This is a genomic window from Microbacterium sp. NPDC060132, assembly GCF_042729675.1.
GTDB lineage: Bacteria > Actinomycetota > Actinomycetes > Actinomycetales > Microbacteriaceae > Microbacterium > Microbacterium sufflavum.
Window position 1 is genome coordinate 3,354,024 of the sequence record NZ_JBHWXU010000001.1, and the last position, 51,419, is coordinate 3,405,442.

53 protein-coding genes, 1 tRNA gene and 1 rRNA gene (1 of these 55 only partly in view) are annotated in these 51,419 nt (G+C 71.6%); 17 read left to right on the forward strand and 38 right to left on the reverse strand.

Features of this window, described 5'->3' with window-relative positions:
* Both ACFWCH_RS16240 and ACFWCH_RS16245 read right to left on the reverse strand, forming a co-directional pair.
* A protein-coding gene (locus ACFWCH_RS16240) for a class II 3-deoxy-7-phosphoheptulonate synthase (RefSeq protein ID WP_136031294.1) crosses the window boundary here: on the reverse strand, positions 1 to 354 show its start. Its footprint begins 987 nt before the window's first position; the window shows 354 of its 1,341 coding nt (coding positions 1-354); it begins with the start codon at positions 352 to 354; its stop codon lies beyond the left edge, outside the window.
* A 47-nt stretch (positions 355 to 401) separates the two neighbouring features.
* A complete protein-coding gene (locus ACFWCH_RS16245; protein WP_136037280.1) occupies positions 402 to 1,091 on the reverse strand; it encodes a 1-acyl-sn-glycerol-3-phosphate acyltransferase in 690 nt (229 codons plus the stop codon).
* Between the two features lie 147 nt (positions 1,092 to 1,238).
* On the opposite strand from ACFWCH_RS16245, the gene ACFWCH_RS16250 reads away from it, so the two are divergent.
* The gene (locus ACFWCH_RS16250; RefSeq protein ID WP_136031289.1) at positions 1,239 to 3,071 is read left to right on the forward strand and encodes a long-chain fatty acid--CoA ligase; all 1,833 of its coding nucleotides are present in this window, start codon (positions 1,239 to 1,241) and stop codon (positions 3,069 to 3,071) included.
* A gap of 54 nt (positions 3,072 to 3,125) precedes the next feature.
* On the opposite strand, the gene def is transcribed toward ACFWCH_RS16250, so the two are convergent.
* The 3 genes from def to ACFWCH_RS16265 form a co-directional block, all read right to left on the reverse strand.
* The gene (gene def, locus ACFWCH_RS16255; RefSeq protein WP_378803809.1) at positions 3,126 to 3,617 is read right to left on the reverse strand and encodes a peptide deformylase; all 492 of its coding nucleotides are present in this window, start codon (positions 3,615 to 3,617) and stop codon (positions 3,126 to 3,128) included.
* Positions 3,617 to 5,266, reverse strand: a complete 1,650-nt coding sequence (locus ACFWCH_RS16260) for a MinD/ParA family protein (protein WP_247638909.1) — start codon at positions 5,264 to 5,266, stop codon at positions 3,617 to 3,619. The genes def and ACFWCH_RS16260 overlap by 1 nt, the downstream gene beginning before the upstream one ends.
* 66 nt (positions 5,267 to 5,332) lie before the next feature.
* Positions 5,333 to 8,740, reverse strand: coding sequence for a pyruvate carboxylase (locus ACFWCH_RS16265; RefSeq protein ID WP_378803810.1), 3,408 nt, complete (start codon positions 8,738 to 8,740; stop codon positions 5,333 to 5,335).
* A gap of 93 nt (positions 8,741 to 8,833) precedes the next feature.
* On the opposite strand from ACFWCH_RS16265, the gene ACFWCH_RS16270 reads away from it, so the two are divergent.
* Positions 8,834 to 9,646: a ParA family protein gene (locus tag ACFWCH_RS16270; RefSeq protein ID WP_136031283.1), complete on the forward strand. Its 813-nt coding sequence runs from the start codon at positions 8,834 to 8,836 to the stop codon at positions 9,644 to 9,646.
* A 72-nt stretch (positions 9,647 to 9,718) separates the two neighbouring features.
* Here ACFWCH_RS16270 and ACFWCH_RS16275 read toward each other — a convergent pair whose 3' ends face one another.
* From ACFWCH_RS16275 to ACFWCH_RS16285, 3 genes are all read right to left on the reverse strand, one after another.
* Positions 9,719 to 10,264, reverse strand: coding sequence for a MerR family transcriptional regulator (locus tag ACFWCH_RS16275; RefSeq protein ID WP_136031281.1), 546 nt, complete (start codon positions 10,262 to 10,264; stop codon positions 9,719 to 9,721).
* Positions 10,265 to 10,363: 99 nt separating this feature from the next.
* A complete protein-coding gene (locus ACFWCH_RS16280; RefSeq protein ID WP_247638907.1) occupies positions 10,364 to 11,050 on the reverse strand; it encodes a MerR family transcriptional regulator in 687 nt (228 codons plus the stop codon).
* Entirely contained in the window at positions 11,050 to 11,535 is a 486-nt protein-coding gene (locus ACFWCH_RS16285; RefSeq protein WP_136031276.1) for an FHA domain-containing protein, read from the reverse strand. Before ACFWCH_RS16285 ends, ACFWCH_RS16280 begins: the two co-directional genes overlap by 1 nt.
* Positions 11,536 to 11,635: 100 nt before the next feature.
* Between ACFWCH_RS16285 and ACFWCH_RS16290 the strand changes: the two genes are divergently transcribed.
* On the forward strand, positions 11,636 to 12,286 hold the full coding sequence (locus tag ACFWCH_RS16290; protein ID WP_247981865.1) for a copper resistance CopC family protein: 651 nt from the start codon (positions 11,636 to 11,638) through the stop codon (positions 12,284 to 12,286).
* A 9-nt stretch (positions 12,287 to 12,295) separates the two neighbouring features.
* A complete protein-coding gene (gene lpdA, locus ACFWCH_RS16295) occupies positions 12,296 to 13,693 on the forward strand; it encodes a dihydrolipoyl dehydrogenase (RefSeq protein WP_136031272.1) in 1,398 nt (465 codons plus the stop codon).
* Positions 13,694 to 13,744: 51 nt separating this feature from the next.
* On the opposite strand, the gene ACFWCH_RS16300 is transcribed toward lpdA, so the two are convergent.
* From ACFWCH_RS16300 to ACFWCH_RS16325, 6 genes are all read right to left on the reverse strand, one after another.
* A complete protein-coding gene (locus tag ACFWCH_RS16300) occupies positions 13,745 to 14,866 on the reverse strand; it encodes an FAD-dependent oxidoreductase (RefSeq protein ID WP_378803811.1) in 1,122 nt (373 codons plus the stop codon).
* A complete protein-coding gene (locus ACFWCH_RS16305; protein WP_378803812.1) occupies positions 14,853 to 15,575 on the reverse strand; it encodes a methyltransferase domain-containing protein in 723 nt (240 codons plus the stop codon). The genes ACFWCH_RS16300 and ACFWCH_RS16305 overlap by 14 nt, the downstream gene beginning before the upstream one ends.
* Positions 15,572 to 16,732, reverse strand: a complete 1,161-nt coding sequence (locus tag ACFWCH_RS16310) for a type III polyketide synthase (RefSeq protein WP_378803813.1) — start codon at positions 16,730 to 16,732, stop codon at positions 15,572 to 15,574. Before ACFWCH_RS16310 ends, ACFWCH_RS16305 begins: the two co-directional genes overlap by 4 nt.
* Before the next feature lie 62 nt (positions 16,733 to 16,794).
* Entirely contained in the window at positions 16,795 to 17,412 is a 618-nt protein-coding gene (locus tag ACFWCH_RS16315) for a CYTH domain-containing protein (protein WP_136031264.1), read from the reverse strand.
* A complete protein-coding gene (locus ACFWCH_RS16320) occupies positions 17,405 to 17,617 on the reverse strand; it encodes a hypothetical protein (protein ID WP_046749348.1) in 213 nt (70 codons plus the stop codon). Before ACFWCH_RS16320 ends, ACFWCH_RS16315 begins: the two co-directional genes overlap by 8 nt.
* 48 nt (positions 17,618 to 17,665) lie before the next feature.
* Entirely contained in the window at positions 17,666 to 18,136 is a 471-nt protein-coding gene (locus tag ACFWCH_RS16325; RefSeq protein ID WP_378803814.1) for a prepilin peptidase, read from the reverse strand.
* A 130-nt stretch (positions 18,137 to 18,266) separates the two neighbouring features.
* Between ACFWCH_RS16325 and ACFWCH_RS16330 the strand changes: the two genes are divergently transcribed.
* From ACFWCH_RS16330 to ACFWCH_RS16340, 3 genes are read left to right on the forward strand one after another with little or no spacing between them, the layout of a single operon-like run.
* On the forward strand, positions 18,267 to 19,052 hold the full coding sequence (locus ACFWCH_RS16330; RefSeq protein ID WP_136035397.1) for a hypothetical protein: 786 nt from the start codon (positions 18,267 to 18,269) through the stop codon (positions 19,050 to 19,052).
* Positions 19,049 to 20,587 carry a DNA polymerase Y family protein gene (locus tag ACFWCH_RS16335; RefSeq protein ID WP_136031258.1) on the forward strand — a complete coding sequence of 513 codons (1,539 nt, stop codon included), beginning with the start codon at positions 19,049 to 19,051 and terminating at the stop codon, positions 20,585 to 20,587. The genes ACFWCH_RS16330 and ACFWCH_RS16335 overlap by 4 nt, the downstream gene beginning before the upstream one ends.
* A complete protein-coding gene (locus ACFWCH_RS16340) occupies positions 20,587 to 24,039 on the forward strand; it encodes an error-prone DNA polymerase (RefSeq protein WP_378803815.1) in 3,453 nt (1,150 codons plus the stop codon). The genes ACFWCH_RS16335 and ACFWCH_RS16340 overlap by 1 nt, the downstream gene beginning before the upstream one ends.
* Positions 24,040 to 24,130: 91 nt before the next feature.
* Here the strand turns inward: ACFWCH_RS16340 and ACFWCH_RS16345 are convergent, their stop codons facing one another.
* The gene (locus tag ACFWCH_RS16345) at positions 24,131 to 24,514 is read right to left on the reverse strand and encodes a hypothetical protein (RefSeq protein WP_206253268.1); all 384 of its coding nucleotides are present in this window, start codon (positions 24,512 to 24,514) and stop codon (positions 24,131 to 24,133) included.
* A 532-nt stretch (positions 24,515 to 25,046) separates the two neighbouring features.
* Positions 25,047 to 25,274, reverse strand: a complete 228-nt coding sequence (locus tag ACFWCH_RS16350; RefSeq protein WP_136031254.1) for a hypothetical protein — start codon at positions 25,272 to 25,274, stop codon at positions 25,047 to 25,049.
* 99 nt (positions 25,275 to 25,373) lie between these two features.
* Between ACFWCH_RS16350 and ACFWCH_RS16355 the strand changes: the two genes are divergently transcribed.
* Positions 25,374 to 26,237 carry a DUF72 domain-containing protein gene (locus ACFWCH_RS16355; RefSeq protein WP_378803816.1) on the forward strand — a complete coding sequence of 288 codons (864 nt, stop codon included), beginning with the start codon at positions 25,374 to 25,376 and terminating at the stop codon, positions 26,235 to 26,237.
* A 12-nt stretch (positions 26,238 to 26,249) separates the two neighbouring features.
* Here the strand turns inward: ACFWCH_RS16355 and ACFWCH_RS16360 are convergent, their stop codons facing one another.
* Positions 26,250 to 26,831, reverse strand: coding sequence for an NADPH-dependent FMN reductase (locus ACFWCH_RS16360; protein ID WP_136031252.1), 582 nt, complete (start codon positions 26,829 to 26,831; stop codon positions 26,250 to 26,252).
* Between the two features lie 128 nt (positions 26,832 to 26,959).
* On the opposite strand from ACFWCH_RS16360, the gene helR reads away from it, so the two are divergent.
* Together helR and ACFWCH_RS16370 are read left to right on the forward strand one after the other, a co-directional pair.
* Positions 26,960 to 29,092 (forward strand): RNA polymerase recycling motor ATPase HelR, encoded by a 2,133-nt coding sequence (gene helR / locus ACFWCH_RS16365; RefSeq protein WP_378803817.1) that lies wholly within the window; start codon positions 26,960 to 26,962, stop codon positions 29,090 to 29,092.
* A 53-nt stretch (positions 29,093 to 29,145) separates the two neighbouring features.
* Positions 29,146 to 29,304 carry a hypothetical protein gene (locus tag ACFWCH_RS16370; RefSeq protein ID WP_168442822.1) on the forward strand — a complete coding sequence of 53 codons (159 nt, stop codon included), beginning with the start codon at positions 29,146 to 29,148 and terminating at the stop codon, positions 29,302 to 29,304.
* 4 nt (positions 29,305 to 29,308) lie between these two features.
* Here ACFWCH_RS16370 and ACFWCH_RS16375 read toward each other — a convergent pair whose 3' ends face one another.
* The gene (locus ACFWCH_RS16375; protein WP_136045527.1) at positions 29,309 to 29,515 is read right to left on the reverse strand and encodes a DUF2188 domain-containing protein; all 207 of its coding nucleotides are present in this window, start codon (positions 29,513 to 29,515) and stop codon (positions 29,309 to 29,311) included.
* Complete coding sequence (locus ACFWCH_RS16380; RefSeq protein ID WP_136031249.1) at positions 29,515 to 29,832, reverse strand: sugar ABC transporter ATPase; 318 nt, start codon at positions 29,830 to 29,832, stop codon at positions 29,515 to 29,517. The genes ACFWCH_RS16375 and ACFWCH_RS16380 overlap by 1 nt, the downstream gene beginning before the upstream one ends.
* Positions 29,833 to 29,973: 141 nt before the next feature.
* Here ACFWCH_RS16380 and ACFWCH_RS16385 point away from each other — a divergent pair, with 141 nt between their 5' ends.
* The 3 genes from ACFWCH_RS16385 to ACFWCH_RS16395 all read left to right on the forward strand — a co-directional run bounded on the left by ACFWCH_RS16385 (position 29,974) and on the right by ACFWCH_RS16395 (position 31,800).
* Entirely contained in the window at positions 29,974 to 30,444 is a 471-nt protein-coding gene (locus ACFWCH_RS16385) for a VOC family protein (RefSeq protein WP_378803819.1), read from the forward strand.
* A gap of 93 nt (positions 30,445 to 30,537) precedes the next feature.
* Positions 30,538 to 31,044, forward strand: coding sequence for an NADPH-dependent FMN reductase (locus ACFWCH_RS16390; RefSeq protein WP_378803820.1), 507 nt, complete (start codon positions 30,538 to 30,540; stop codon positions 31,042 to 31,044).
* Between the two features lie 189 nt (positions 31,045 to 31,233).
* A complete protein-coding gene (locus ACFWCH_RS16395; RefSeq protein WP_378803821.1) occupies positions 31,234 to 31,800 on the forward strand; it encodes a flavin reductase family protein in 567 nt (188 codons plus the stop codon).
* Between the two features lie 108 nt (positions 31,801 to 31,908).
* On the opposite strand, the gene ACFWCH_RS16400 is transcribed toward ACFWCH_RS16395, so the two are convergent.
* Positions 31,909 to 31,985 (reverse strand) — tRNA-Pro (locus ACFWCH_RS16400).
* A 108-nt stretch (positions 31,986 to 32,093) separates the two neighbouring features.
* Between ACFWCH_RS16400 and ACFWCH_RS16405 the strand changes: the two genes are divergently transcribed.
* The 3 genes from ACFWCH_RS16405 to ACFWCH_RS16415 all read left to right on the forward strand — a co-directional run bounded on the left by ACFWCH_RS16405 (position 32,094) and on the right by ACFWCH_RS16415 (position 33,792).
* On the forward strand, positions 32,094 to 32,690 hold the full coding sequence (locus ACFWCH_RS16405; protein WP_378803822.1) for a GNAT family N-acetyltransferase: 597 nt from the start codon (positions 32,094 to 32,096) through the stop codon (positions 32,688 to 32,690).
* Between the two features lie 62 nt (positions 32,691 to 32,752).
* Positions 32,753 to 33,421: a lysoplasmalogenase family protein gene (locus ACFWCH_RS16410; protein WP_247638897.1), complete on the forward strand. Its 669-nt coding sequence runs from the start codon at positions 32,753 to 32,755 to the stop codon at positions 33,419 to 33,421.
* Positions 33,421 to 33,792: an RNA-binding S4 domain-containing protein gene (locus ACFWCH_RS16415; protein ID WP_136045540.1), complete on the forward strand. Its 372-nt coding sequence runs from the start codon at positions 33,421 to 33,423 to the stop codon at positions 33,790 to 33,792. The genes ACFWCH_RS16410 and ACFWCH_RS16415 overlap by 1 nt, the downstream gene beginning before the upstream one ends.
* Positions 33,793 to 33,820: 28 nt before the next feature.
* On the opposite strand, the gene ACFWCH_RS16420 is transcribed toward ACFWCH_RS16415, so the two are convergent.
* The 17 genes from ACFWCH_RS16420 to ACFWCH_RS16500 form a co-directional block, all read right to left on the reverse strand.
* The gene (locus ACFWCH_RS16420; protein ID WP_247638896.1) at positions 33,821 to 34,753 is read right to left on the reverse strand and encodes an NUDIX hydrolase; all 933 of its coding nucleotides are present in this window, start codon (positions 34,751 to 34,753) and stop codon (positions 33,821 to 33,823) included.
* A gap of 61 nt (positions 34,754 to 34,814) precedes the next feature.
* On the reverse strand, positions 34,815 to 36,287 hold the full coding sequence (der, locus tag ACFWCH_RS16425) for a ribosome biogenesis GTPase Der (RefSeq protein ID WP_206253550.1): 1,473 nt from the start codon (positions 36,285 to 36,287) through the stop codon (positions 34,815 to 34,817).
* Positions 36,288 to 36,327: 40 nt separating this feature from the next.
* Complete coding sequence (cmk, locus tag ACFWCH_RS16430) at positions 36,328 to 37,026, reverse strand: (d)CMP kinase (protein ID WP_136031217.1); 699 nt, start codon at positions 37,024 to 37,026, stop codon at positions 36,328 to 36,330.
* Positions 37,019 to 38,155: a prephenate dehydrogenase gene (locus ACFWCH_RS16435; RefSeq protein ID WP_206253235.1), complete on the reverse strand. Its 1,137-nt coding sequence runs from the start codon at positions 38,153 to 38,155 to the stop codon at positions 37,019 to 37,021. Before ACFWCH_RS16435 ends, cmk begins: the two co-directional genes overlap by 8 nt.
* Entirely contained in the window at positions 38,152 to 38,949 is a 798-nt protein-coding gene (locus ACFWCH_RS16440; protein ID WP_378803823.1) for a pseudouridine synthase, read from the reverse strand. The genes ACFWCH_RS16435 and ACFWCH_RS16440 overlap by 4 nt, the downstream gene beginning before the upstream one ends.
* On the reverse strand, positions 38,946 to 39,620 hold the full coding sequence (gene scpB, locus ACFWCH_RS16445) for an SMC-Scp complex subunit ScpB (RefSeq protein WP_378803824.1): 675 nt from the start codon (positions 39,618 to 39,620) through the stop codon (positions 38,946 to 38,948). The genes ACFWCH_RS16440 and scpB overlap by 4 nt, the downstream gene beginning before the upstream one ends.
* A complete protein-coding gene (locus tag ACFWCH_RS16450; RefSeq protein WP_136031211.1) occupies positions 39,610 to 40,458 on the reverse strand; it encodes a ScpA family protein in 849 nt (282 codons plus the stop codon). Before ACFWCH_RS16450 ends, scpB begins: the two co-directional genes overlap by 11 nt.
* Entirely contained in the window at positions 40,442 to 41,275 is an 834-nt protein-coding gene (locus ACFWCH_RS16455) for a ParA family protein (RefSeq protein ID WP_136031369.1), read from the reverse strand. Before ACFWCH_RS16455 ends, ACFWCH_RS16450 begins: the two co-directional genes overlap by 17 nt.
* A 153-nt stretch (positions 41,276 to 41,428) precedes the next feature.
* On the reverse strand, positions 41,429 to 42,331 hold the full coding sequence (xerD, locus tag ACFWCH_RS16460; protein WP_378803825.1) for a site-specific tyrosine recombinase XerD: 903 nt from the start codon (positions 42,329 to 42,331) through the stop codon (positions 41,429 to 41,431).
* A 1-nt stretch (position 42,332) separates the two neighbouring features.
* Positions 42,333 to 42,929 (reverse strand): NUDIX domain-containing protein, encoded by a 597-nt coding sequence (locus ACFWCH_RS16465; protein WP_378803826.1) that lies wholly within the window; start codon positions 42,927 to 42,929, stop codon positions 42,333 to 42,335.
* Positions 42,922 to 44,616 carry a CTP synthase gene (locus tag ACFWCH_RS16470; protein WP_206253548.1) on the reverse strand — a complete coding sequence of 565 codons (1,695 nt, stop codon included), beginning with the start codon at positions 44,614 to 44,616 and terminating at the stop codon, positions 42,922 to 42,924. The genes ACFWCH_RS16465 and ACFWCH_RS16470 overlap by 8 nt, the downstream gene beginning before the upstream one ends.
* Before the next feature lie 26 nt (positions 44,617 to 44,642).
* Positions 44,643 to 46,325: a DNA repair protein RecN gene (gene recN / locus ACFWCH_RS16475; protein ID WP_378803827.1), complete on the reverse strand. Its 1,683-nt coding sequence runs from the start codon at positions 46,323 to 46,325 to the stop codon at positions 44,643 to 44,645.
* A complete protein-coding gene (locus ACFWCH_RS16480; protein WP_136031201.1) occupies positions 46,322 to 47,242 on the reverse strand; it encodes an NAD kinase in 921 nt (306 codons plus the stop codon). Before ACFWCH_RS16480 ends, recN begins: the two co-directional genes overlap by 4 nt.
* Positions 47,239 to 48,036 carry a TlyA family RNA methyltransferase gene (locus tag ACFWCH_RS16485; protein WP_136031199.1) on the reverse strand — a complete coding sequence of 266 codons (798 nt, stop codon included), beginning with the start codon at positions 48,034 to 48,036 and terminating at the stop codon, positions 47,239 to 47,241. The genes ACFWCH_RS16480 and ACFWCH_RS16485 overlap by 4 nt, the downstream gene beginning before the upstream one ends.
* On the reverse strand, positions 48,033 to 48,209 hold the full coding sequence (locus tag ACFWCH_RS16490; protein ID WP_168387201.1) for a hypothetical protein: 177 nt from the start codon (positions 48,207 to 48,209) through the stop codon (positions 48,033 to 48,035). Before ACFWCH_RS16490 ends, ACFWCH_RS16485 begins: the two co-directional genes overlap by 4 nt.
* Before the next feature lie 51 nt (positions 48,210 to 48,260).
* Complete coding sequence (locus ACFWCH_RS16495) at positions 48,261 to 49,301, reverse strand: HAD-IIA family hydrolase (protein ID WP_136044929.1); 1,041 nt, start codon at positions 49,299 to 49,301, stop codon at positions 48,261 to 48,263.
* A complete protein-coding gene (locus ACFWCH_RS16500) occupies positions 49,301 to 50,317 on the reverse strand; it encodes a tetratricopeptide repeat protein (RefSeq protein WP_378803828.1) in 1,017 nt (338 codons plus the stop codon). The genes ACFWCH_RS16495 and ACFWCH_RS16500 overlap by 1 nt, the downstream gene beginning before the upstream one ends.
* Positions 50,318 to 50,386: 69 nt before the next feature.
* Here ACFWCH_RS16500 and ACFWCH_RS16505 point away from each other — a divergent pair, with 69 nt between their 5' ends.
* A complete protein-coding gene (locus ACFWCH_RS16505; RefSeq protein ID WP_378803829.1) occupies positions 50,387 to 51,328 on the forward strand; it encodes a hypothetical protein in 942 nt (313 codons plus the stop codon).
* Between the two features lie 9 nt (positions 51,329 to 51,337).
* Here ACFWCH_RS16505 and rrf read toward each other — a convergent pair.
* Positions 51,338 to 51,419 (reverse strand): 5S ribosomal RNA (gene rrf, locus ACFWCH_RS16510); the annotation flags it as partial.

The window sequence follows — 51,419 nt, forward strand, 5'->3', positions numbered from 1 at the left end:
CGGCTTGGCGAACTGCCCGGCCATGCGCCCCATCTTCACGATCGGCATCGACGCCCCGTAGGTGAGCACCACCGCCATCTGCAGCACCGTCTTGATGCGGTTGCGGATCTGCTCCGCGGTCGCGCCCGCGAAGGTCTCGGCGCAGTCGCCGCCCTGGAGCAGGAAAGCCTGGCCGGAGGCGGCACGCGCGAGGCGGTCGCGAAGATTGTCGACCTCGCCCGCGAAGACCAGCGGCGGGAGAGCGGCGATCTGCCGGGAGACGTCGGCGACGCGGTCGGCGTCCGGCCACTGCGGCTGCTGCTTGATGGGAAGCGAGCGCCAGGCATCAAGGGCATCGATGTGGTGCGGGAGCATGCGTCAAGCCTACTGGTCGGCGACGGTGCCGAGATGCGCTGCGGAGCCTATGTGACGCGGGTGGGCAGGCGGTCCTTCACGGTCGAGGCGTAGACGTCTTCGTACTCCTGCTGACCCAGTCGCTGCAGCGCCACCATGATCTCGTCGGTGACGGAGCGCAGGATGTAGCGGTCGTTCTCCATGCCCGCGTAGCGAGAGAAGTCGAGGGGCTCGCCGATCACGATCCCGACCCGCATGATGCGGGGAATGCGTCGACCGATCGGCATCGCGGTGTCGGTGTCGACCATGATCACGGGCACCACGGGGACCTTCGCCTCGAGCGCCATCCGCGCGATGCCGGTGCGTCCGCGGTAGAGCTTGCCGTCGGGGCTGCGCGTCCCCTCCGGATAGATGCCGAGCAGCTCGCCGCCGCCGAGCACCTGCAGTCCCGTGTTGAGCGAAGCCTCAGAGGCCTTGCCGCCCGAGCGGTCGATGGGCAGCTGTCCTGTCGCCTTCATGAAGAACTTCGTCGACCAGCCCTTGAGGCCGCGACCGGTGAAGTAGTCGCTCTTGGCGAGGAACGACATCGGCCGATCGATCACGAGGGGAAGGAAGATGGAGTCGGCGAACGAGAGGTGGTTGCTGGCGAGGATCGCCGCACCGCTCGCGGGCACGTTCTTCCGGCCCACGATCCAGGGGCGGAACACCGCCTTGACCACGGGGCCGATCACGACGTACTTCATCAGCCAGTAGAACATCGAGGTGAAGTCTAGCGCCGCTCCGGTGTCCGCCCCAGCCCCGCTCGCACGGGCCGTGCGCGACTCAGTTTCACCCTGAGCGCGACCGGGTGCCATGCCCTAGACTCGGACCAACGCCCGTGCCCGACCGGTACCGAAGGAGCTGCCGTGGTCCAGTTTGAAGTCCCCGCGATCGTCCCCGCCGATCCCGACGCGAACGTCGCCGACCTTCTCGCGGAGCGCGTGCGCGCCACGCCCGACCGCCCCCTCTTCTCCGTCCCCCAGGGCGACGGGTGGCGCGACATCTCCGCCGCCGACTTCCAGACCGCGGTCATCGCCCTGGCGAAGGGCTTCGCGGCCGCCGGCATCCAGCCCGGCGAGAAGGTCGGCTTCCTCGCCAGGACGACCTACGAGTGGACGCTGGTCGACTTCGCCCTGTTCTACGCGGGCGCGGTGATGGTCCCCATCTACGAGACCAGCTCCCCCTCCCAGATCCAGTGGATCCTGGAGGACTCCGGTGCGATCGCGCTCATCGTCGAGTCTCCCGAGCACTTCGCGCGCGTGGACGAGGTGCGCAGCGACCTCCCCCTGCTGCGCGAGGTCTGGCAGCTGCACCTCGGCGCGATCGACACCCTCACCGCGCAGGGAGCGTCCGTCTCCGACGAGGAGATCGACCGCCGCCGCAACCTCGCCGTCGCCTCGGACATCGCCACCCTCATCTACACCTCCGGCTCGACCGGGCGCCCCAAGGGGTGTGTGCTCACGCACAGCAACTTCGTCGAGCTGTCCCGCAACGCCGCGAAGGCGCTCGACGAGGTCGTGCAGACGCCCGGCTCCTCCACGCTGCTGTTTATCACCACCGCGCACGTGTTCGCACGCTTCATCTCGATCCTCAACATCCACGCCGGCGTGCGCACCGGTCATCAGCCGGACACGCGCCAGCTGCTGCCGGCACTCGGCTCGTTCAAGCCCACGTTCCTCCTCGCCGTCCCGCGCGTGTTCGAGAAGGTCTACAACTCGGCGGAGCAGAAGGCCGAAGCGGGCGGCAAGGGCAAGATCTTCCGCGCAGCCGCCGACGTCGCGATCGAGCACTCGCGCCTCCTCGAAGAGGGCAAGAAGATCCCGTTCGGCATGAAGCTCAAGTTCGCGCTCTTCAACAAGCTGGTCTACAGCAAGCTGCGCGAGGCCATGGGCGGCAACGTGGTCTACGCGGTGTCGGGCTCGGCTCCCCTCGGCGCCCGCCTCGGCCACTTCTTCCACAGCCTCGGCGTCGTCATCCTCGAGGGCTACGGCCTCACCGAGACCACGGCACCGGCCACCGTGAACCTCGCGGACAAGTCCAAGATCGGCACCGTCGGCCCCGCCCTTCCCGGCGTCGGCATCCGGCTCGCGGACGACGGCGAGATCGAGGTCCGCGGCATCAACGTCTTCAAGGAGTACTGGAACAACCCGGAGGCCACCGCCGAAGCCTTCAGCGAGGGCGGCTGGTTCCACACCGGCGACATCGGCAGCTTCGACTCCGAGGGCTTCCTCACCATCACCGGCCGGAAGAAGGAGATCATCGTCACCGCCGGCGGCAAGAACGTCGCACCCGCCGCACTCGAGGATCCCATCCGCGCGAACCCGATCGTCGGCCAGGTGGTCGTCGTCGGCGATCAGCGCCCGTTCATCTCCGCGCTCGTGACCCTCGACCCCGAGATGCTGCCCACCTGGCTCGCCAACAACGGACTGGACGAGAAGATGTCGCTCGCCGACGCCTCCACCAACCCGGCGGTGCGCGCCGAGGTGCAGCGCGCTGTGGACGCGGCCAACCAGCGGGTCTCGCGGGCCGAGTCGATCCGCAAGTTCACGATCCTCGACTCGGAGTGGACGGAGGCTTCCGGCCACCTCACCCCGAAGCTCTCCATCAAGCGCAACGTCATCATGAACGACTTCGCCGACGAGATCTCCGCGATCTACGACGAGCCGGTCGCCACCACCAACGTCGCCATCGGCGGCTGAGCGGCACCTCAGACGAAGAAGGGCCCCGCCGCGGCGGGGCCCTTCTTCATGCGGCTAGAACCAGGAGCTCTCACGCACCTGCCGCATCGCGACCTTGCGCGTCTCCGGGTCGAGCCGGGAGAGGAAGAGCTTGCCGTCGAGGTGATCCGTCTCGTGCTGGAGCGCCTGAGCCAACAGCCCTTCGCCCTCGAGCACCACAGGCTGCCCGTCGAGATCGATGCCCTCGACCCTGGCCCACGGATGGCGCTGCGCGTCGTGCCACAAGCCCGGCACGGACAGGCACCCCTCCCCCGTGGGCTGGGGTTCCCCGCGGACCTCGGTCAGCACGGGATTGAGGACGTAGCCGATGTCGCCGTCGATGTTGTAGCTGAACGCCCGGACGGCGACGCCGATCTGGTTCGCGGCCACACCGGCCCGTCCGGGGAGCGCGACCGTGTCGACGAGGTCGGCCACCAGGGCGCGGACGCCGTCGTCGATCTCATCGATCGGAGCGCACACCGTTCGCAGGACCGGGTCGCCGAAGATGCGGATCTCGCGGACGGCCATCAGGCGGCCTTCGCCCGCAGGCCCTCGACGAGCAGGGCGGCGAGCTCCCGCGCGGCCGTACGGGTCTCCGGCTGCAGGTTCGCGAACACGATGCTCCCTCCGCCCGCGATCTGCGGATCGTACGGGACCCGCACCACGCTGCGCACCCGGGTGGCGAAGTGGGCCTGCAGCTCGTTGAGACGCACGAGCGGGCTGCCCGGCGTGGACTGGTTGAGCACCACGATCGCGTTGCGCGCCTGTTCGGTGTAGCCGTTCGTCTCCAGCCACGTGAGCGTCTCGGACGCGAGGCGTGCCTCGTCGACGCTGAGACCCGACACGATCACGAGCTGATCGGCGAGATCGAGCGTGGCCGACATCACCGAGTGCACGATGCCGGTGCCGGTGTCGGTGAGGACGAGCGAGTAGTAGTGCGCGGCGACCGCGGCGACATCGCGGTAGTCGGTGTCGCTGAAGGCCTCGGCCACGTGCGGGTCGGCGTCGGACGCGAGCACGTCGAGCCGGGTCGCGTCACGAGCCACGATCGCGGAGATGTCGTGGTAGCCGCGCACCTCGTCACGGATACGGACGAGATCGCGCACGGACTTGCCGTGCTGCGGACGGACGACCCGGTCGGCGAGGGTGCCTCGATCCGGGTTCGCGTCCACGGCGATCACGCGGTCCTCGCGGGCATCGGCGAGGGCCATGCCGAGAAGCGCGGTGATGGTGGTCTTGCCCACGCCGCCCTTGCGGGACAGCACGGGGATGAAGCGCGCACCGCCCGTCAGCGGCGCGCCGATGCGCGCCGTGAGCGCCTTGCGTTCGCGGGCCCGTCGGCTGTCACCGATGTTGATCCGTCGACCGGACACCGTATAGAGGAAGTGGCTCCAGCCGCCCTCCGGCTCGGGCTTGGTGACGTGGTGCGGGTCGAGCAGACGGTCGGCCGTCAGCAGATCGGCGGACTCACGCGCGGACTCGCTGAGCTCCCCGAGGCGCTTCGAGGCGAGGGTGACCTCGGCGGCGGGTGCGGGCTGCACCGGCGACGGGGTGACGGATCGGCTGTCGGACGTGGACATCCGTGGCTCCTTCCGGGGCGATGGACCTGGCGAGACGGAGGACGGGGAGGCAGCAGCCCCCGCATCCGCACCAGCCTTCGCGAGGAAGCGGGCGGCGGCCGCCTCCTCCTCGGCGTGCGGGGAGGAGACGTCGTCCGAGCCGGGCTCGTCGCCCGCGGACGAGTCGTCGAGCACGATCGCCTCCCGCACCGCATCGGTCTCGGACCCGGCGGGTCGCTGAGCCCCCTCGTCGATCGCGGCTTTCACGATCGGCTTCTCCGGCGCCGGGGCGGGCGGCGGCGTATCGGACGACGCCGGCGACGCCGTCGTCGCCTCTTCCACCGGCGGGGTCACGGGCGTCGAGCTGATCGTGATCGCCGCAGCGGCGATCGGGACAGGGGCGCCCTCGACCGCGACGTCGTCGATGATGAGGTCGCCCACCACCTCGCCGTCCACGACACCGTCATCGACGAGGTCGTCGTCCTCCTCGATCGGCAGCGTCACCCGCACCTGGGCGGTCCCGCCGAGGATGCCGATGCCCGCCGTGTCGATCGACCCGGTGTCGTCCAGCACCCCCAGCGGATTCTCGTCGGGGTCGCCTGTCTTCTTCGTGGTCACGTGTCACTCCAAGCCTGTGCGGGGCCTCGGGTGCGCAACGCAGTGCGCGGCCTCGCCCGCACAAGATTAGTGCGACGGACGGATGACGACCAAAAGATCACCCGCGTCGACCTGCTGGGTCTCGGCGATGGCAAGCCGCTCGATCACGCCGTCGACGGGGGCGGTGATGGCCGCCTCCATCTTCATCGCCTCGATCGATGCCACCGGTTCCCCGGCCCTGACGGCCGCACCGACCTCAACCTTGAGCGTGACCACTCCGGAGAACGGCGCCGCGACCTGACCGGGGACGGACGTGTCGGCCTTCTCCACCTCGTGCGCGTCGACCGCCACGGAGCGGTCGCGGACGAACACCGGACGGAGCTGACCGTTCAGCGTCGTCATCACGGTGCGTATGCCTCTGTCGTCGGCGTCGCCGATCGCCTCGAGCCCGACGTACAGCTGCACACCGCGGTCGATCTCGATCAGGTGCTCTTGCCCGGGAACGAGCCCGTACAGGTAGTCGCTCGTGTCGAGCACGGACAGATCGCCGAACAGCTCGCGGCGCTCACGGAATTCGGCGGTCGGCGCCGGGAACAGCAGCGTGTTCAGTCGCGAACGGCGCTGCTCGCTCGATCCGGCGAGATCCGCCTCGTCCTCGGCGGTGAGGGCCGTCAGCCCCGCACGCACCGATCGCCCGGCGAGCACCTTGGAACGGAACGGCTCGGGCCACCCGCCCGGCAGGTCACCGAGCTCGCCTGCCATGAAGCCGACGACGGATTCCGGCACGTCGTACTTCTCCGGGTTCGCTTCGAAGTCGGCGGGATCGGCCTTCACCGCGGCGAGATGCAGAGCGAGATCTCCGACGACCTTCGAGGAGGGTGTCACCTTCGGCACGCGTCCGAGGATCCGGTCGGCGGCGGCGTACATGTCCTCGATGAGCTCGAAGTCGTCCGCCAGCCCCAGAGCCTTCGCCTGCTGTCGCAGGTTCGACAGCTGACCGCCCGGGATCTCGTGGTGGTAGACCCGCCCCGTGGGTCCCGGCAGCCCGGACTCGAACGGCGCATACTGCCGCCGCACGGCCTCCCAGTACGGCTCGAGGTCGGACACCGCCGCGAGCGACAGCCCGCTGTCGCGCTCGGTGTGCGCGAGCGCGGCCACCAGCGACGACAGCGACGGCTGGCTCGTGGTTCCCGACAGCGGTGCGGAAGCCGCATCGACCGCATCGACGCCCGCCGCGCTGGCCGCGAGGAGCGTCGCCAGCTGCCCGCCCGGGGTGTCGTGGGTGTGCAGGTGCACGGGGAGGTCGAACCGATCGCGCAGCGCCGTCACGAGCTTCGCCGCGGCCGCCGGTCGCAGCAGGCCCGCCATGTCCTTGATCGCGAGGATGTGGGCACCCGCGGCGACGATCTGATCCGCCAGGCCGAGGTAGTAGTCGAGGGTGTAGAGCTCCTCCGCCGGGTCGAGCAGGTCGCCGGTGTAGCACAGCGCGACCTCCGCGACGGCCGTGCCCGTGCTGCGTACCGCCTCGATCGCCGGACGCATCTGCTCGACGTCGTTCAGGGCGTCGAAGATGCGGAAGATGTCGACGCCGCTCGCCGCCGCCTCCGCCACGAACGCCTGTGTCACCGCGGTCGGGTACGGGGTGTAGCCGACCGTGTTGCGTCCTCGCAACAGCATCTGGATCGCCACGTTGGGCAGGGCGGCACGCAGCTTGTCGAGGCGCTCCCACGGGTCTTCGCCGAGGAACCGCAGCGCGACGTCGTAGGTCGCACCGCCCCAGGCCTCGACCGACAGCAGCTCGGGCGTGAGCCGGGCGAGGTAGGGCGCCGCGGCGACCAGGTCCTTCGTGCGCACCCGGGTGGCCAGCAGCGACTGGTGCGCGTCACGGAAGGTGGTGTCGGTGATCGCGAGCGCCGTCTGTGCACGGAGGCTGCGGGCGAACCCCTCGGGGCCGAGGTCGAGCAGACGCTGTCTCGACCCGGACGGCGGCGTCGCGGCGAGGTCGATCACGGGGAGCTTCGTCACCGGGTCGACGACCCCGGGATGCGCGCCGTGCGGCTTGTTGACCGTGACGTCGACGAGCCAGTTGAGGATCTTGGTGCCACGGTCCTTCGACACGCGTCCGCGCAGGAGCTCGGGGCGCTCGTCGATGAAGGAGGTACTGACGTCACCACGCACGAACGCGGCGTCGTCGAGCAGCGCCTGCAGGAACGGGATGTTGGTCGACACCCCGCGGATGCGGAACTCCGCGAGCGCGCGACGGGCACGGGCCACCGCCGCGGGGAAGTCGCGGCCGCGGCAGGTGAGCTTCGCCAGCATCGAGTCGAAGTGCGGGCTGATCTGCGCGCCCTGGTGCACGGTTCCCCCGTCGAGCCGGATCCCCGCGCCACCGGGCGAACGGTAGGTGGTGATCTTCCCGGTGTCGGGACGGAAGCCCTGCGTCGGGTCCTCCGTCGTGATGCGGCACTGGAGCGCCGCACCGCGCAGGTGCAGGTTCTCCTGCTGCAGACCGAGCTCGGCCAGGGTCTGGCCGGCGGCGATGCGCAGCTGGCTCTGCACGAGGTCGACGTCGGTGACCTCCTCCGTCACGGTGTGCTCGACCTGGATGCGCGGGTTCATCTCGATGAACACGACCTCCCCGGCCCGCTCCCCCGCGGTCTCCAGAAGGAACTCGACGGTGCCGGCGTTCTCATAACCGATCGAGCGCGCGAAGGCCACGGCGTACCCGTGCAGAGCGTGGCGGACGTCGTCGTCGAGGTTCGGCGCGGGGGCGATCTCGACGACCTTCTGATGGCGTCGCTGCACCGAGCAGTCGCGCTCGAACAGATGCACGGTCTCGCCCGTCTTGTCGGCCAGGATCTGCACCTCGATGTGGCGCGGGCGCACGACGGCCTGCTCCAGGAACATTCGTGGGTCACCGAAGGCACTGCCGGCCTCGCGCATCGCCTCCGCCAGTGCCGGAGCGAGGTCGCCGAGGGTCTCGACGCGCCGCATGCCACGACCGCCGCCGCCAGCCACCGCCTTGGCGAACAGCGGGTACCCGATGTCCTCCGCCTGCGCGACCAGGGCGTCGACGTCGTCGGAGGCCTCCGTCGATCGGAGCACCGGCACCCCGGCCTCGATCGCATGGCGCTTGGCCTCGACCTTGTTGCCGGCCATCTCCAGGACCTTCGCGGGCGGTCCGATGAAGACGAGGCCGTTCGCGGCGGCCTTCTCCGCGAGTTCCGGGTTCTCGGACAGGAAGCCATAACCCGGGTAGATCGCGTCGGCGCCCGACTCACGGGCGACGCGGATGATCTCGTCGACGTCCAGGTAGGCGCGGACGGGGTGGCCGCGTTCACCGATCTCGTACGCCTCGTCGGCCTTCAGCCGGTGCACCGAACCGCGGTCTTCATGGGGGAAGACCGCGACAGTGCGGGCCCCAACCTCCACTGCCGCTCGGAATGCCCGGATCGCGATCTCGCCGCGATTCGCCACAAGGATCTTCTGGAACATGCACACCTCTGAGAGCTCGATGCGCGGCGTCGACGCACGCGCATGGGCGGGGCTGAGTGTTCCCCCAGCCTAGGGGAAGGTAACGTGGTGTCCGTGCACGTACTCAGCGTCAGCTCTCTCAAGGGGGGCGTCGGCAAGACGACCGTGACACTCGGGCTGGCCTCCGCGGCTTTCGCTCGGGGCGTCCGGACGCTCGTCGTCGACCTCGATCCGCAGTCCGACGTCTCCACCGGGATGGACATCCAGGTCGCCGGGCGACTCAACGTCGCCGACGTCCTGGCCAACCCGAAGGAGAAGACCGTCCGTCAGGCGATCACCTCCAGCGGCTGGGCCAAGGTCCACCCCGGGACCATCGACGTGCTGATCGGCAGCCCGTCCGCCATCAACTTCGACGGACCGCACCCGAGCGTCCGCGACGTCTGGAAGCTCGAGGAGGCGCTGGCGGCCGTGGAGGCCGACTACGACCTCGTGCTCATCGACTGCGCCCCGTCGCTGAACGCGCTGACCCGCACCGCGTGGGCGGCGAGCGACCGCGTGATGGTGGTGACCGAGCCCGGGCTCTTCTCCGTGGCGGCGGCCGACCGCGCGCTGCGCGCCATCGAAGAGATCCGTCGCGGCCTGTCGCCTCGCCTCCAGCCGCTCGGCATCGTGGTGAACCGCGTGCGCCCGCAGTCCATCGAGCACCAGTTCCGCATCAAGGAGCTGCGCGACATGTTCGGTCCCCTCGTGCTCTCCCCCCAGCTGCCCGAGCGCACGTCGCTGCAGCAGGCGCAGGGCGCGGCGAAGCCGCTGCATATCTGGCCGGGCGACTCCGCACAGGAGCTTGCGGCCGACTTCGATCAGCTGCTCGACCGCATCATCCGCACCGGACGGATCCCCGTCCCGGAGAGCGGTCCGCAGAGCTGACGCACGCTCGAACGACGAAACGGCCATCCTCTTCGAGGGTGGCCGTTCTTCGTTGGCGTGCGGGGGCGCCGCTCAGGCGGTGCGCTTCGCCCGGCGTGCCGACAGTTCGTCGACGGGGTCCGGTGCGGTCGGGTCGAATGCGACCAGTGTCGACTCCACCTCGCGGAGCACCTTGCCGACGGCGATGCCGAACACGCCCTGCCCGCGACTGACCAGGTCGATGACCTCGTCGTTGGACGTGCAGAGGTAGACCGAGGCGCCGTCGCTCATGAGCGTGGTTCCCGCGAGGTCGCGGATACCGGCCCGGCGCAACTCCTCCACCGCGGTGCGGATCTGCTGCAGGGAGATGCCGGTGTCGAGCAGGCTCTTGACGAGCTTGAGGACGAGGATGTCACGGAAGCCGTACAGACGCTGCGATCCGGAGCCACTGGCGCCACGGACGGTGGGCACGACGAGCTCGGTGCGGGCCCAGTAGTCGAGCTGGCGATACGTGATGCCGGCGGCGCGAGCGGCCACGGCGCCGCGGTAGCCGACCTCGTCGTCCATGGCCGGGAGACCGTCGGTGAAGAGGAGTTCGGTCACGAACCGCGGGTCGCCTGCGAGCTCATCCGCATTCATCTGAAATCCTCCCTGGAACGGTTATCTCCACGGTAGAGCAGTGCCCCGGCACCGGCAACGACATCCGCGCGGGGCCGAAGGTGTGTCGCAATCAGTTCGTTACGAAAGGATGCGCGACAGCGCGTCCTTCACGAACAGCGCCCGCACGTCGTCGATCCGTGACGCGAGCTCCGGAGCCAGTTCGCTCGCTCGCGCGCGCGACGGCGCGTCCGTGCGTCGGAGCAGTGTCGACAGTGCCGACTCGATCAGCGACACCTCCCGCTCCGCCCCTTGGCGCAGCGAACGCAGGTGACGCGGCTCGATGCCGTGCCGGTCGAGCGCCACGAGTCCCCGCAGGAGCGCCACCGTGTTCTCCGGATAGGTCTCCTGCGCGGTGATGACGCCGGTGCTGATGGCGTCGTTGAGCAGCTGCGGCCCGGCGCCGGCGGCAGCGAGGAGCTCATCGCGGCGGTAGCGACGCGGCGCGGGTGAGATCGACGGCGGCGGCACGAGGGCAGCGGCATCGCCGTTCGCCTCGGCCTGGTCGAGCTGCTCGCGGATCACGCTCAGTGGAAGGTAGTGGTCGCGCTGGAGCGTGAGCCCGAGGCGCAGCCGCTCGATGTCGGCGGTCGAGAACTTGCGGTACCCCGACTCGGTGCGCGACGGGCGCACGATGCCCTGCACCTCGAGGAACCGCAGCTTGCTGGAGGTCAGGTCGGGGAACTCCGGCGTGAGGCGAGCGAGCACCTGACCGATACTCAGCAGGCCCGCGGACGACGAGCGTTCGCGGGCGGAAGTCGCCGCCATCAGGCGTTCGCCGCCGGACGATCGAGGGGCGAGGCGAAGAAGTTCAGCCGGAACTTGCCGACACGAAGCTCGGCACCGTCGGTGAGCGTGCTGCGGTCGACGCGCTCCCCGTTCACGTAGGTGCCGTTGAGCGACCGCTGGTCGATGATCTCGAACGCGGCGCCGTTGCGCGTGATCTCCGCATGCCGACGAGACACGGTCACGTCATCGAAGAAGATGTCGGCCTCGGGGTGGCGGCCGACGGTGGTCACGTCGGTGTCGAGCAGGTAGCGTGCCCCGGCCAGGGCGCCCGAACGGACCAGCAGCAAAGCCGAGCCGGAGGGCAGCGCCGAGATGGCCGACTGCTCGACATCTGTCAACTCCACGCCGAACGGCACGAACGACAGGTCGGAGTCGTGTCCGAACGTCTGCGTCACATCGTGCTTCTGGTCGCCGGAGCGATGGATGGCGGCTTCACCGGCCGGTCGGCTGTCGCTGTCTGTCACTGTGCCCTCCTGACTGTCCAGACTAACGGATGCCGCAGCCCCCCGGGGAGGTCGCTTTCGCACTCAGCCGTCGCATACCGGTGATTCATAGGGTGGAGGGGTGAAGACCAAAGCCCTGCGCCACCCGGCCACCCCGATCGCCCTCGCCGCGGCCCTCCTCGCCGCCTTCCTCGTGCTCTTCTCCCCCCTCTCCGCCTCGGCACACGACGCCCTGGTGTCGTCGTCGCCCGCAGCGGACTCCTCGGTCGAGACGGTTCCCTCCGAGCTCACCCTCACCTTCAGCGCGAAGCTGATCGACGGCGAGGGCGCGACCGAGGTGGTCGTGACCGACCCCTCCGGCGCGACGGTCACCGAAGGGCCGGCGACCGTGGACGGCGCGATCGTCACGCAGCCGCTCAGCGGCAGCGGCCCCGCCGGCGCCTATCACGTGGTGTGGAAGGTCGTGTCCAGCGACGGTCATCCCACCTCCGGCGAGTTCTCCTTCACGGTCACCGCCGGCGACGAGGCAGCGACCGACGCGCCGACCACCGCCCCCGCGACCACCGCTCCCGCCACCGCGGCCCCGACCGACCAGACCCCGACGCCCGCATCCCCCGCCCCGACGGCACCCGACGACGCGGGCGCATCGGCGTGGATCTGGGTGCTCGTGGTCCTCGCCGTCCTGATCGTGATCGGCGTCGCCGTGTGGCTGACGATGCGCCGTCGCGGCGGCACCGCTCCGTCCGATTCCGACGCCCCCACCGAGCGATAGGCTTAAGGCATGCCACACTACGACGTCGTCATCCTTGGTGCAGGTCCTGGCGGATACGTCGCTGCGGTTCGCAGCGCACAGCTCGGCCTGTCCACCGCGATCATCGAGGAGAAGTACTGGGGTGGTGTGTGCCTCAACGTCGGCTGCATCCCCTCCAAGGCGCTCCTGAAGAACGCGGAGCTCGCGCACACCCTGAAGCACAAGGCCGACTTCTTCGGCATCTCCGGCGACTTCACCATCGACTACGGCAAGGCGTTCGACCGCAGCCGCGTCGTGGCCGACGGGCGCGTCAAGGGCATCCACTTCCTCATGAAGAAGAACAAGGTGACCGAGTACGACGGGCGCGGCACGTTCACCGGCCCGAAGGCCATCTCGGTGGCCAAAGCCGACGGCACGACCGAAGAGGTCACGTTCGACAACGCGATCATCGCGACGGGCTCCAAGGTGCGTCTGCTTCCGGGCGTGCAGCTGAGCGACAACGTGGTGACGTACGAGGAGCAGATCCTCTCCCGTGAGCTGCCGAAGTCCATCGTGATCGTCGGCGCCGGCGCGATCGGCATGGAGTTCGCCTACGTGATGACGAACTACGGCGTGAAGGTCACGATCATCGAGTTCCTCGACCGTGCGCTCCCCAACGAGGACGCCGATGTGTCGAAGGAGATCACGAAGCAGTACAAGAACTACGGCGTCGACATCCTCACCTCCACCAAGGTCGAGTCGGTCGTCGACAACGGCTCGTCCGTCACCGTGTCGTACACGGGCAAGGACGGCCAGCAGAGCTCGATCGAGGCCGACAAGGTGCTCATGTCGGTCGGGTTCGCCCCGAACGTCGAGGGCTTCGGGCTCGAGAACACGGGCGTGAAACTCACCGAGCGCGGCGCGATCGACATCGACGACCACATGCGCACCAACGTCGAGGGCATCTACGCCATCGGCGACGTGACGGCCAAGCTGCAGCTCGCCCACGTGGCCGAGGCACAGGGCGTGGTCGCGGCCGAGACCATCGGCGGCGCGGAGACGATGACCCTGGGCGACTACCGGATGATGCCGCGCGCGACGTTCTGCTCGCCGCAGGTCGCGTCGTTCGGGCTCACCGAGCAGCAGGCGAAGGACGAGGGGCGCGAGATCAAGGTCGCGACGTTCCCGTTCATGGCCAACGGCAAGGCGCACGGCCTCGGCGAGCCGGTCGGCTTCGTCAAGCTCATCGCCGACGCCGAGCACCTCGAGCTCATCGGTGCGCACATGATCGGCCCCGACGTGTCGGAGCTTCTGCCCGAGCTCACGCTCGCCCAGAAGTGGGACCTCACGGCGCTCGAGCTGGCACGCAACGTGCACACGCACCCGACGCTGTCGGAGGCCCTGCAGGAGGGCTTCCACGGCCTCGCCGGCCACATGATCAACTTCTGATCGCACGCACACGAAGGCCCGGTCCGCTCTCACGGACCGGGCCTTCGTGCGTCAGAGACCGTGCATCGTGAGGAGGCCGGTCGTCCATGCGCGCAGCGCCGGTGAGCCGAGCGTGCGGACCAGGGACTCCCGGCCTGCGACGACCGGCACCGGCGCGGGGGCGCCCATCGCCATGAAGAACGCCGAGCGCCGCTGGGCCCGCGCGGCGGCCGTCCGCGTGCGACGGGCGAAGGCGTCGAGGTCGGGCCTGTCGCCCGGCTCGGTGTCGCGCAGGACGGCGGCGAGCCGGAGGGCAGCCGTCCAGCCGAGGTTCATGCCCTGACCCCCGATCGGGCTCACCTCGTGCGCCGCATCGCCCAGGAGCACCACGCGCCCCCGGTGCACCCGCTCCGCCACATGCTGCGCGGCGACGAAGGACGACACCGTGGCGCGGTCGTCCACGACCAGCCGCTGCCCGGTGCGCGCCGCGACGACCGCCGCGAGCTCGGCCGCGGACGCCACCGGACCACCCTGACCCTCGCGCACCACCCACCGCCGACGGCCGCCCGGGAGGGGGAACGACTCCACGAGGCCGTCCGGCTCGAAGAACAGCACCGCGCGGTCGTCAGTCGTCGGCGCCTCCACGTCGAGCATCGCGTAGCGCGCCCGCCCCGGTCGGCGCGCCCAGTCCACCCCGAACGCGCGACGCAGACGACTGCGCACACCGTCGGCGACCACGACCATCGACGCCGTCTCCTCGCGCCGCCCGTCGGTGCCGTCGACGCCCACGCGCACGACCGTGCCGTCGTCGCGCACCGAGCGGACGGTCGAGCCCAGGCGCAGCGCATCCCCCTGCAGACGCTGCAACCGCTCCCGCAGCAGCCCCTCCGTCCGCGGCTGCGGCAGTGTGTAGACGGGTCGGTCCGCGGTGAAGTCCAGTGACGCGAGGCGCCGCCCCCTGCTGCGCACCTCGCCGCCCGTCAGTCGCAGCGCCTCCGCTCGCACTGCTGTGCCCACCCCTGCCGCGTCGAGGGCATCGAGCCCCGGACGGTGGATGCCGATCGCGCGCGTCCGCCGTCCGGGCTCCGCGCGCTGCTCGTGCACGCGCACCCGCCGACCGTCCTGTGCCAGCAGGCACGCCACGAGCAGCCCGACGGGGCCGCCGCCGACCACGAGCACGTCATGTTCCGGCACGCGGCGCCTCCCACCGCAGCTCCAGTCGCGCGGGAAGACGACTGCGCACGCTCCATCCCGACGGCGCCAGTGCGGCGAGCTCCCGCGCGGTGTACGAGCGCCGGATACTGCGCAGACCGTCCACGCGGATGAAGGAACCGGCGAGCAGTGTGCGGGAGAGCGGCCACGTGGCACCCGCGAAAGCCGTGTACGCCAGGCGGCCGCGCGCGATGTCGTGATGCGAGACCAGCCCGCCCGGAGCCGTGAGGGCCTGCGAGTCGCGCAGCACCGCGTCGAACTCCCCGGCATCCAGGTGATGCAGGACGTGATTCGACAGCACCACGTCGTACCGATCGCCCTCCTCGACGAGCTCGGACGACAGCGCACACCGGTAGCGGATGCCCAGCCCCACGTCGTGCGCTGACGCCCACCGGATCGCGCGCTCATCCGCATCCAGCGCCGTGACGTCGGCCTCGAGCCCGTCCCGCCGCAGCCGCCGCACGAGAAGGCGGCACAGATCTCCGCCGCCCGCGCCGATGTCCAGGATGCGGATCCGGCGGGCGGCCGCGCGCGGGCGGATGTCCTGACGGTAGAGGCGTCCGGGCCGGGAGACCACCGCGTTCACGGCACCGAACCGCTGGTACGTGCGACCGAGCATCTCCTCATCGGCCTGCGGGTCGTCCATCAGCTCCCGCACGTGGGTCGCGCGGACCCGGAGATCCACACTCATGAAGCCGCCGGGGCGACCACGGTCAGCAGCGCGCTCTCCGCCGTGAGACCGGGGCCGAACGCCATCGCCGCCACGCGGTCGCCCGGCTCGGCCCCCTCGCGCTCCAGGATCCGCTTCAGCACGAACAACACGGTCGCACTCGACATGTTGCCGTACTCGCGCAGCGTCTCGCGCGCCGGTCGCAGCTGTGCGTCGCTCAGCGCCATCCGCTCCTGCACCCTGTCGAGGATGCTCCGCCCGCCGGGATGGATCGCCCAGTGCCGCACCTGTTCACCCACCCGTCCGGCGGCGAACGCCTCCGCGAGGCCGTCCTCCCGGGAGTAGAGCGGGCCCAGCGCCCCGATGATGGACGCGCCGATGATCTGCGGCACCGCGGTCGACAGGATCATCTCGAACCCCGAGTCGCCGATCGTCCAGGCCATGTCGTCCACGCCCTCCGGGACGATCGCGGTGTGGAAGCGGTCGAGGCGGAGCGCGGGAACGGACGAGGGGAGGTCACGCGCGGTGACGACGCCCGCTGCAGCGCCGTCGGCGAAGAGCGAGGAGGCCACGATCGTGTCCGGATCCTCCGAGGAGCGCAGGTGCAGGGTGCAGAGCTCCACGCTCACGACCAGCACGACCGCGTTCTCATCGGCCGCGCAGAACTGAGCAGCGGCCCGCAGCGCCGGCATGGAGGCGTAACAGCCCATGAAGCCCAGGTGATAGCGCTGGACCGCATCGGACAGACCGAGCCCCCGCACGATCTCGTACTCCGGTCCCGGTGCGTGGAAGCCCGTGCAGGACACCGTGATCACGTGCGTGACATCGGCGGCGGTCACGTCGGGATCCGCGTCGAGCGCGCGACGGGCGGCCTCGACGAAGAGCCGCGAGGCCTCCCGCGTGTAGTAGTCGTTGCGTGCTTTCGTGCCCGGGGCGAGCAGTCGACCGGAGCGACGGTCGTAGAACAGCGGCTCGTCCGGCTCCGCCCCCTCGGCGAGTTCATCGATCACGGTGTGCCGTGTGTCGATCCCCGACACGCGGAAGGAGGTCGACACGATGCGCTGAGCCAGCCGACCGAGACCGGGCTGGGCGGCGAAGACCTCACGCACCTGCTCCTGCACGAGAACGGTCTCGGGGACGATCGTCTGCAGCGATCGAAGCACAGGCGGTCGGCTCATGGGCCCACTCAACCACCCGGCGAGCTCCGGGGAAAAGGGGTTGCGTCGTGGCCGTCGCGCGCCTAGAACCCGAGCGCTCTGGCGAGCTTCGACTCGGAGGACGCCTCACGGGCGCCGGCCGCACGCACCACGCCCTCGACCGCGGCGAACAGGGCTGCGCGTCCTGCCTCATCGGCGGGAGCGGCGGGACCGAGCTCCACCTCCCACTCACGCCACGCGCGGCGCGTGCCACGGCGGACGTCGGTCGCACGGACGCGATCGTCCACGAACTCCGCCACGACGCCGCGCGGCCCCGTGAGCAGGTAGGCCGTGCGGTCGTTCTCGATGCGCGCGAGGGGGGTCAGCGGCGCCGTCGTCCAGCCGGAGATCGCCTCGACGACCACGGCGGGAACGGTCTCTCCGGTGTCGCCGAGCGGCCATCCCAGCTCCAGGCGTCCGTCGCCCTGCCGCGGCCCCTTCACGTGCCAGCCCTCGTCCGGGCCGCCCGTGCGGCGACGCAGCGCGACGCCCGAGCGCGCGAGGGCGCCGTCGTCGGTGTCGAGATAGTGCGCGTCCAGGGCACGGTGCTCACCGGACGACACGGCATCGACCCCCGGGATCGCCTCCCACCGCGGGAGCGGAGTGTCGTCGTCGACGTCGTACGTGCGCTCGACCTCGACCGTGCGGGAGGGCTCAGTCATCCTCGAGCGTGAGGTCTTCGAGCGACTCCTCGAACCAGTAGTCGACCTCGGTCGGGCCGTCGCCCTCGCCCGTGTTCTGCGGCTCGCCGCGGCGGTTGTACACCACCTGCGTCTCGCTGTAGGGGACGATCAGCTTGTCGTCCGCATCGCCGAGGGGGATGATCTGCCCGTCCAGCGGGCCGCCGTGGAGTCGTGCGAGTGCCATGTGCCCAGAGTAGACCCGACCTCCCCCATCCGCGCGGCGCCCGGCCGCTCAGCCGAGCAGGACACCGAGGACGGCTCCCGCGATCATCCACGGTCCGAACGCGATCCTGGTCGCCCGGTCGGCGCGCCGCAGCGCCATCAGCACGAGCGCGTACAGGGCTCCGAGGACGAACGCGGACGCCGCGCCGAGCGCGAGCGCCGTCCAGCCGTGCCACGCGAGCAGCAGCCCGATGACCGCCGCGAGCTTGACGTCTCCCCCGCCCATGCCGGCGCGACTGATCGCGCGCAGCACCAGGTAGAAGCCACCGAGCAGGACGCCGCCGAGCAGGGCACGGATCATCGGCTCGGGCCGACCCGTCGCGACGGCATCCCCGGTGACGAGCAGGAGCAGGGCGGCGAGCGTGGGCAGCACGATGCGGTTGGGGAGACGGTGCGTGCGGGCGTCGATCACGACCAGCCATCCGCCGACGCCGAGGAGGGCGCCGTGCACCAGGCCGATGAGGGCGAGTCGGAGATCCATCCGGGCAGGCTAGGCGAGCAGCATGCGCGCCGATGACCCCCTGTGGACAGGGTTTCGCGGATGTCCGATGTACGAATTAGCGTCGTTCACGTCACTTGCTTTATTCGTACATATCTTCGAGGATGGATGCATGGGGATCGGGCTCGATGCGATGACCGCGCTCTCTCCGACCAGCGACAACCGCGCCGGAGAGGTGCTGCGGCTGCGCCGCGAGATCAGCCGGATGCAGCGGCGGCGCAGCGAGCACACCCTGCTCCCCCTCGACCCCGCCTTCGCTGCGCTGCTGCCCGAGGAGGGACTCCAGACCGGCACCTCCTACACGGTCTCCCCCTCCCCGGCCCTCGTGCTGGCGCTGCTCAGTGCCGCCTCGGGCAAAGGGCACTGGTGCGCGGTGATCGGCATGCCGACCCTCGGGGTGGAGGCCGCCGCCGCCTACGGCATCGACCTGACCAGGCTCATCCTCGTCCCGTCTCCCGGAGACCGCTGGCTCGCAGTGACCTCCGCCCTCGCCGAAGTGGTGCCGCTGATCGTCGTCCAGCCGGAGTCGAGGGCCCGGGATGCGGATGTCGCACGGCTGAGTGCTCGACTGCGCGACCGCGGCTCCACCCTGCTGGTCGCCGAGGAACCGGGCGCGGGGCGGTGGGCGCAGAGCGAGGGCACCATCCGCCTGCACGACCCCGACTGGCACGGGCTCGGAGAGGGGTGGGGCCTGCTCTCCGATTGCACGGTGACGGTCACCGCCCGGACCAGGCACAGTCCGCGCGCCTCGAGTGTGCGGGTGCGGCTCCCCGGCGGACACGGTGCCGTCGAGACGGCGGTGGCCGAGCTGACCGCACTGCCCCCGCTCTCCGTCGAACCGGAGGCGTCGGGCACCTCCGCCCCGTCGGAGCTCCTCTTCTGGGCGGAGGCAGGATGAACGCTCCCCTCCGCGTCCTCGTGCTGTGGTTCCCGGACTGGCCCCTGCGGGCGGCCCTGGGTGGCGGGCAGCCGCATCCGCCCACGGCCCTGGTGCAGGCGAACACGGTCGTCGCGTGCACCGCCTCGGCCCGAGCGCACGGCGTCCGCATCGGCCAACGTCGCCGCGTCGCCCAGGGACTGCTCTCCTCGCTCCGGGTCCTCCCGCACGACCCGGGGAAGGACGAACGGGCCTTCGCCCCGGTGCTGCAGGTCATCGAGAGACACGCCCCCGGGGTCACGCTCCTGCGCCCGGGCCTCGCGATCCTGCGAGCCAGGGGCATCTCGCGCTACCACGGGGGCGAGGCGGAGGCGGCGGCGGCGCTCTCCGCGATCCTGGCCGACGCCGGCTACCCCGAGGTGCGCGTCGGGGTCGCCGACGGCCCCTTCACGGCCGAGATCGCCGCACGGGGAACGGCCCCCTGCACGGTCGTCCCGCCCGGCGCCTCCCGGGATTTCCTGGCACCGTACCCCGTCCAGGTGCTCCGCGACGAGCAGCTCAGCGGGCTCCTCCTGCGACTCGGGGTGCGCACCCTCGGCGCGTTCACCGCCCTCGACCCGCTCGATGTGCGCGACCGTTTCGGCGAACAGGGAGCCCGGATGCACGCCCTCGCCTCCGGCGCCGACTCCCGCCCGCTGACCCCGCGTCCGCCCGACCCCGAGCTGGCGCGGAGCATCGAGTTCGACACCCCCCTGGGCGGCGCCGACCAGGTGGCCTTCGCCGTGCGGCAAACGGCCGACGCCGTACTGCTCGCCCTCGCCGATGCCTCCGTCGTCTGCACCGAGGTGCGGATCGATCTGACGGACGATGGCGGCGAGGTCTTCTCCCGCACCTGGCTGCACCCGACGTGCTTCGACGCCTCCGACCTCGTCGACCGGGTGCGCTGGCAACTGGAGTCCCTGGCGGCGCTGACCGCGAAGGAACCCGTGGACGAGGCGAGGGCGTTCGGCGGCATCGCGGCGGTCCGCATCCTCCCCGTCGCCGTGGACGACGCGGCACACCATCAGCCCGGCCTCTTCGGATCGGGCACCGACGAGCGCCTGCACCACGCGGTCTCCCGGGTGCAGACCATGCTCGGACATCAGGGCGTGGTCACGGCGGCCGTGTCGGGTGGGCGCTGGCTGGCCGACCGTCAGGTGCTCACCCCGTGGGGCGAACGAGTGGTGCCCCCGCGGGACCCCGGGTCGCCCTGGCCGGGCAGCCTCCCCGATCCGCTGCCGTCCGAGGTCTTCCGCCCTCCCCGCCCGGTCGGCGTCGTCGGGGTCGACGGGAGCGTCCTCACGGTGGACGACCGCGGGGCGCTGTCGAACGACCCCGCCCGCATCGACGGTGCCGGGGTGCAGGCCTGGGCGGGGCCGTGGCCGGTGCAGGAACGCCGGTGGGCTCCGGGGGGCGGCAAGCGGGGGCATCGGCTCCAGATCGTCGACGACCGCGACCGCGCCTGGCTCGTCTTCCACGCCGGCGAGCGCTGGTGGGCCGAAGGGAGGTATCGCTGATGGGATGGCACAACCCGCCGCTGAGCTGGGATCAGCTCGAGCGCACCCTCAGCGGCGATCCGGCCCTGCCGTCCGCGACCCCCGGGCGACGAGCGGACCCCGGACCCGTGAGCCGACGCCGCAAGCGCCTCCCTCCCGCCCTGCCGAAGCGGCCGGACGACGCCGTGCCCTACGCCGAGCTGCACGCGCATTCCTCCTACTCCTTCCTCGACGGCGCCTCCTCCCCCGAAGACCTTCTGGCCGAAGCCGAGCACCTGGGCCTGAGCGCACTCGCCCTCACGGACCACGACGGGTTCTACGGCGCCGCGCGCTTCGCCGAGCTCGCGGAGCACATGGAGGTGCAGCTGCAGACCGTGTTCGGAGCCGAACTGTCGCTCGACCTGCCGCTCGCCCCGCAGGGCGCCGCCGACCCGCCCGGCGAGCATCTGCTCGTGCTCGCCCGCGGCATGGAGGGCTACCACCGGCTGTCCGGGGCGATCACCGCCGCCCAGCTGCGGGGCGGGGAGAAGGGACGCCCCGTGTACGACCTCGACGACCTGGCCGCCCGCGCGGACGGACACTGGACGATCCTGACCGGCTGCCGCAAGGGCGCGGTCCGGCGAGGGCTCGACGCCGGCGACGCCGCCACCCCGCTCCGACGACTCGTCGACCTGTTCGGCAGCGACAGCGTGGCCGTCGAGCTCTTCGACCACGGAGAGCCCCTGGACACACGGCGCAACGACGCTCTCGCCGACCTCGCGCGGCGGATGCGCCTGCCGGTCGTGGCGACCAACAACGTGCACTACGCCAGGCCGATGCAGGCTCCCCTCGCGGAGGCCGTGGCCGCGGTCAGGGCGGTGCGCAGCATGGACGAGCTCGACGGCTGGCTGCCCGCGCACGGCGGAGCCCACCTGCGCAGCGGGGCCGAGATGACGGCACGTTTCGCGCGCTACCCCGGAGCGATCTCACACGGGCTCGAGATCGCCGCCGCCTCCGCCTTCCCGCTGCGCATGGCACGCCCGGCCCTCCCTCGGCAGGACGTGCCGCCGGGCCACACGCCCATGAGCTGGCTGCGACACCTGGTGTGGGCGGCGGTGCCGACGAAGTACCCCCGGCTGGACGCCGACGGCCACCGCCGCATCGAGCGCGAGCTCGACGTGATCGAGGAGAAGGACTTCCCCGGCTACTTCCTGATCGTGCACGGCATCGTCGCCGAGGCCCGTCGCCGCGGGATCCTCTGCCAGGGGCGAGGCTCCGCTGCGGCGAGCGCGGTGTGCTACCTGCTGGGCATCACCGCGGTCGACCCGATCCTCTACCGGCTGCCGTTCGAGCGGTTCCTCGCCACCACGCGCACGGAGGAGCCCGACATCGACGTGGACTTCGACTCGCGGCGCCGGGAGGAGATCATCCAGTGGGTGTATCGCGAGTACGGAAGAGAGCGGGCGGCCCAGGTGGCGAACGTCATCCAGTACCGGCCGAAGAACGCGGTCCGCGACATGGCCAGGGCCCTGGGGTACTCACCGGGCCAGCAGGACTCGTGGTCTCGGCAGGTCGACGGGTGGGGGTCGGGGCTCGAGCCCGTCGAGGGCCACGACATCCCGGACACCGTGCTCGACTACGCCGCCGAGCTGCTCAAGGCCCCCCGTCACCTGGGGATCCATTCCGGCGGCATGGTGCTCACCGCGCGCCCGGTCGGCGAGGTGGTCCCGGTGGAGCACGCCCGCATGGAGGACAGGACGGTCATCCAGTGGGACAAGGACGACGCCGCCTTCATGGGGCTGGTGAAGTTCGACCTGCTCGGCCTCGGCATGCTCGCGGCCCTGCAGCACTGCTTCGACCTCGTGCGCGAGGCCACCGGCGAGGAATGGACGCTGGAGACCCTGCCGAAGGAGGAGGCCGGGGTGTACGACATGCTGTGCCGCGCCGACTCGATCGGCGTCTTCCAGGTCGAGTCCCGAGCGCAGATCGGCCTGCTGCCCCGCCTGCAGCCCCGCCGCTTCTACGACCTCGCGATCCAGATCGCCCTGATCCGCCCCGGACCCATCCAGGGTGGCGCGGTGCATCCGTTCGTGCGGCGCAAGATGGCGAAGGACCGGACGGACGAGGAGAACAGGGAGCGGGAGGCCAGGGGCGAGGCGCCGGTGGACTTCCCGATCCCCTACCCGCACAGCGACCTGGAGGACATCCTGAAGCGCACCCTGGGGATCCCCATCTTCCAGGAGCAGCTGATCCAGATGGCCACGGCGGTGGGCGACTGCACGGCCGACGAGGCGGACCTGCTGCGGCGGGCGATGGGGTCCAAACGAGGGCTGGAGAAGATCGAGAAGGTGCGGGGCAAGCTCTACGCAGGGATGGCCAGGCGAGGACTCGTGGACGACGACGCCGACCGCATCTACGCGCAGATCCAGGCGTTCTCGAACTTCGGTTTCGCCGAGTCGCACTCGCTGTCGTTCGCGCTCCTCGTCTACGCGAGCTCCTGGCTGAAGCTGCACTACCCGGCGGCCTTCCTCGCCGGGCTGCTGCGGTCGCAGCCGATGGGGTTCTACTCCCCCGCGACACTCACGGCGGATGCCCGCCGGCACGGGGTGGAGGTGCGCCGCCCCGATCTGCACCTGTCCGGGGCCACCGAGCTGCTCGAACCCGTCGCCGCGGACGGCGGCACCGGGCCCACGGGCAGGGAGAGCTGCCTGGCGGATCCGCAACCGGAAGTCCTGCGCTTCGACCGGAGCGCGCCGGACGAGTCGGCGGCACACCGCAGGGACGGGCGGTTCGCGGTGCGACTCGGGCTCAGCGGCATCCGCGGCATCGGCGTGCCGCTGGCGGAACGGATCGTCGCCGAGCGTGAGGCCCACGGCCCCTATCGCGATCTCCACGACCTGGTGCGGCGGACCGATGCGACGGCGGCGCAGCTGGAAGCCCTCGCCACCGCCGGCGCCTTCGCGTGCCTCGGCCTCGAACGGCGGGAGGCGATCTGGCTCGCCGGGGCCGCGGCCGACGACCGCTCCCGCTTCCTGCCGGGGACGACCGTGGCTGTGCAGCCTCCCCTGTTCGCCGACCAGACGAGTTACGAACGGCTCTCGGCCGATCTCTGGGCCACGGGCATCTCGACGGACGACCACCCCATGGCACACTTCCGCGCAGCCCTCCAGACCCGCGGGGTGCTGACCGCGGCCGATCTGCAGAAGCACGAGACGGGACGACGCATCGAGGTCGCCGGGCTGGTCACCCACCGACAGCGACCGGCGACAGCGGCCGGGGTCACCTTCGTGAACCTCGAAGACGAGAGCGGTCTGGTGAACGTGATCTGCTCCACCGGTGTCTGGGGCCGCTTCGGCCGGATCGCCCGCGAGTCGCCGGCACTCATCATCCGCGGCATCCTCGAACGCTCACCCGAGGGTGTGGTCAACGTGCTCGCCGACGCCTTCGAGGATCTGCAGACCGGCGTGGCCCACCGATCGCGGGACTTCCGATGACCCGGGCACCGACAGCGCAGGCCCCTCAGAAGCGAAGGACGTCCGCCGACCGCACCAGGCACCCGCCCCGGCCCCGCGCGGCCCGCGTGCGTCACCAGAAGCGCTCGGGCTCCTCGGCCGGCGGGCGGTCGGTGCCACCCCAGCGGTCGGCCTCCGCCTTCGCCGCCTCCACCGCCGCATCCGCTCCCCGCAGCGCGACCCCGGCCTCGCTCGCCGCAGGCCCGACGGGGTCCACGAGCAGCGCCGTGCGCGTCACGCCGCCGCTGACCGTGACCGTGCACTCCAGAACCCGTCCGATCCAGCGCGAGAGCGCGCCGCGCGCCTCCTCGCCGCGCCGGTACCGGATCCCCGTGTCGAGGTCGACTACCGACAGCACGATCGGCTCTCGGCCCTCTCCCTCATCGTGCTCGGTCACCTCGATCCGATGCCCGAGCGGGAGCGCGACCTGACCGGCGAACACGAGCATCCTGTCCATTCCCCCACCCTACGAAACCGCCACCGGACCCGACAGACACCCCGGGCGAAAACCTCCTCGCAACTTTCTTTGTCCCCCAAATGGCGGACACGGCGATTAAGCGATATTCTGCTCTTCGTAGCGGGGGCTACAGGCTGAGGAACTGGGGAATCAGCCATCGAGAGCAGCGGAAGTTTCGCCGCCTCCCCAACCGTCCGGGAAGGACGGTGAGCCCTCTCGACAGCACCGTGCTGGGGCGGTCCGGTCGAGAGGGCATACCCCGCGCCACGGCGCCCCACATCCTCGCCCGTCAGCCGTCCCCGACTAGCCGTCGGCAGAGCCGCGGTCAACCCCGGCCCGCACACGCCGCCGCGGGGCTAGCGTCGCCCCCCATGACGACCGTGTTCCGAACGACTCGCGCCCCGCGTCGGACGGGAGGCACCCGCGGGGCCTTCACCGCTCCCGCGGCGCCTCTCATCCCACCGGCGCGTTCCACAGACTCGGCACCCGCTCACCGCGCGCACCCGGGGGACGCCGCGCGTGCCGCATCGCCCTACAGCACGTCGTCGTCGGCGTCGGCGTCGTCGAGGTCGTCGTCGTCCAGTGGCACCTCGTGCCGCTGCTCGGCCGCATCGGCCGGGTCGGCCTCGACCGAGTGCACGTCCGGCTCACCGGTCGTCGTCACCTCCGGGTCGTCCGGCACCTCCAGATCGGGCCGCTCCTGCTCCTGCAGGTCGGCTTCCGGCTTGACCTCGTCGATCGGCTGGTCGCTCAGGGACATCGCGTCTCCTCTCGTTCGGCGGATGCTCCCACCCTGTAACGCCCGTCGGCCAGCGGCAAGGGGCTTGACGGCTACGCACCCCCTCGCGGAGGCGGCACCGTGACCGGGGGACCCGTCACCGGGCGCGTCCGCATCGGCGTCTCGGGCTGGCGCTACGCCCGCTGGCGGGGCGACTTCTACCCCCGCGGCCTGCCGCAGCGCCGCGAGCTCGAGTACATCGGGGAGCAGTTCCCCTCGGTCGAGCTCAACGGCTCGTTCTACTCGCTGCAACGACCGGAGAGCTACCGCACGTGGGCGTCGAGCGTGCCGGACGACTTCGTGTTCGCCGTGAAGGGGTCGCGCTACGTCACGCACATGCTGCGCCTGCGCGCGGTCGACCAGGCCCTCGCGAACTTCTTCGCCTCGGGCGTGCTGGCGCTCGGCGAACGGCTCGGGCCGATCCTGTGGCAGCTGCCGGAGCGCCAGAAGTTCGTGCCGGCGCTCCTGGAGTCATTCCTCGACACGCTCCCCCGCACCACCGGGGAGGCGCTCGAACTCGCCCGCGGCCACGACGAACGCCTCCGTGACCGCGCGTGGCTCGACATCGACGCCGACCGGCCGCTGCGCTACGCGCTCGAACCGCGCTCCGCCACCTTCGCCGACCCCGCGAGCCTGACGCTGCTGCAGGCGCACGGCACCGCGCTGGTGGTTGCCGACACCGCGGGGCGATGGCCGAGGTTCGACGCGCTCACCGCGGACCACGTGTACATCCGACTCCACGGCGCGCGCATGCTGTACCACAGCGGGTACACCGGCGCCGAGTTGCGCGAGTGGGCGACGCTCATCCGGGCGTGGGCAGACGGGTCGGGCGCCGCGGACGGCCGCCCGCGCGACGTGTTCGTGTACTTCGACAACGACGCCCGCGGTCACGCCCCGCACGACGCCCTGGCGTTGCGCGCCCTCGTGGACGCCCCGCCGATCTGACGGAGGCGGGCGTCAGCGGTCGCCGACGTGTCCCGGCGCGGTGAGCGACAGCACCCGCTCGACGAACGCCCCGTACTCCTCCATGTAGTGCGCGAGGAAGTCTCTCGTGCCCTCGTCGTGCACCTCGCCGTCCGCACCGAACACCTCGGGCCGGAACGTGATGTACGCCTCCGGCGCGTTCAGCTGCGGGGCGTTGAGGAAGCTCAGCACGCTGCGCATGGACGACTGCATGACGGCCGTACCGATCGCCCCGGTCGACGCACCGATGATGCCGCTCGGCTTGCGGGCGAACGAGTTGTGACCCCACGGGCGCGAGCCCCAGTCGATCGCGTTCTTCAGCGCGCCGGGGATCGACCGGTTGTACTCGGGCGACACGAACAGCAGGCCCTCGGCACTCTCCACCGCGCGCTTGAACTCCGTGACCGCCTCGACCGGCTCGAGCTCGTCGTCGCGGTTGTAGAGGGGAAGGCCGCGGATGGGGATCTCCTCCAGCTCCAGGCTGGGCGGCGCGAGGCGCACCAGCGCCCTCGCGAGGGTGCGATTGATCGAGTCCGACGCCAGGCTGCCGATGAGGTAGCCGATCCGATGGGCCATGGTGAGTCCCCCGTCTCTCCCTGCATTTCCAGGATATCTCCGCGGTGGGGGCTTGCCGCAAGGCCCCACCCCGCGGGCAGAATCGACGGTCTGCGCGCGCTCCGGCGCGTGGAACGCGAAGGAGATTCATGCCCATCGACCCCTTCCACCTCTCCCCCGAGAAACAGGCCAAGACCGCTCCCGCCCTCATCGACGCCGATCGCCGACACCTCCAGCGCATCGCGGCCGAACTCGACGGTCAGCGCGCCGACGTCGCCCGACGGCTCGACGACGTCCGTCGCGTGCGCGCCGGCTCCGGGGGCGCCGCCGTGGACCGCGACCTCGAGATCCGGCGGCTGTCGTCGCGCCTGCGCGTGCTCGAACGCTTCGACATCGACGTGTGCCTCGGCCGCATGACCCCCGCCGACGGCGAGCCCGTCTACATCGGCCGCACCGGGCTCGCCGCCTCCGACGGCACCCGGCTGCTGATCGACTGGCGTGCGCCCGCCGCCGAGCCCTACTTCGCCGCGACGCTGGAGGACCCCCGCGGTCTGATCTCCCGCCGCCGATACCGGTGGACGGACGGCCGCATCAGCGACTACTGGGACGAGGCCTTGACCGCCGACGGCTTCGACGGCGCGGCCTCCCTCGACGACCAGTCCGCGTTCATCGCGAGCCTCGGCACGCACCGCACCGCCCGCATGCGCGACGTGCTGGCGACCATCCAGGCCGACCAGGACGCGATCATCCGCACCCCGTCCCGCGGCGCCCTCGTGGTGGACGGCGGTCCGGGCACCGGCAAGACCGTGGTGGCACTGCACCGCGCGGCCCACCTGCTCTACGCCGAGCCGCACCTCACCGCGAGCGCGGGCGGGATGCTGCTGGTGGGCCCGAACCCGCACTACCTCGCCTACGTGGAAGACGTGCTGCCGAGCCTCGGCGAGGACACCGTGCGGCTGTGCACCCTCCGCGACCTCACCCCGGAAGGCACGACGGCCCCGCCCGAAGCCGACCAGAGGATCGCCGCGCTCAAGGCCGCGCTCGACCCCGAGGCGGTGCTTGCCGCCGCGGCCGCCGCGTTCGAGCGGCCGCCCGGCCACGCGACGCGCCTCGACTCCCCGTGGGCCGACCTGTGGCTCAGCCGCGAGGAGTGGGCGGAGGTGTTCGCGGGCGCCGACCCCGCCGCGACCCACAACGAGGCGCGCGACGAGGTGTGGGAAGAGCTGCTGGAACTGCTGGTGGAACAGGTCGACGACGACGACGTGCCGCCCCACGCGGTGCGACGGTGGCTGCGGCAGGACGACGAGCTGACCGGCACGTTCGTGCGCGCGTGGCCCCTGCTGACACCGGGCGAGGTGGTGGCTCGGCTGTGGAGCTCCCCCGAGTTCCTGCGGGCGTGCGCCCCCGCGCTGACCCCCGACGAGGTGACGCTGCTGCAGCGCGACCGTCCGGATGCCTGGACCGACGCCGACCTCCCGCTGCTCGACGCGGCACACCGGCGCATCGGCGACCCGGAGGCCGTGCGAGCCGCCCACCGCCGCAACGCCGTGATCGCCTCGGCGCAGGAGCAGATGTCGCACGTGGTCGACCACCTGATCGAGGACGACGACAGCGAGATGAAGGTGATGTCGATCCTGCGTGGCCAGGACGCCCGCAACGTGCTCGTGGGCGTGGACGCACCGCCCGTGCTGCCGCCGGACGAGCTCGCCGGGCCGTTCGGGCACATCGTGGTCGACGAGGCGCAGGAGCTCACGGATGCGCAGTGGCGGATGCTGCTCGCCCGGTGCCCCTCGCGCAGCATCACGATCGTCGGGGATCGCGCCCAGGCGAGACACGGCTTCACCGAGACCTGGCAGCAGCGGCTCGCCCGGGTCGGCGTGCGGGAGGTGAGCGTGGCCCACCTCGGGGTGAACTACCGCACCCCCGCGGAGGTGATGGCGGTCGCGGCCCCCGGAATCCTCGCGGCGCTGCCCGACGCGAACGTCCCGACCTCGGTGCGCGAGAGCGGCATCCCGGTGCGGACCGGTGCCGTGGCCGAGCTGCCCGCCGTGCTCGACGACTGGCTCGCGGCGAACCCCGACGGTGTGGCCTGCGTGATCGGGGACTCCTCGTTCGCCCCGACCGCCCGCGTGCGCTCGCTCACGCCGACCTCGGCCAAGGGACTGGAGTTCGACCTCGTGGTGCTGGTGTACCCCGAGCGGTTCGGCGAGGACCTGACCGGCGCGGTGGACCGCTACGTCGCGATGACCCGGAGCACGCGGGAGCTCATCCTGCTCGCGTGATCCCGGACGAAGGTCGCTATCCGCCCGCGGTCCGGTGGTTCTACCCTGAGACGATGACGAACGCCGCGCGCACGGCACCGCACTGTCCCGAGGACGACGTGGTGATGCTCGCGGTGCCCGGCGGCTGGAGGTGCCCGGAGTGCGGGCACCTCCAGCAGCCGCAGGACGGCGAGGAGCCGCGGGACCGCGAGGACCTCGGCCGCCTGCGCTGAGGGCTCAGACGCTGTCGTCCTGGTCGACGATCGTGCCGGTCGGTTCGCTGATCTCGACCGTGTGGCGCACGCCGTGCTCCGACGCCAGCGCCTCCCCCTCCTCGATCGCCTCATCCCGGCTGGCGTAGCTGCGCGAGAGCTCGGGGGCACCCTCGGCCTCGTTCACCCACTGGCCGTTCTTCGACCGCGTGACCACGGCGGTGACGGTCATCACACGTCACCGGGGCCCAGGTCGCCCTGTCCCTCGTCGCCGAGGTCGGCGAGCACCGGGTCCTCGCCCTGGCTCTCGGGCTGCGGGCCGGAGCCGGGCAGGTCATCCGCGGGGACCTCGTCGTCGGGGTCGGGGATCTCGTCCGGGTCGCGACCGGTCGCGGTCGCCGTGTCGAGCTCGTCGGCGGAGGCGCCGTCGTCGAGGGCCTCCGTGCGCTCCCATTCCGCCTGCGCCGGATCGTCCCGCGGGTCTGCTTCGGTGGTCGCGTCGCCGTCGCGCAGCGGCTGACCGCCGACGTCGTCGGGTGTCGATGCCATGTCTCCTCCTTCGATCGGTCCGCCCAGTGTGCCGCCCGGGGTTCCCGGTGCCGAGGGGGTTGAGCGGGCCGGCCGCAGCGGGTAGGTTCCGGCGGCGTCGGAACCCGTGACGGCGCGCGCGGACGGGGGCAGGATGAGGGCATGACAGCGACCACCCCCGCCCCCACCCCGACGCAGCTGCGGCTGATCATCGAGACCGACGACTTCGACACCGCCCTCCGGTTCTACCGCGACGTGCTGGGCATGCCCGAGCAGCTCGCCTACGCGACCGACGGCGACGACCGCGTGGCGATCCTGCACGCAGGCATCGCCACCATCGAGCTCGCGACGCCGACGCACGCCGCGAACATCGACGAGGTGGAGGGCGCACCGCACACGCCCGGAGCGCTGCGCATCGCCCTGGAGGTCGACGACACGGCCCAGGCCGTCGCGGCCGCCGAGGAGGGTGGTGCCGCCCTGATCGCGCCACCCGTGCAGACGCCGTTCCGGAGCCTCAACGCGCGCATCCAGGGCCCAGCGGGGTGGCAGATCACCCTGTTCCAGGAGCTGGAGACGCTGGAGGAGCGCGCGGCGCGCGAGGGCTTCACGACGGACGACGCCCGCGACCGCTGACCCGCGCCCGGGACCTGGGCGCGTCCTCGGGTTTCGTGACGCTACGCGTCGCCGCGCTTGCCCGGGCCAGGCCCGCCGGGCTGAAATCGATTCATGACGTCGATCGCGGTCCTCGTGGGGAACCCCCACCCGTCCTCCCGCACCACGAGCGTCGCGGAGGAGGTCGCGGCGCAGCTCGCCGACCTCACGGGCGCCGAGGTGCTGCCCACCATCGAGCTCGCGGCGTATGCGGACCGGGTCTTCGTCGTGCCCGACCCCGAGATCGACGCCCTGGTCGAAGAGGTGTCGACGGCGGATGTCGTGGTCGTGGCGAGCCCCACGTACAAGGCCGCCTACACCGGACTACTGAAGGCGTTCCTCGACCGCGTCGACACGGGCGGGCTGGACGGAGTGGTCGCCGTGCCCGTCCTCACGATCGGCTCCCCCGCGCACACCCTCGCCGTCGAGCACACGCTGCGCCCCCTGCTGGTCGAGCTCGGCGCGACGGTACCCGTGCGCGGCCTCGCGTTCCCGGCCGCCGAGGTCGAGGATCGCACGCGCCTCGTGTCCGCGTGGCTCGCCCCGCACCGCCGGGCGCTGGAATCGCTGCTCGCGCACTGACCACGGGCGGATGACGCGAGCGGAACGCGAGTGCCGCGGTCGAGGGACGGTCCGAGAGGACGATCGACGCAGACGCCCATGTAAGGAGCGGTCTTCCGTGTGAGAGCCGGAGCGACGGTATGTGGCGGCGCGTGTCGCTGTGTTGCAGTGCACGTGCGCGGTCGCGGGGGCCGTGCGTACCGTCGTGGCATGACCGCCCCCGCCGCTTCGTCCTCGTCCCCCGCCCGCGAGCGTGCCGCCTCCGACGTGCTGGACCGGCTGTCGGTCGGCGCCGACACGTTCAAGGCCGTGTTCCGCGGGCACCCGGGAGGCGTGGCCGTGATCACCGCGCAGGGGGCGGACGGCCCCGTGGCGCTCACGGCGTCGTCGGTGTCGTCGGTGAGCGTGGATCCTCCGCTGCTGGTGTTCTCGGTGTCGGCGCTGTCGTCGGCGGCGGAGACCCTGACCTCGGCCGCGACAGTCGTGGTGCACCTCCTGGATGCGGACGACATCGAGCTCGCGCGCCTAGGGGCGACCAGCGGTATCGACCGGTTCGCCGATACGAACGCCTGGGCCCCGCTCGCCACCGGGGAGCCCGTGTTCGCGGGAGCCCGCGCCTGGGTGCGCTGCGCCGTCGTGAGCCGGATGGAGGCGGGCGGCTCGACCGTCGTCGCCGCGCACGGCCTGCAGGCGCACATCGCCCGGGACGCCGAGCGCGCCCTCGTCTACCACGACCGCACGTGGCACGCCCTGGGCGCGCACTCGCACCTCCCCTGACGGCGGGTACACACCGGCGTTGTCCGCCTCTCCGCCGCAGCGGTGCGAGATCCGCAAAGCCGGAAACGACGAAGCCCCGGTGAGAAGGATGCTCTCACCGGGGCTTTCTGGTCGGGCTGACAGGATTTGAACCTGCGACCCCTTGACCCCCAGTCAAGTGCGCTACCAAGCTGCGCCACAGCCCGTTGTTCTGCACTCTCGCGCAGGCAACTCCCCTATCTTAGCCGTACCCGCGGCCCTCTCGCGAACCGGGGCGTTGCGGGGTGTCGGAGCCACCGCGTACCGTCGCGGTCATGCCGACGATCACCACCGAACTCGCCACGTCCGACCGCTGGGACGACGTGCAGCACGCTCTCACGGGCGGGGGCGACGGTGCGAGCTGCCAGTGCATCTGGCCGATGCTGAGCAACAAGGACTGGAACACGACCACCACGCCGCAGCGCACCGACATGTTCCGGGCCGAGATCGACGAGGGTCCACCGCCCGGGCTCGTGGCCTACGTCGACGGCGAGGCCGCGGGCTGGATCCGTATCGGACCGCGCACCGCCCAGGCCCGCATCCCCCGCACGCGCATCATCGCCGCGTCGTCCGCCGAGCCGTTCGACGACCCGTCCGTGTGGGCGGTGACGTGCTTCGTGGTGCGCCGCGAGCACCGGGGCACCGGACTCAACGCGGCACTGCTGCGGGCGGCGGTCGACTACGCCGCGGCCTCCGGAGCGCGTCTGGTCGAGGGGTACCCGGTCGACACCCGCGGCGAGAAGCAGCGCGCGAACGACCTGTTCCACGGCACGCTGAACACCTTCCTCGGCGCAGGCTTCACGGAGCAGACGGTCATGAAGCCCGGACGGGTTCTCGTGACGCTCGACCTGTCCTCCCGCACCGACGCATGACCACCACCCCGCGGCACACCCCCGCGCCCCCGGATATACCGCCGCGGCCATACGATGAGGGGATGCGCCGCCGCACCCTCCCCCGCCCGATCGTGTGGGCGTTCGCGCCGTACGTCGCGGTGTCGCTGCTGCACGTCGTGCTGCTCGCGCTCGACCACGACCTGGCCGCTCCGACCAAGCTGCTGCTCATGCCGCTGCTCGCGGTACCGGTGCTCGTGGCCGCCCCACGCCTCCGGCCGCGCTCCGCCCTCGTGCTCGCGCTCGCGGCGCTGCTGTTCTCCTGGCTGGGCGACGGCGCGGGGGCGCTGTTCCCCGCCGCCCCCGAGCTTCCGCTCATGCTCGGGTTCTTCGGCCTCGCGCACGTGGCGTACATCGTGCTGTTCGCGAGGCACCTCGCCCGGCGTCGGCTGCCCTGGTGGACGCTGGTGTACGCGGCGTGGTGGGTCGCGATGATCCTCACGCTCGGGCCGCACACCGGCCCCCTGCTGATCGCCGTCGCCGCCTACGGGCTGCTGCTGGGCGGCACGGCGGCGATGGCCGCCCGCTGCCACCCCCTCGTCGCGGTGGGCGGCGCGTTCTTCCTCGCCAGCGACACGATCCTCGCGTTCCGGCTCTTCCTCCCCGATGCTCTCCCGGCCTGGAGCAGCCCCGCCGTGATGGCGACCTACACGCTCGGACAGGGGCTCCTCATCGCGGGCACCCTGGTCGTCCTCGCACGGAAGGCCTCGTGATGGCTGACAGCGTCCGCGTCGACAGCTGGCTGTGGGCCGTCCGCGTCTACAAGACCCGGTCGGCCGCGACCACCGCATGCCGTGCGGGGCATGTGCGCGTGAACGGCGACAAGGCCAAGGCCGCGCAGACGGTCCGCATCGGCGACGAGCTGCGCATCCGCATCTCGGGGTTCGACCGCATCCTCATCGTCCGGCAGCTGCTCGTCAAACGCGTCGGCGCCCCACTCGCCGCCCTCGCCTACGAAGACCGCACACCCGAACGCGAACCGCAGGCCGCGCTCGGCCTGCGCGACCGCGGTGCCGGTCGCCCGACCAAACGCGAGCGCCGCGAGATCGACCGCCTCCGCGGCCGGGACACCCCGCCCGACTGACCCCGCGGCATCCGCTCGTCCGCACGCGTCAGGCGTCCAGCAGCCTCCGCAGCCACCCGCTCGACCGCACCTGCGCGCCCGCGGCCTCGACCCGCGCCTGCAGCTCCCGGTCGCTCGTGACCGCCAGCACCCGCTGCGCCCCCGCGACCCGACGCTCGACCTCGGCCACGATCGCATCATCGCCCGCGGCCTCGGCCCGCACGACCGCCAGCGCCGGCTCCGCGACTCCGGCCTCGGCGGCACCGGTCTCCGCGGCCTCGGTCCCGATGTCGCGGGCACGACCCTCGACCACGAGCGCCACCTCCGGGTACCAGTCGTCTCCGTCGAGCCCCAGGTCGTCCGCGGGCACCGCCAGCCCGGCCAGCCGGTCACGCAAGCGCGCGGCCGCACCTGCTCGGTCCTTCCACCAGCCGTCGGGCACCGACCCGACCACGTTCGCCCCGTCGACCACCACGGCCGGGAACACATCGAGCTGAGCGCGCAGCATCGGCCACGCCGCCCCGAACCCCGGGTGCAGCGGCAGCTCGTCCACGCGGTCGACCGGGACCCACTCCAGCGCCACGCTCTCCGGATCGCTGATCACCGGGTCGAACGGGCTGCGCACATCGGCGACTACCGTCGTGTACGACCAGATGCCGAGGTCGAGCACGCTCGTGAAGCGCGGACGCACGGCGCCGTCCGGCACGCCCGCCTCCTCCTGCGCCTCCCGGATCGCTCCGACGATCGCCGACTCGCCCTCGTGCAGCGCACCGCCGGGCAACCCCCACGTGCCGCCGAAGTGGCTCCACGACACGCGGTGCTGCAGCAGGATCCCGCGCGTCGCGTCGACCGCGAGCAGACCGGCCGCACCGAACCGCCCCCAGTAGCGCTCCCCCGTGTCTGCGACCACCCAGGCGTCGCCGGGGTTGCGCGGTCCTTCGGGGCGACGCGGTTCGCCGGGAGCGGGGGGTACGACTGTCACCCCCTCAGCTTTTCACAGCATCGGGGTGGCGGCGCCACCCGGCGACACACGCCGGAACGCGTCAGCGCTGGCGGCGCTCCCGCACGCGCATGTTGATGACGATCGGCGTCCCCTCGAACGGGTAGAGCTCGCGCAGGCGCCGCTGGATGAACCGGCGGTAGCCCGGGTCGAGGAACCCAGTCGTGAACAGCACGAACGTCGGCGGACGCGTCGAGGCCTGCGTGCCGAACAGGATGCGCGGCTGCTTGCCCCCGCGCAGCGGGTGCGGGTGCTCGGCCACGAGCTCGGCGAGGAAGGCGTTGAACTTGCCGGTCGGGATGCGGCGGTCCCAGTTCTCGAGCGCCGTCTCCAGCGCGGGCACCAGCTTGTCGAGGTGTCGCCCGGTCTTCGCGGAGATGTTCACCCGCGGAGCCCACGCCACGTGCGCGAGGTCCTGCTCGATCTCGCGCTCGAGGTACCGGCGGCGGTCGGCGTTCTCCAGGTCGTCGTCGTTCAGGCGGTCCCACTTGTTGAACGCGAGGACGAGCGCGCGGCCCGACTCCAGCACGAGGTCGATGATCCGCACGTCCTGCTCGCTGATCGTCTCCGACACGTCGAGGACCACGACGGCGACCTCGGCCTTCTCCAGCGCGGCCGACGTGCGCAGCGAGGCGTAGAAGTCCGCGCCCTGCGCCATGTGCACGCGGCGACGGATACCGGCCGTGTCGACCAGACGCCACATCTTGCCGCCGAGCTCCACGACCTCGTCGACCGGGTCGCGCGTCGTGCCGGCCAGGTCGTTCACGACCACGCGCTCCTCCCCCGCCGCCTTGTTCAGCAGCGAGGACTTGCCCACGTTGGGGCGACCGAGGATCGCGACACGTCGCGGCCCGCCGATCTCCTGCTTCGCGACCGCCGAGATCTCGGGAAGCTTCTTCAGCACGGCATCCAGGAGATCCGCCACGCCGCGGCCGTGGATGGCCGAGACCGGGTGGGGCTCACCGAGACCGAGGTTCCACAGCGCGGCGGCCTCCGGCTCCTGCCGGGCGTCGTCGATCTTGTTCGCGACCAGGAACACGGGCTTGCCGCTCTTGCGCAGCAGCTTGACCACGTGCTCGTCGGTCGAGGTGGCGCCGACCATCGCGTCGACCACGAACAGCACCACGTCGGACAGGTCGATCGCGACCTCCGCCTGCGCGGCGACCGAGCGGTCGATGCCGCGGGCGTCGGGCTCCCAGCCGCCGGTGTCGACGAGCGTGAAGCGCCGGTCGTTCCATTCGGCCTTGTAGGTGACGCGGTCGCGCGTGACCCCGGGGGTGTCCTCCACCACGGCCTCACGACGACCGAGGATGCGGTTCACGAGCGCCGACTTGCCGACGTTCGGCCGTCCGACGATCGCGACGACCGGCAGCGCGGGCAGGAACTCGATGCCGTCCTCGCCCAGCGAGACGCCCGCGAGGAGCGCGGCATCCTCGTCGTCCAGCTCGTAGTCGGCGAGACCGGCGCGCAGGGTCTCGGCGCGCTGCTCGGCGAGGTGCTCGTCGAGGTTCTCCATCTTCTCGGCGAGCTGGTCGGGGCCGCCTTCGTATTCGTCGTCAGCCACGGTGTGCTCCTCGGAGTCGTTCGATCACCGTGAGGACGGCGTCGATGGTCTGGGGGTAGTCGAGTTCGGTCGAGTCGACGACCTCGACGCCCTCGGCGGCGTTGAGGAAGTCGACGACGGCGCTGTCGGAGGCGTCGCGTCGGTGCAGGGCCGCGGCGACGGCGGCGGCGTTCTCCCCCGCGAGCTCGCCGGCACGGCGTGCGGCGCGCACCTCAGGGGCGGCGGTCAGGAGGATGCGCACGGGGGCATCCGGCGCGACCACCGTCGTGATGTCGCGGCCCTCGACCACGACGGCCGGGTAGGGCGCGTCGGCGACCAGCGCGCGGAACAGCTCGTTCACCTGCGCGCGCACCTCGGGCACGCGGGCGACGCCGCTCACCGCGCCGGAGACCCGCGGTTCGCGGATGGCGTCGGTCACGTCGGTGTCGCCCACCCGGACCGTGCGGTCGTCGGGGTCGAGGCCGAGACGGACCGGGAAGTCGGCCGCGGCGGCGCGCACGGCGGCCGCGTCATCGGTGTCGGCGCCCTGCTCCAGCACATGCCAGGCGAGCGCCCGGTACGCCGAGCCGGTGTCGAGGTAGCCGTAGCCGAGCTGGCGCGCGACCGCCTTGGAGACGCTGGACTTGCCGGAACCGGCCGGCCCGTCGATGGCGATGAACTTCGTGGCGGAGACGGTGGAGGTGTCAGTCATTCGTGTTCCCTGCAATGCGCCAGCCGCGTTCCTGGAGCCCGGTGATCGCGCCGTGCAGCGCCGCGGGGTCGACACTGATCTCGGCCAGACCGAACTGTGCGCCGGGCGAGTGCTCCAGACGCAGGTCCTCGACGTTGACGCCGAGTTCGCCGAGCTCGCCGAACAGGCGGCCGAGCTGTCCGGCGGTGTCGTCGACCATCACCACGAGCGTCTCGAAGCGCCGGTTCTGGCCGTGCTTGCCCGGCAGGCGCTCCACGCCGTCGTTGCCCTGCCGGATGGTCTCCGCGATCACACGGCGTGCGCCGGGGGCCGCCGGCGCCCGCAGCGCCTCGGCGACATCGCCCAGGTCGGCCGCCAGCGCGTCGAGGATCTCCACGACGGGCCCCGCGTTCGCGCCGAGGATCTGCACCCACAGCTCGGGCGCGGAGGCGGCGATGCGCGTCGTGTCGCGCACGCCCTGACCCGCCAGGCGCAGCGCGCCCTCCTCGGCTCCCGCGAGCCGCGCGGCCAGCAGACTCGCGACGACCTGCGGCACGTGCGAGGTGAGGGCGACCGATCGGTCGTGCTCCTCCGGCGTCATCTCCAGCGGCATCGCGCCCACGTCGAGCGCGAGCGCCTCGACCAGCGCGAGATCCGTGGCCTTCGTGTCCTCGTCGCGGCACACCACCCAGGGCCGCCCGATGAAGAGGTCGGCGCGGGCGGAGATGGCGCCGCCGCGCTCACGCCCCGCGAGCGGGTGCGAGCCGATGTAGCGCGCGAGGTCGACGCCGCGGTCGCGCAGCGTCCGGAACGGTTCGAGCTTGACGCTCGCGACATCGGTCACGACCGCGTCCGGGTACCGCTCCAGCTCGGCCTGCACCACGTCGGCTGTGACGTCGGGCGGCACGGCCACCACGATCAGCGCGGGGGCGTCGTCGTCGGCGGCGAGTCGACCGGCGCCGTAGTCCACCGCCAGTCGCAGCTGCGCCGGGGAGGCATCCGTGAGCGCCACGTCGACACCCTTGGCCCGCAGCGCATGACCGACGCTCGCGCCGAGCAGGCCGGCACCGACGATGCGGACGGTACCGGACAGACGCGGCGCGACGGCACCGGTCTTCCGCGCCGTGGGCGCACTCGTCGTGTCGGTCATTCGGTCTCCTGCTCGCCTGGCGCCGCGGCGACACCGGATTCACGGCGCGCGAGGGTCAACAGCGCACCGAGTTCGATTTTACTCAGGTCACGCGTCTTCCCCGCCGGGAGGGTTCCCAGGTGCAGCGGGCCGAACTGCCGGCGCACGAGCTCGGTCACGGGGTGGCCGACCGCGGCCATCATCCGACGCACGATGCGGTTGCGCCCCGAGTGCAGCGTGAGCTCCACCAGGCTCGAGCCGCGCGACGTGTCCAGCAGCCGCGCCTTGTCCGCCGCGATGGGGCCGTCCTCCAGCTCGATGCCCTTCGTGAGCGTGGAGATCGTCTGCGGGGTCACCGTGCCGTCCACCTTGGCGATGTACACCTTGGTCACACCGAACGACGGATGCGCCAGCACGTGCGCGAGCTCGCCGTCGTTCGTGAGCAGCAGCAGCCCGCTGGTCTCGGCGTCGAGGCGCCCCACGTTGTAGAGCCGTTCCTCGTAGTCCTTCGTGAAGCGACGCAGGTCGGGCCGCCCGCTCTCGTCACGCATGCTGCTGACCACTCCGGTGGGCTTGTTCAGCATCACGTAGCGCTTGGTCACGTCGAGCTGCACCGCGGTGCCGTCCACGTCGACCAGGTCGCGCTCGGGGTCGATCCGACGGCCGAGCTCGGTCACGGTCTGCCCGTTCACCCGGATGCGCCCCTCGACGATGTACTGCTCGACGACACGACGCGAGGCGACGCCCGCCGCCGCGAGGACCTTCTGCAGCCGCACGCCCTCGGGCACGGTGGCGTCGTCATGGGCAGCGTTCATCGGAGGGTCCCTTCGTCGAAGCCGTCGGCGCCGTCGTCCAGCAACGGCGAGATCGGCGGCAGCTCGTCCAGAGAGTTGATGCCGAGGTGCTGCAGCAGCGCGTCGGTGGTGCCGTAGTTGATCGCCCCGGTCTCGGAGTCCGCGAAGAGCTCAGTGATGAGGCCGCGGGCGAGGAGCGTGCGCACGACCGAGTCCACGTTCACGGCGCGGATCGACGCGACCTGGCTGCGGGTGACGGGCTGCTTGTAGGCGATCACCGCGAGCGTCTCCAGGGCCGCCTGCGACAGCCGTGCGGGCGCCTGCCCGCCGACGAACTCCGCCACCACGGGGTCGAGGTCTTCGCGCACGTACAGCCGCCACCCGCCACCGACCTCGCGCAGCTCGAAGCCGCGCCGCGGTCCTCGGCCCCGTCCGTCGTAGTCGTCCCCGAGCGCCTCCAGCGTCTGCCGCACGGCCGGCACCGGCGCGCCGACCGCGGCCGCGAGGGCGACCAGGCCGATCGGCTCGTCCACGATGAAGAGGATCGCCTCGACGCGCTCGCTCAGCGGCAGCTCGGAGCCCACGACCGTCGCGGCGTCGTCGCCCCCGGGCTCGACCTCCGGCCCGGTCTCGGTCTCGGTCACGGGCTCGACCTCCGGCGCGGTCTCGGTCTCGGTCACGTCATCGGTCATAGTCGGCCCCCAGGGTCGCGAGTGTCTCGTCCGACCAGGTGTCGGCGGCCCAGCGGAGCGTCAGCTCGCCGAGCGGTTCCAGTTGTTCGAAGGAGAGCGCCGCGTGGCGGTACAGCTCCAGGACGGAGATGAAGCGCGCCACCACGATCCCCGGCTCGGTGACGCCGGCGACCAGCTCGCGGAAGCTGATCGACTCGGTGCCGCGCAGCAGCGTCACGACGATCGCCGCCTGCTCGCGGATGCTCACCAGCGGTGCGTGCAGGTGATCGAGCCCGACGTGCGGCATCTCCTTGGGCGCGAAAGCCAGCAGTGCCAGCGCCGCGAAGTCGTCCGCGCTCAGCGACCACACCAGCTCCGGCGTCTTGCGGCGGTGCTTCTCCTCCAGCGGCACCGCCCGCACGTGACGGCGGTCCTCCCGCTGCAGGCACCGCGCGAACCACGCCGACACCTCCTTGAACGCCCGGTACTGCAGCAGGCGCGCGAACAGCAGGTCGCGCGCCTCCAGCAGCGCCACGGCCTCGGCGTCGACGAGCTCGCCCTGCGGCAGGAGGCCGGCGACCTTCATGTCGAGCAGCGTCGCGGCCACCACGAGGAACTCCGACGCCTGGTCGAGCTCCTCCTCGTCCTCCAGCTCGGCGAGGTAGGCGATGAACTCGTTCGTGACCGCGCTCAGCGACACCTCGGTGATGTCCATCTCGTGCTTCGAGATGAGATTCAGCAGCAGGTCGAACGGTCCGTCGAAGTTCGACAGCGAGACGCGGAAGCCCGTGTCGCCCTCCGCGGGGGCGACGGCCTCGGCGGTCGGATCGGTCTCGGCGTGCTCAGGCGACGGCGCCACGGGCGACCAGCTCCCGCGCCAGCCGCAGATACGCCTGCGCGGCGGCGTGCTCCGGCGCGAACTCGGTGATGGGCACGCCGGAGACCGAGGCGTCGGGGAACTTCACCGTGCGGCCGATCACGGTCTCCAGCACGTCGTCGCCGAAGGCCTCCACCACCCGCTCCAGCACCTCGCGCGAGTGCAGCGTGCGCGGGTCGTACATGGTCGCCAGCAGCCCGTCCATCGTGATCGACGGATTCAGGCGGTCGCGCACCTTGTCGATGGTCTCGATCAGCAGCGCCACCCCGCGCAGGGCGAAGAACTCGCACTCGAGCGGGATGATCACGCCGTGCGCGGCGGTGAGGGCGTTGACCGTGAGCAGGCCGAGCGAGGGCTGGCAGTCGATCAGGATGACGTCGTACTCGCCCGCGACCTGGCGGAGCACCCGCGCGAGGATGGTCTCGCGGGCCACCTCGTTGACCAGGTGCACCTCGGCGGCCGACAGGTCGATGTTCGCGGGCAGCACGTCGAGGCCCTCGACGTTGGAGTGGACGATCGCCTCGTGCGCGTCGCGCTTCGTGTCCAGCAGCAGGTCGTACACGGTGGGGACGTCGTGGGTCTGGATGCCCAGGCCCGCGGACAGCGCACCCTGCGGGTCGAAGTCGACGGCGAGCACCTTGCGGCCGTACTCCGCGAGGGACGCGGCGAGGTTGATCGAGGTGGTCGTCTTGCCGACGCCGCCCTTCTGGTTGCAGAGGGCGATGATGCGCGCGGGACCGTGCGACTTCAGCGGCGCCGGGATCGGGAAGCCGCGGTAGGGGCGGCCGGTGGGTCCCATGGGGGTGTCGTCGGCCTTCTTCGCCTTCGCCCTGGACTTCGCCGCGTTCTCAGCCACCGGTTCTCCTGCTCCTTCGTGCTTGCTCGATTGTAGCGGCCGGGCCGGTCACGGGCCGTCCCGGCGCGCGGCGGCGGACCCAGGCGACCGCGCGAGTCAGCGGGCCCGCGGGTGCGACGTGGCGTACACGTCGCGCAGCGCGTCGACCGACACGTGCGTGTAGATCTGAGTCGTGGCGACCGACGAGTGCCCGAGCAGCTCCTGCACCACGCGCACGTCCGCGCCGCCCTGCAGCAGATGGGTCGCGAACGAGTGCCGCAGGGTGTGCGGCGACACTTCGGCCGTGATCTGCGCCCGCTCCGCCGCCGCCCGGATCACCAGCCACGCGCTCTGCCGGGACAGCGGCGCACCGCGGGCGCCGAGGAACAGGCGCGCCGAGGCTCTGCCCTTCGCGGCGAGCCCGGGACGCACCCGCGTCAGGTACGCGTCGACCGCGTCACGCGCGTACGAGCCCACCGGCACGATGCGCTCCTTCGACCCCTTGCCGCGCAGCCGCAGCACCTCCCCGTGCGCGAGGTCGTCGACGTCGAGCCCGACCGCCTCCGACACGCGGGCGCCCGTGGCGTACAGCAGTTCCAGCAGCGCGCGGTCGCGGATGCCGAGCGGCTCCTCCGGCGACGGCGCCGCGAGCAGGCGCTCGACCTGCTCGATCGTCAGCGCCTTCGGCAGCCTCCGCGGAGCCTTGGGCGGACGCAGCCGGCCGCTCGGGTCGTCGGCCTCGATCCCCTCGCGCGCCAGGAAGCGGTGCCACCCGCGCACGGACGACTGCAACCGGGCGAGGCTCGTCGCCGCGGGCGGGGGCTCGGCGGACGCACGCTCGGCGATGAAGCGGTCGATCACCGCGGGGGTCACCTCGGTCGTGTCGGTGATGCCCTCGGCGGCGAGCCACCCCCGGTAGCCGTCGAGGTCGCGCCGGTACGCCGCGATCGTGTGCGCGCTCAGTCCGCGCTCGATCGTGACGTGACGCAGATACGCGTCGAGGGCGCGATCGAGCAGCATGTCAGCCCCGGTCGCGGAGCCTCTGCGCGGCCGCGAGCACACCGATCGCGAGGATGCCGTTGCGCATGCGACCGTCGAGCACCGCGGCCACCGCGTCGTCGAGGGGCACCCAGACGAGCCGGATGTCGGCCTCCTCGTCCTCCCGGGAGTGTGCGGCGTCGGCGGCCGTGATGCCCGTGGCGAGGAACAGCTGGATCAGCTCGTCGTTCCCGCCCGGCGTGGTCCACGACGACACCAGGGGCTCCCAGTGCGCCGCGACCAGGTCGGCCTCCTCCGCGAGCTCGCGCTGCGCGGCCGCGGCAGGGTCCTCCCCCGGCACGTCGAGCAGACCGGCGGGCAGCTCCCAATCGCGGTGCCGGATCGGGTGCCGGTACTGCTGGATCAGCAGCACCCGGCCCCGGTCGTCCAGCGCGACGATCGCCACCGCGCCGGGATGGGCGACGTACTGGCGCACGATCTCACCGTCGCCGTAGCGCACACGGTCGGAGCGCACGTCCCACACCCGTCCCTCGTACACGAGCTCGGAGTACAGGACCTCGGGGTCTAGCGGCTCGTCGCGCAGCGGACCGCCGTCGGGCAGGGCGCCAATGTCACTCATCGGCGCTGACGTCGAACAGCTCGCTCGCGCGGTGCCGCTCGATCGCCGCACCCACCAGTCCGCGGAACAGCGGGTGCGGGTCGGTCGGGCGCGACCGCAGCTCGGGGTGGGCCTGCGTGGCGATGTAGTACGGGTGCACGTCGCGCGGCAGCTCCACGTACTCGACCAGGTCCAGCTCGGGGTTCAGGCCGGAGAACACCAGCCCGGCCTCGGACAGCCGGTCGCGGTACGCGTTGTTGACCTCGTAGCGGTGGCGGTGCCGCTCCGACGCCTCCGGGGTGCCGTACAGCTCCCGCGCCAGCGAGCCCTCCGCGAGGGCGGCCTGGTAGAGCCCCAGGCGCATGGTGCCGCCCAGGTCGCCGCCGTCGAGGATCTCGACCTGCTCGGCCATGGTCGCGATCACGGGCTCCTTCGTCTCCGGGTCGAACTCGCTCGACGATGCGCCCTCGATGCCGGCCACATCGCGGGCGAACTCGATCACCATGCACTGCAGGCCGAGGCACAGTCCGAGCGTGGGGATGCCCTGCTCGCGCGCGAACTTCAGCGCGCCGAGCTTGCCCTCGATGCCGCGGATGCCGAAGCCGCCCGGCACGCAGATGCCGTCGAGCTCGGCGAGCTGCTCCTGGGCGCCCTCCGGGGTCTCGCACAGGTCGGAGGGGATCCAGCGGATGTGTACCTTGGTCTCCTGCGCGAAACCGCCGGCCTTGAGAGCCTCGGTCACGGAGAGGTACGCGTCGGGAAGGTCGATGTACTTGCCGACGAGGCCGATCGTGACCTCGTGCTTCGGGTTGTGCACCGCGTGCAGCACCTTGTTCCAGCGGGTCCAGTCGACGTCGGCCGCCTTCTGATCCAGACCGAGGCGCCGCACGATGTACGAGTCGAGCTCCTGCTCGTTCAGCGTGGAGGGGATGTCGTAGATGCTCGGGAGGTCGACCGTGTTGATGACGCCCTCGACGTCCACGTCGCACATCAGGGCGATCTTGTTGCGGTTGCTCGCGCTCACGGGACGGTCGCTGCGCAGCACCAGCGCGTCGGGCTGGATGCCCACCTGACGGAGAGCTGCGACGGAGTGCTGCGTCGGCTTGGTCTTCTGCTCACCGGAGGCGCCCATGAACGGCACGAGCGACACGTGCACGAAGAACACGTTGTCGCGGCCGAGCTCATGACGCAGCTGACGCGCGGCCTCCAGGAACGGCTGCGACTCGATGTCGCCCACCGTGCCGCCGACCTCGGTGATGATGACGTCGGGGCGCGGGTCCTCGGTCGCCTGCAGGCGCATGCGGCGCTTGATCTCGTCGGTGATGTGCGGGATGACCTGCACGGTGTCGCCGAGGTATTCACCGCGACGCTCGCGCGCGATGACCTGCGAGTAGATCTGGCCGGTGGTCACGTTGGCCGCCTGCGACAGGTTGATGTCGAGGAAGCGCTCGTAGTGGCCGATGTCGAGATCGGTCTCCGCGCCGTCGTCGGTGACGAACACCTCGCCGTGCTGGAACGGGTTCATGGTGCCCGGATCCACGTTCAGATACGGGTCGAGCTTCTGCATGACCACGCGGAGTCCGCGGGCGGTGAGCAGGTTGCCCAGGCTGGCCGCGGTGAGGCCCTTGCCCAAAGACGAAACGACACCACCAGTCACGAAGATGTGCTTGGTCGTGTCGTTCTTGGGCCCCGCAGAAGAAGAGTTCATCACGGGCTTCTATCCTAACAGTTCCCTCAGACGCCGAGGCTGAGAAGTTCGCGGGCATGGGTGAGCGCGGCGTCGGAATCGGCGAGGCCGGACAGCAGCCGCGCCATCTCGGCCTCCCGCTCCTCCCCCTCCAGACGCCGCACGCTCGAGGCGGTGACGGCCCCGTCGTTGGACTTGACGACCGTGAGGTGGTTGTTCGCGAACGCGGCGACCTGCGCCAGATGCGTCACCGCGATCACCTGCGACTTCTCCGCCAGCCGGGCGAGTCGCCGGCCGACCTCGATGGCCGCGGCCCCGCCGATGCCGGCGTCGACCTCGTCGAACACGAACGTGGGCACCGGGTCGGTCGCCGCGATGACGACCTCGATCGCGAGCATCACGCGCGACAGCTCGCCGCCCGAGGCACCCCTGGCCACCGACCGCGGTTCGGCGCCGGGGTGCGGGGCCAGCAGGATCGCCACGTCGTCGCGCCCGTGCGTGCTCTCGGCGCCGGGGGTGACCGAGACCTCCAGGCGGGCATCGGGCATCGCGAGCGCGTGGAGCTCCGCGGTGACGGCGTCGCCCAGGCGGACGGCGGCCTCCGTGCGGACGGCGGTCAGGGCGTCCGCCGCGGCGTCGAGCGCGGTACGCGCCTCCTCCCGCTCGGCGGTGAGACGCTGCAGTCGCTCGCCGTCGTCGCCGAGCTCCGCGAGGCGCGTCGAGCCCGTCTGCCACAGTCGGATGGCGTCGTCGAGGGACCCGTGCGCACGGATCAGCACGCCCAGCGCCGCCCGCCGCTCCTCGACCGCGGCGAGTTCGTGCGGGCCCGACTCGTCGAGGTCGGCGAGGAAGCCGGACAGCTGCCCGGCGGCGTCGGCGATACGGTAGCCGATGTCGGCGAGCGTCTCGGCGACCTCCGCGAGCGTCGCATCCGAGACCCGTTCGAGCGCCCGCCGCGCCTCCGCGACCAGTGCCGACGCATCCGGCTCGCCCTCCTCGTTCGAGAGCGCCCCGTGCGCGAGCGAGGCGGCCAGTCGCAGCTCCTCGGCGTTCGCGAGCCGTTCGGCGCGGGCCGCGAGTTCGGCGTCTTCGCCCGCCTCTGGTGCGGTCGCCTCGATCAGCGCGAGGTCTTCTCGCAGTCGCGCGGCCTCCTCCGCCCGGCGGTCGCGGTTGCCCGTGATCTCGGCGATCTCCGCGTCGAGGCCGCGCCAGCGCTCGAAGGCCGTGCCGTAGTGCTCCAGCGCCCGGGCGATCGCGTCACCGCCGAAGCGGTCGAGGGCGTCGCGCTGCGCAGCGGCGGACCGCAGCCGCAACTGCTCGGACTGGCCGTGCACGACCACCAGCTCGTCGGCGAGGGCGGACAGCACGCCGGCCGGAGCGGCGCGACCCCCCACGCTCGCCCTGCTTCGGCCCTCGGCGTTGAGGGTGCGCGACACGTACAGTTCGGCGCTGCCGCCACCGACCGGTTCGAGTTCGCCCCCGGCGTCGGCGACGATGTCTGCCACGTCCCCGGTCTCGGGCACGACCCAGACTCCCGCCACCGAGGCCTGGCCGGCTCCGGCGCGCACGGCACCCGAGTCGGCGCGCTGTCCGAGCAGCAGCCCGAGCCCCGTGACGACCATCGTCTTGCCCGCACCGGTCTCGCCGGTGATGGCGGTGAACCCCGGTCCGAGCGGGAGCACGGCGTCGGCGATCACACCGAGGTCCCGCAGGCGCATCTCCTCGATCACGGCTGGTTCCTCCGGTCCTGTCCGCGCCACCCTTCGACCGGCAGCTGGAACTTGCGCACCAGCCGGTTCGTGAACGCGGTCGGGTGCAGGCGCGCGAGGCGCACCGGCCGCGAGGACCGTCGCACCACCACACGCGCTCCGGGCGGGAGCTCGTGCGAGCGTCGGCCGTCGCACCAGAGGATGCCGGAGCCGTCCGTGCGCTCGAGCATCTCGATCGCGACCGCCGCGTCGGGGCTCACCACGAGCGGCTTCGCGAACAGCGCGTGGGCGGAGAGCGGCACCACGGCGATGGCCTCCACGGTCGGCCAGATCACGGGCCCGCCGGCGGAGAAGTTGTAGGCGGTGGATCCCGTCGGGGTGGACACGACCATGCCGTCGCAGCCGAAGCTCGACAGCGGGCGGCCGTCGATCTCCAGCACGACCTCGATCATGCGCTCCCTGCTGGCCTTCTCGACCGTCGCCTCGTTCAGGGCCCAGGTCTCGTAGACGACGTCGCCGGCGGCGTCCTTCACCCGCACCGAGAGCGCCAGGCGCTCCTCCACGTCGTAGTCGCGGGCGATGACACGGCGCACCGCGTCGTCCATGTCGTCGGGGTCGATCTCGGCGAGGAAGCCGACGTGGCCCATGTTGATGCCGAGCACGGGGGCACCGCTGTCGCGCACGAGCTCCGCGGCGCGCAGGATCGTGCCGTCACCGCCGAGGACGATGGCCAGCTCGAGCGCGGTCGGGTCGGCGGAGACGCCCAGGACGTCGACGTCGGCGAAGAACGGGTCGACGGCGGAGAGCGCATCGTGGTCGTCGGGCGCGAGGACCGGGCGGGCACCCGCTCCCCGCAGGGCATCGGTCACGCGACGGGCCGCTTCCACCGTCTCGACGCGGCCGGCGTGCGCGACCACCAGGATCCAGCGCTCGTTCATCGTCCCCCTGCCAGCCGGTTGATGGTGTCCATCCATTCTGTCGGATTGCTGCCGCGTCCCGGCGCGAGGTGCACGAGGTACTCCGCGTTTCCGTGCGTGCCGAGGATCGGGGAGGGAAGGATGCCGAGCATCCCAAACCCCGCGTCCCACGCGCTCCAGACGACGCGGGCCACGGCGTCGGCGCGGGTGGCCGGATCGGTGACCAGTCCCCCGCGCACCGCGGTGCGCCCGACCTCGAACTGCGGCTTCACGAGCAGCAGCACGTCGGCGCCCGGCGCGGCAACGGCGGCGATCGCCGGGAGGACGAGTTCGAGCGAGATGAACGACAGGTCGCCGACGATCAGGTCGGGCGCCGCGGGCTCGCCCGTCGCGTCCGCGAGGCTCTGCGGTGTCATGTACCGCACGTTGAAGCCCTCGACCGACACGACCCCGTCGTCCGCGGCGATGACGGGAGCCAGCTGTCCGTGTCCGACGTCGACCGCGAGCACCCGCCGCGCACCGCGCTCGCGCAGCACCTGGGTGAATCCGCCGGTCGAGGCGCCCATGTCGAGCGCGAGCCGGTCGGCGACCGCGACGCCGAAGCCATCAAGGGCGGCGACGAGCTTGTGCGCGGCGCGCCCGACGTAGTGGTCGGCGCCGGCCACGGTGAGCTCACTGTCGTCCTGGACCGGCGTGGACGCCTTGACGACGGGGCGACCGTCGACGCTCACGAGGCCCTCCGCGATGAGGGTGGCGGCATGGCTGCGCGACCGGGCGAGTCCCCGCGAGGCGAGGGCGGCGTCGAGTCGCGTCATCGTGTTCCCGGGGTCTCCCGCTGGTCGAGCCGTGATCCGCTCTCCAGCCGCCGCGAGAGCTCGTCGTGGAGCGCGGAGTAAGCGTCGGCACGAGCCGGAAGCGGCTGCCCTTCGATCAGGCGCAGGCGGCTCCACAGGCCGTCCGTCGGCGCACCGGTCGTCTCATCGCTCACGGGTTCCACTGTACGCGGCTCCTCGGACAGCCGACGGAGCCACGCGTGTGGTCAGGGGCGGTGGAACGGGTCGTCGTACAGCCGCTCGGGCACGCGCAGCACGAACACCGGAGTGCCCGAGGCCCAGATCGCGGCAGCTCCGGCCCGCAGCAGGTCGAGCTGGTTCCCGGACTCCGCGACGATCTCCACGTCCGCGCCGTGCACCCGCACCGCCGCGCCGCCGACGTCGTACACGCCGTCCGTCACCGTCGGGACCGGGTACGGCTCGTGCAGCCCGCGGAGGTCGCCGAGGATGTAGGTCGGGCGCGACCCCTCGGGCGCCGCGAGCACGTGCTTGGGGCGGTCGATCCCGGTCAGCACGAGGGCGGAGTCGATGCCGGCTCGGCTCGCTCCCATGATGTCGGTGTCGAGGCGGTCGCCGATGAACAGCGCCGTGGACGCGCCGAAGCGGTCCAGGGCCTCCTGGAAGATGGGGGTCTCCGGCTTCCCCGCCACCGTGGCCAGCCGCCCGACAGCGGTGTGCACCGCGGACACGAGGGTGCCGTTGCCGGGGGCGACGCCGCGTTCGCGCGGGATCGTCCAGTCGGTGTTGGTGGCGATCCAGGGGATGCCGCCCTCCTCCTCGGGGACCTTGAGCGCGAAGGCCGCTTCGGCGAGGTCGGTCCACGCGACCTCGGGGGCGAAGCCCTGCACGACCGCTTGTGGGTCGGCGTCAGCGCTGCGGGTCACCGTGTACCCGGCCTTCTGCACCTCATCGACGAGACCGTCGCCTCCGACGACGAGGATCGTCGCGGGAGGAGGAACGATCCCCGAGAGCAGTCGCATGGCCGCCTGCGGGCTCGTGACCACGTCGTCTGGCGCGACCGTGAGGCCCAGGCTCGTGAGGTGCGCCGCGACGGATGCGTCGGTCCGCGCCGCGTTGTTGGTGATGTACCCCAGACGCGCCGTGGCGGCTGCGGCGTTGAGGCTCTCCACGGCGTGCGGCAGGGCCCCGGGCCCGGCATACACGACTCCGTCGAGGTCGGCGAGGATCGTGTCGACGCCGTCCAGCGGAGTGCGGGGCGTCTGACGCCTGCGCGTGAAGAGCGCCATCACGCCTCCGGCTTCGAGGAACCGGGCTCGTCGTCTTCGTCGACCTCGTCGACGTCTTCGCCGAGGAGCTCGCGAACCTCATCCTCGATCGTGGGCTCGGCCTCGATCGTGGGCTCGGCCTCGCCGTCCTCACCGAAGAGGTCGGTCCCGGCACCATCGCTGTCGCCGTCGCGTCCAGAGGCAGCATCGTCGTCGCTGTCCAGGTCTCGGCCCGCCTCGACGACGAGGCCCGCGTCGCGATCCACGACACCATCACGATCCACGTCACCGTCAGCATCCACGCCACCGTCAGCATCCACGCCACCGTCAGCATCCACGCCACCGTCCACGGCGTCACCGTCGAGGCGGGCGGCATCGTCGCGGGTGCCGTCACCGTCGCGGGTGCCGTCACCGCCGCCAACGGCGTCACCGTCAGGCGTAGCAGTGCCGTCACCGTGATCGTCGAGCAACTCGTCGTCGATGAGGCCGTCTTCGACGTAGATCTCCTCGTCGCCGGCTTCGTCGACGCCGAGCGCCTCCGCCGCGACGTCGGCGCGGTGGGCCCAGAATTCTGCCTCGTCGGTGCGTCCGAGGTCTTCCAGGACCGCTGCCCGCGCGGAGAACAGTGCTGGGCTCCACTCGAACGCACGATCGGGATCGAGCTCGGGAATCTCGAGCTCACCGAGAGCCAGCTCCAGGTCGCCCTGGTCGAGCCTCGCGCCCGACATCGCGATCGCAAGAGCCACGCGCACCGCGGTGTCGAGGGTGGAGCGGTCCACGGCACGACCGGTCTCGAGTGCTCGGTCAGGACGGCCGATTCCGCGCTCGCTGTCGACCATGAGCGCGATCTGGTCGTCCTTCCCGGAGATCCTGCGATAGGTGCGCAGCTCGCGAAGAGCCAGGGCGAAGTCACCTGTCGCATAGGCCGTGATGCCGAGCGTCTCGCGGACGATCGCAATGCGACCGGCCCGGCGCGACGCCGCCAGCGCATGCTCGTGTGCCAGCGCGGGGTCTTCGTCGATCAGACGCGAGGCCATCGCCAGGTGTCGGGCGACGTGCTCCGCGTTCTCCTTGCTGAGCGTCTTCAGTTCGTTGCGCGCGGAGGAGTGCAGATCGCCGGCCGTGACCTCGTCCGGAACGGTCGGCTCGTCGAACCGGGCACGCTCGTTCGACGCGTTGGCCGGACGCTCACGCCCGGCACCGCCGCGCTGCGGGAACGACCGCGACCGGTCACTCCCCCGCTCACGCTCCGTCCGCCCTTCGCGACGCTGACCGCCATCACGGCTGAAGCCACCCTCCCGACGAGGAGCCGCGTCACGGCTGTGCCCGCCCTCGCGACGCTGGCCACCGTCACGGCTGTAGCCGCCCTCGCGACGCTGACCACCATCACGGCTGTACCCGCCCTCACGACGCTGCCCACCATCACGGCTGAAGCCCCCTTCGCGACGCTGACCACCGTCACGGTTGAACCCGCCCTCACGACGCGGTCCACCGTCACGGTTGAAGCCACCCTCGCGACGCTGGCCACCATCACGGCTGTTCCCGCCCTCGCGACGCTGACCACCATCACGGCTGTACCCGCCCTCACGACGCTGACCACCATCACGGCTGTACCCGCCCTCACGACGCGGACCACCATCACGGCTGTACCCGCCCTCACGACGCGGACCACCATCACGGCTGTACCCGCCCTCACGACGCTGACCGCCGCCATCACGGCTGTAGCCACCCTCACGACGCGGACCACCATCACGGCTGTAGCCACCCTCACGACGCTGACCGCCGCCATCACGGCTGTACCCGCCCTCACGACGCTGATCACCATCACGGTCAGGGCGAACCTCACCTCGCGAACCGCGGGCATCAGAGCCAGATCGTGGGCGCGAGGCACCATCGCGATACACAGGGCGCCCACCGGAACGGTTGCCGCGCGGTCCTCCATCGTCACTGCGACGCGGACGGCGCTCTTCCTCTTCCGGCATGGTGCTCCCTATTCTCGTTGTTCGTCAAACGCAAAATGGCCACCCAACGATGGGTGGCCATTTTGACTAAAAGGAGTCCGGCGGTGTCCTACTCTCCCACAGGGTCCCCCCTGCAGTACCATCGGCGCTGTGAGGCTTAGCTTCCGGGTTCGGAATG

Coding starts and splice junctions, on each gene's coding strand:
- xerD (WP_378803825.1), bottom strand. CDS start 42,331: ATGCTGCTCGATCGCGCCCTCGACGCGTATCTGCGTCACGTCACGATC.
- ACFWCH_RS16395 (WP_378803821.1), top strand. CDS start 31,234: ATGACCGCCCCCGCCGCTTCGTCCTCGTCCCCCGCCCGCGAGCGTGCC.
- der (WP_206253550.1), bottom strand. CDS start 36,287: ATGGAGAACCTCGACGAGCACCTCGCCGAGCAGCGCGCCGAGACCCTG.
- ACFWCH_RS16435 (WP_206253235.1), bottom strand. CDS start 38,155: ATGACCGACACGACGAGTGCGCCCACGGCGCGGAAGACCGGTGCCGTC.
- ACFWCH_RS16330 (WP_136035397.1), top strand. CDS start 18,267: ATGGGGATCGGGCTCGATGCGATGACCGCGCTCTCTCCGACCAGCGAC.
- ACFWCH_RS16405 (WP_378803822.1), top strand. CDS start 32,094: ATGCCGACGATCACCACCGAACTCGCCACGTCCGACCGCTGGGACGAC.
- ACFWCH_RS16380 (WP_136031249.1), bottom strand. CDS start 29,832: ATGGCATCGACACCCGACGACGTCGGCGGTCAGCCGCTGCGCGACGGC.
- ACFWCH_RS16310 (WP_378803813.1), bottom strand. CDS start 16,732: ATGAGCCGACCGCCTGTGCTTCGATCGCTGCAGACGATCGTCCCCGAG.
- ACFWCH_RS16340 (WP_378803815.1), top strand. CDS start 20,587: ATGGGATGGCACAACCCGCCGCTGAGCTGGGATCAGCTCGAGCGCACC.
- ACFWCH_RS16390 (WP_378803820.1), top strand. CDS start 30,538: ATGACGTCGATCGCGGTCCTCGTGGGGAACCCCCACCCGTCCTCCCGC.
- ACFWCH_RS16370 (WP_168442822.1), top strand. CDS start 29,146: ATGACGAACGCCGCGCGCACGGCACCGCACTGTCCCGAGGACGACGTG.
- ACFWCH_RS16455 (WP_136031369.1), bottom strand. CDS start 41,275: ATGGGACCCACCGGCCGCCCCTACCGCGGCTTCCCGATCCCGGCGCCG.
- ACFWCH_RS16265 (WP_378803810.1), bottom strand. CDS start 8,740: ATGTTCCAGAAGATCCTTGTGGCGAATCGCGGCGAGATCGCGATCCGG.
- ACFWCH_RS16275 (WP_136031281.1), bottom strand. CDS start 10,264: ATGAATGCGGATGAGCTCGCAGGCGACCCGCGGTTCGTGACCGAACTC.
- ACFWCH_RS16385 (WP_378803819.1), top strand. CDS start 29,974: ATGACAGCGACCACCCCCGCCCCCACCCCGACGCAGCTGCGGCTGATC.
- ACFWCH_RS16345 (WP_206253268.1), bottom strand. CDS start 24,514: ATGGACAGGATGCTCGTGTTCGCCGGTCAGGTCGCGCTCCCGCTCGGG.
- ACFWCH_RS16440 (WP_378803823.1), bottom strand. CDS start 38,949: ATGAACGCTGCCCATGACGACGCCACCGTGCCCGAGGGCGTGCGGCTG.
- ACFWCH_RS16485 (WP_136031199.1), bottom strand. CDS start 48,036: ATGACGCGACTCGACGCCGCCCTCGCCTCGCGGGGACTCGCCCGGTCG.
- ACFWCH_RS16315 (WP_136031264.1), bottom strand. CDS start 17,412: ATGACTGAGCCCTCCCGCACGGTCGAGGTCGAGCGCACGTACGACGTC.
- ACFWCH_RS16500 (WP_378803828.1), bottom strand. CDS start 50,317: ATGGCCTCGCGTCTGATCGACGAAGACCCCGCGCTGGCACACGAGCAT.
- lpdA (WP_136031272.1), top strand. CDS start 12,296: ATGCCACACTACGACGTCGTCATCCTTGGTGCAGGTCCTGGCGGATAC.
- ACFWCH_RS16465 (WP_378803826.1), bottom strand. CDS start 42,929: ATGAGTGACATTGGCGCCCTGCCCGACGGCGGTCCGCTGCGCGACGAG.
- ACFWCH_RS16280 (WP_247638907.1), bottom strand. CDS start 11,050: ATGGCGGCGACTTCCGCCCGCGAACGCTCGTCGTCCGCGGGCCTGCTG.
- ACFWCH_RS16360 (WP_136031252.1), bottom strand. CDS start 26,831: ATGGCCCATCGGATCGGCTACCTCATCGGCAGCCTGGCGTCGGACTCG.
- ACFWCH_RS16415 (WP_136045540.1), top strand. CDS start 33,421: ATGGCTGACAGCGTCCGCGTCGACAGCTGGCTGTGGGCCGTCCGCGTC.
- ACFWCH_RS16305 (WP_378803812.1), bottom strand. CDS start 15,575: ATGAGTGTGGATCTCCGGGTCCGCGCGACCCACGTGCGGGAGCTGATG.
- scpB (WP_378803824.1), bottom strand. CDS start 39,620: ATGACCGATGACGTGACCGAGACCGAGACCGCGCCGGAGGTCGAGCCC.
- cmk (WP_136031217.1), bottom strand. CDS start 37,026: ATGACTGACACCTCCACCGTCTCCGCCACGAAGTTCATCGCCATCGAC.
- def (WP_378803809.1), bottom strand. CDS start 3,617: ATGGCCGTCCGCGAGATCCGCATCTTCGGCGACCCGGTCCTGCGAACG.
- ACFWCH_RS16480 (WP_136031201.1), bottom strand. CDS start 47,242: ATGAACGAGCGCTGGATCCTGGTGGTCGCGCACGCCGGCCGCGTCGAG.
- ACFWCH_RS16410 (WP_247638897.1), top strand. CDS start 32,753: ATGCGCCGCCGCACCCTCCCCCGCCCGATCGTGTGGGCGTTCGCGCCG.
- ACFWCH_RS16320 (WP_046749348.1), bottom strand. CDS start 17,617: ATGGCACTCGCACGACTCCACGGCGGCCCGCTGGACGGGCAGATCATC.
- ACFWCH_RS16325 (WP_378803814.1), bottom strand. CDS start 18,136: ATGGATCTCCGACTCGCCCTCATCGGCCTGGTGCACGGCGCCCTCCTC.
- ACFWCH_RS16470 (WP_206253548.1), bottom strand. CDS start 44,616: ATGAACTCTTCTTCTGCGGGGCCCAAGAACGACACGACCAAGCACATC.
- ACFWCH_RS16335 (WP_136031258.1), top strand. CDS start 19,049: ATGAACGCTCCCCTCCGCGTCCTCGTGCTGTGGTTCCCGGACTGGCCC.
- helR (WP_378803817.1), top strand. CDS start 26,960: ATGCCCATCGACCCCTTCCACCTCTCCCCCGAGAAACAGGCCAAGACC.
- ACFWCH_RS16350 (WP_136031254.1), bottom strand. CDS start 25,274: ATGTCCCTGAGCGACCAGCCGATCGACGAGGTCAAGCCGGAAGCCGAC.
- ACFWCH_RS16375 (WP_136045527.1), bottom strand. CDS start 29,515: ATGACCGTCACCGCCGTGGTCACGCGGTCGAAGAACGGCCAGTGGGTG.
- ACFWCH_RS16495 (WP_136044929.1), bottom strand. CDS start 49,301: ATGGCGCTCTTCACGCGCAGGCGTCAGACGCCCCGCACTCCGCTGGAC.
- ACFWCH_RS16245 (WP_136037280.1), bottom strand. CDS start 1,091: ATGTTCTACTGGCTGATGAAGTACGTCGTGATCGGCCCCGTGGTCAAG.